Consider the following 54,277-nt stretch of genomic DNA (forward strand, 5'->3'; position numbering starts at 1 on the left):
TGCCGCTGACGCCTGCCCGGGCCACTGCAGCGCCGACTCGGGCATCGAGGTGACCCGTAATTTAAGGGCAACCGGTTGTGGACATCTCACTACCAATGGGTGTGGGTGACCGGGAGCCGAGCGCTACCCCGGGTCGACAGCGGGCGTCCGCCAGACGCGACGGCGCGAGTGGCATCGAGGTCGACGCCATCGCCGACCTGGGTGTCGACTTCGCCTTTCGACTCGACACCGGCGGGACGGTCACCGCCGTCTCCGGTGACATCGAGTGGCTCCTGGGAGCCACCGCCGAGGAGGTCATCGACGACAAGTTCGAGCAGTACATCGCCGCTGGGTCCCTCGAGACCGCGTACGACGCGCTGGACGCGGTGCTGTCGGGAGAGACCGTCCGCGGGATGGCACTCCGGATTGCCGGTGACGAGCGCCCCTGGATCGAGGTGAACGCTGAGCCGGTCCGGAACGCGGAGGGCGAAGTGGTCGCCGTGCGCGGAGCGGCTCGCGAGGCGACCGAGCGCCGCCGGGCCATCGAGCGCCACTCGGAGGCGATGAAGGGTGCCATGGACGGGATGGCGCTGCTCGACGACGACGGCTGCTATCTCTTCGTCAACGACGCCCACGCCGACCTGTACGGGTACGACCGCGAGGAACTCCTCGGGAACCACTGGTCCCAGCTCTACGACCCGGCCGAGCAACGACGGCTCGAACGGGAGGCGCTGCCGGAGATGGTCGAGACGGGCGGCTGGCGCGGCCCGGCCGTCGGCCGGCGCGCCGACGGCTCCACCTTCCAGCAGGAACTCTCGCTGAGCGACCTCGAGGACGGCTTCGTCTGTGTCGTTCGGGACGTGACCGAGCGGACACGGCGCGAGCAGATAATCGACGTGCTCGACCGGGTGCTCCGGCACAACCTGCGCAACGAGATGAACGTAGTGCTGGGCGAGGCCGGGGACATCGCCCGGAACGCCGAGGGGGAGCAGGCGGCTGCCGCCGAGCGAATTCGTGACCGCGCCCGGAGCCTGCTGGCCGTGAGCGACACCGCGCGGACCGTCCGCGAGGTGGTCTCGGGCGACCACGAGACCGACCATCTGGACCTCCGCTCGGCCGTCCGGCAGGCCACCGACCAGGTCGAGGCCGGGGGACACGACATCGCCACCAGCCTCCCGGAGCGCCCGCTCCACGTGGCGTCTCCCGGGTGCCGACACGCAGTGCGAGAACTCATCGAGAACGCCGTCGAACACGGCTCGACGAGCGGTCCGTCGGAGGCCGGGTCGGATGGCCCTGACGGCACCGCCCCGGCGGTCAGCGTCGACCTCTGCAGCTCCGAGGACCCGGGGGGTGCGCCCGTGGCCGTGCTTCGCGTGGCCGACAGTGGTCCGGGTATCCCCCGGATGGAACGCCGCACGCTGGAGGAGGGCTCGGAGACACCGCTGCGCCACGGCCAGGGGCTCGGTCTCTGGCTGGTCAACTGGGTGACGACGGAGGCCGGTGGCGACCTCTCGGTCGACGAGTCCGACGACGGCGGGACCGTCGTCGAGATGCGGCTACCCCTGGCCGACAGTGCGGACGGGTGAGGCGGGCGGCCCGCCTCAGATGCCGAACGTCGCGCGGAGCATGTCCCGGCTCCCCGGGCCGAGCCCGACCGCGAGGATGGCCACGAGCAACAGGACCGCGTACCGTGGGCTCTCCTCGAAGATACGCCGGTCGAAGACGTAGATGACCGCGGTGGCGGCGATGAGCTTCACCGCGAGGAACGGCCACGAGGTGCCGATGGCGGTCGAGAGCCACTCCGGCTGGACCGACTGTGTGATATCGACGATGATGCGGTTGACCGGGTGCTTCGAGCCGTACTCGACGGGGACGCCGATGTAGTCGAGCCAGTCGGCCGACAGCACGTTCGCCACGCCGTCGACGGCGTGCCCGAACAGGACGACGAGTCCCGCGCGGCCGGTCCCCTCGTTGATGACGGGCGCGTAGCGCTCGGCGCCCGCGTAGATGACGACCGCGAGGACCGCCGCGAGCACCAGCGTGACGATGGTCATCAGCGGGTAGAACCCGACGCCTGGAATCTCCGGGGCGATCTGCGTCGGGACGAACCAGAACAGGAAACCTGCCGTCGCCAGCAGCACGAGGCTCCCGACGGCGAAGACGAAGCGGTGGTAGCTCTCGACGACCTCGCGCCGGTCCAGCGCGACACCAGCGACCAGCACCGCCAGCGTCACCGCGAAGACGGTGAAGTAGATGACCGGGCTGATGATGAGCGTGTTCGCCGGGTACGAGAGCAGGCTCTCGACACCCGCCTCGAGCGCGGCGTTGTTGGCGTCCTCGACGACGCGGAGCGCGCCGCCGAAGAACATGAACGGGGTCAGCGCGAAGAACAGGTCCAGGGACTCACCCACCTCCAGGTACCGGAGCAGGTAGAGGACCCCGATGAGGAAGAAGATGAGCGTGATGGCGTAGCCGGCCTCCGAGACGAGCGTGTAGCCCGGCTCGGCGACGATACTGCCGGCGTTGCGGGCGGCGCTACAGCGGGTCTCCCGGAACAGCAGGTCCGGGCCGCTGTCGGTCATCACGGCGCAGCGGGCGCCCTGCGCGTCCGCGAAGACGGGGCCCCAGAAGTAGTGCCAGAGGAAGCGGTCCCAGACGAGGCGGGGGAGGGCGACGGCGCCCGCGGCGAACGCGACGACCGCTGCCGCGAACGTCGCGAGCCACGCTCGCTCCGGGCTGACATCGATATCGAACCGCTCGGTCGCGGCCATGTCCGGAGACCGGCGCGCCCGGTGTTTCAGCGTTCCGGACCTGTGCCCCGGGAGCGCACCGGCCCGTCCGATCGCCGTGGGCCGGACCTGCCCCGGTGTTTTACCCCGGCGCGGTCCTCCGCCCGCGTATGGACGTCCTCGTCGCGGGCGGCACCGGCTTCGTCGGGCGCCCGGTCTGCCGTGTCCTCGCCGACCGGGGACACCGTGTGACCGCCGCCTCGCGCTCGCCCGACGCCGTGTCGCTGCCCGACGCAGTCGTGCGGGCCCGGGCGGACGTGACCGACAGCGACCTCCGGGGGCTCGTCGCGGGCCACGATGCCGTCGTCAACCTGGTCGCGCTCCCCTCGCACGTCCAGCCGCGGGCCAGCCACGAGGCGGTCCATCTCGGCGGGACCCGGCACCTGCTCCGGGCGAGCGAGGCCGCCGGCGTCGACCGGTTCGTCCAGCTCTCCGGCCTCGGCGTCGACGACGGCGTGGAGACGGCCTACTTCCGCGCGAAGCGACGGGCCGAGCGAGCCGTCCGCGAGTCGGGCCTCGACTGGACCATCTACCGCCCGTCAGTGGTGTTCGGCGACGGCTGTGCGTTCCTCCCCTTCCTCGAGCGTCTGGCCCGGTTCGGGGTAGTGTCGCTCCCCGGTGGCGGGCGGACGCGGCTGCAACCGATGTGGGTCGGGGACCTTGCACCGATGGTGGCGAGCGGCGTCACCGACGCCCGACACGTCGGCGCGACCTATCGACTCGGCGGGCCCGAGCGGCTCACGCTCGCGGCGGTTCTCGCGATGGTCGCCGACGACCCGCTCGTCCTCCCCGTGCCGATGCCGGTCGCGCGGCTGGGCGCGGCAGTCCTCGACCGGGTGCCCGGGGTTCCGGTCGGCCTGGACCAGTACCGCGCCACGACGCTCGACAACACCGTGGCCGACAACGACGTGACCGCGTTCGACACCACCGAGGCGTCGCTCTGGCGGCTCGGAGACTACCTCCGTGACGGTGCCACGCCCGCAGGGGCAGCGTCCGAGACGCCGAACGCCACGGAGGTGGACGAGCCGTGAGCGCGGCGGAGTACGGCCGTCGCGACGGGGCCATCGCGAGCCAGCGGCTCCGGGTTGGCGGCTACCGGGTGACGGACCTGACCGCGGGTGCCGGCGCGCTCGTCTGGCTGGCGACCGTCCTCCTCGGCGTCACTGGCTCGGCCGCGCTCTCGGCCGTCGACCGGTTCGTCGCACTGGCGGTGCTGATGCTGGTCCCCCTCGGCCTCGGCCAGGTGTCGTCGCCGGACTCCCGACTCGGGGTGCTGGCTGCCCGTGGTGCCATCGTCGCCTCGTTCCCGGCTGCGCTGGCAGTCGTCGCGGCCCTCGCGCTCCCCGTCGGGTCGCCCGTCTCCGTCCTACTGGCGCTCCCGTGGCTGGCCGTCACCGGCACTATCGCTGTCGTCGGACTCTCGCGGCTCCGCGAACGGGGACTCGACTCGCTACCGGAACTGTCTGTGACCGCGGCGCTGCTCTACGTCCCGGTCGGCGCGGTGGCGCTGGTCCTGCACCGGGCCGGCCTCTTCCTGCGCTTCGAGCCCATCATCGTCCTGCTGACGGCTGTCCACTACCACTACGCCGGGTTCGTCCTCCCGCTCACGGCCGGCCTGACCGCGCGCGTCGTCGACGCGGACGGGGGGTTCGAGGGGCCCGTCGGTCGGCTGGCCGCCGCCGCGCTCCTGGTGCTCGTGGGGAACATCGCGCTCATCGCAGTCGGAATCACGTTCTCGCCGCTGCTGGAGGTCGTCGCCGTGGCACTGTTCACCGTGGCGGTGGCCGTGTTCGCCGCCGTCGCGCTCCGCCGGGCCGTGCCCCGGCTTCCGCGGGTACCGGCGACGCTGCTGGCGGTCGCGTGCTGTACGCTGTTCGCCTCGATGGCGCTCGCGCTGGCCTACGGCTACTCCGCGTTCCGTCCGAGCGACGCGCTGGTCGGCATCGGGACGATGGTCCGCTGGCACGGCGCACTCAACGCGTTCGGCTTCGCGGTTCCGGCACTGCTCGCCTTCCGGCTGCTGGATGATTGATTCGCTCGAATCTGTGAGATGTATGCCATATTCTGGAGATACTATGATAATATCTCCAATTATTGATTTATGGCCCTCTGACGCGGGGATTCCCGATGCTACTCCCGTCGTCGCGCCCGCGCCAGCTGCCACACCAACAGGACGGTCCCCGCGGCGAGCGCTCTCGTGACGCCGAATCCAGGGCCGTCCCGGACCGCGGGACCGCCGCCCGTCCCGTTCCCGTCGTTCCCGTCACCATCCAGCAGGCCGGGCTCGGGGGTCGCCGTCGAACTGCTCGCGTCGTAGGGGTCGCTCCCCTGGCCGAGCTCGGCGGCGTTCGTAACGCCGTCGCCGTCCACGTCGTCGCTGGTGGCGACGGTGAGGCGAGTCGACTGCTGGCCGTAGAACGTCTCGACGCGCAGCGTCGCCTCGCCGGCCGCGAACCGGACCGTCGATGGGTCGCTACCGGTGACGTTCACCGCTGTCGTCCCGTTCCCGGCCCGGACCACGACGCCCACCTCGGGGTGGCGAACACGGACCGGTATCCCGGCGGGGAGCGGGGTGTCGGAGACGGCGACCCATTCGTCGCCGCGGCGCCACTCCGTCCCTGCGGGGCCGACGGTCACGTCGGAGGCGGGGTAGGCGTCCGCGACGGGCGCGGGGACCGGCTCCGACCCGTCGACGTGGCGGTCGAGCCAGTCGGCCTGTGACTCGCCGGCCGTCGCGTCCACCATCGACCGGAAGTCGGCGTACGTGACGTTCCCCTCGTGGGCGTTCAACCGGCGGAAGATGTCCTGGAGGGTCCGCGACCCGTTCGTCGATGTCCGGATACGGCGGTCCAGTGCGGCCAGCGTCCGGGCGCCGCGGGTCGCCCACGCCCGGTACTGGGCGCCGGTCGTCTCCGTCAGCACGGTGTCGCCGAAGCGGTCCGGAACCCGGAACTGGCGGTCGAATCGGGTCTCGTCCACCTTGCCACGCTGGTAGGGGGTCAACGCCATGTAGTAGAACGCGCTGGCCTCTGTGAACCACTGCATCTCGGGCGTCGGGGTGTAGTTCTGCCGCGTATGGACGTACTCGTGGACGAAGATGGGTTCGTGGACGCGGGCCCCGTTCGCGCCGGCCGTGGTGGCGGCATCCGCGGCGATCCACATATCCGCGCTGGTCGCCAGGCCCCCCACGCCGCCCTCGCCCCCCTCGACGCCGATGGGCCGTGGCGCGATGAACGCCGTCACGGTGGGGTCGCGCGCGCCGACCCGGATGGTGCCGGCGATGCTCGCGAGGGTCTCGGCGTACGCGCTGGCGGTCGCGTTCGTCTCCACGGCGGTCGGGTGAACGACGGTGAACTGCTGGCCTGCCCCGGAAGTGTTCGCCACGCGGTAGGCCCCGAGGTAGGCCATCGCACGCCCGGCATAGCCGTTCGGCACCGAGAACTGCCGCTCGTAACTCGTCTCGCCGAAACTCCGCCACGAGTACGCGGCGTCGAAGTCGGTCATGTCGACCAGCGCCCAGTCGTCGGTCGCGGCGAACCTGACACTCTCCCCGACCGTCCGGTTGACCGGTGCCCGGTAGGTCAACGTCGGGTCCTCGGTCCGGCCGTCCCACTCGTACGCCCCCCCGTCGGCCCGGTCGAACCCGTCGGTTCCGGTCACCTCGACGGTGCCGGGGAGCGTGACCCGGAACTCGGCGGTCGGCTCCGTGATGCCCACACCGAGTTCGACGCGGACCGTTCCGGGGTCGGCCAGCCGGACGGTGTGGCGGACAGTTCCGGCGGTAGACGGCCTCTCGACGGCGATATAACCTGTGTCGGCTGCGGTCGGTGGACCGCCGGTTCCGGCCTGCGATGGCTCCGGGACGACCGCCGCAGCCGGGACGCCGGCCGTCGCCACGAGCAGCACGGAGACCACGATGACGGCCGCACGGATTCGCATGCCCACCCGTCGAACACCACGCCGTATAGCGCTTCTGGCCGTTTCCGTGGTCGCCCTCCTGTCGCTGGTGGTGCGGTGAGTGATGCGGGGGAAGATCGCTCCGAGGCGACCTTCCGCACGTTGGACGTGCGGGGGACGGGATTCGAACCCGTGGACCACCGGAAGACGTTCCTGCTCGCTCGCTTCGCTCGCTGTGCGGGCTGCGACTTCCGAGGTCTCGTTCGGTCGCCTCCGGCGACGCTCACGAGACCTCTACAGGAGCGAATTTCGAGTCCGCCGCCGTTTCCAGGCTCAGGTGGTTCCAGTAGGATGATGCGGGGGAAGATCGCTCCGAGGCGACCTTCCGCACGTTGGACGTGCGGGGGACGGGATTCGAACCCGTGGACCTCTACAGGAGCGGATCTTGAGTCCGCCGCCGTTTCCAGGCTTGGCTACCCCCGCGCGCATCGGAGAATCCGGCGTTGCCGGGCAAAACCGTTGCGGAGGCCAGTCACGTCCGGGCGCCGGCTCGCGAGAACCGGGCCGCTGAAACCGCTGGCACGCGTACGGTGGTGTATGACCAAGCCCCCGCACCTCTACCGCGACCCCGACCTGGAGACACGTGACGACCTCCTGCTCGAGATCGCGGTCGAGAGCAGCCGCCGACGGCTCGAACTCTCCGACCGGGTGGTCTCGCTGCTCGTCGACGACCTCGAGTACGAACGGCCGGACGTCGTACCGTTCGTGATGGCGAAGGCGTTCGTGCTCGCGGGTGGGGCGACGCTCCCGGAACGAGGGGGCGACGACGAGCGTGACCTCGCCTGGCGACTGGGTGGCGCCGACGGTGGCCGGAAGGCGTCGACGGCCGACCTCGAACGAACCGCCGAGTACCTCGAATCCGTGGAGGTGCCCGACCGGTCGCTGGAGCCCCTGCAGGAACTGGTCCGGTCGAGCCGGCTCGGGGAGTTCTGTGACCCCGACGCCATCAGCGACCGCTCCGAGCGAGTCAACCGGCTGCGCGACATCGCGCGGGACCTCTGAGCGATTCGGAGCGGGGTGGGTCCCGCGACTCAGGCCACGAGACGGGCCTCACACGCCGGACATTCGGGTTCGTCGAGCAACTGCTGGCTCGCGAGGTCGTCGACGCAGATGTGACAGTAGTAGGCACCGCAGTCCGCGCACCGCTCACCGCCGGGGACGCCGACCTCGACGGCGTCACCGCATCGCTCGCACTCGACCGTATCGGTCGTCGCGTCAACGTCCATGAACCATGGTTACGTGCCCCACGGCAAGAAGCTTCGGCTCGTTGTGACTGTCGAACGGCGAGGGCATACTGACCGACGCCGTTACAGCCCTCGCGGCGGAAGCCGAGGCATGGACGACCACACCCGCGACCCGACCGTGGGCCCGCCGACCCGCGGGGACCCGACGGGGTGGCGCGACGACGGCCGCTGGGAGCACGGGACCCTCCGGCGGGCGACGGTCCACGGCGTGCGCCTCTACAACAGCGGCGAGTTCCACGAGTCACACGACTGCTTCGAGGACGAATGGTACAACTACGGCCGCGGCTCCACCGAGAGCAAGTTCCTCCACGGGATGGTGCAGGTCGCCGCGGGCGCGTACAAGCACTTCGATTTCGAGGACGACGAGGGAATGCGTTCGCTCTTCGGGACGGCGCTCCAGTACTTCCAGGGCGTCCCCCGGGACTACTACGGCGTCGACGTGCTCGACGTGCGCACGGTCCTGACCAACGCGCTCGAGGACCCGACGGTTCTCCACGGCTGGGCCATCACGCTCGACGAGGAGGTTCGGGAGGCCGACGCCGAGGACCTCGCCTACGCGGAGTCGCTGGAGCACTGACCCCGGTTCGGCTACCGGAGGTCTCGCGAGTGGACCGGGTGAGACCACGCGCGAGGAAGCGACCGGAGTGGTGGACTCGCGGGAGACGGACGCAGGGTGCGGGAGAACTGCTCGTCAGTATTTGGGGTCGGCGCCGGTGATCTCGTACAGCTCGTCCATCACCTGGTCCCGACGGTCGCGCCAGGCCTCGAAGCCGTCCGGCGAGGTGGGGTAGTCGTCGTAGATGTCCCGGAGGTCGGCCGCGAGGCCGTTGACCTTCCGGAGTTCCAGCAGCGTGCTCCAGTGGCCGAACGTCCTGACGAGTGTCTTCAGCTTGAGGCCCAGGCTCATCGAGGCGGTCCCGTCGCGGGCCATCACGTCGGCGATCTGCTGCCCCGGTAGCGCCGAGATGACGCTGACGAGGTCGTCCACGTCGTAGGTGCCGCCCCAGATGTTGTACAGGTCCATCGCGGCGAACCGCTTGCCGAAGTCGGTCTGGACCTTGCGGTTGTAGTCCCAGAAGGCAGCCTCGTCGTCCGTGGTGCCCTCGGAGATGGCCTCGACGGCCTCGAGTGCGGCCCAGTGGCCGGCCTTCGCCGCGCCGGGGATACCGCCACCCGTGGTCGGGTTGACGTGGGCCGCGGCGTCACCGACGGCGATGAAGCCGGGAGCCGTCGCGGAGTCGTACGGCCGGCGGGTCGGGAGCGCGGCGCCGAGTTTGTCCTTGACGGTGGCGTTCTGGAACTCGGGGCGGTTGCGGACGTCGTCTCGCAGGACGCTCACGAGCTTCATCGGGTCCTTGTTCATCTGGAAGCCGAGCCCGACGTTGATCTCCGTCTTCGTCCGGGGGAAGTACCAGAGGTAGCCCAGTTCCGCGGTCGGCTTGAACACGAGCGCATCGTGGTAGTCGACCGGTTCCTCGACCTCGATGACCTCGCGGTAGGCCGAGCAGAACTGCGAGTAGCTGACGTTCGTATCGAAGGTGGGGTCGCTCAGGTCGGTGCGGTCCTGGAGGATGGAGAGCGCGCCCGCGGCGTCGATGACGACGTCGGCCTCGTAGGTGGTGACCGACCCCTTCGAGGCGGTCTTGACGCCTTCGACCTTGCCGTTCTGGATGACATCCTGGACGACGGTGTCGTAGTGGATGTCCGCGCCGGCCTTGGCGGCCTCCTCGAGGAGGATTTCGCCGTAGCGCTTGCGGTCGAGAACGGCGCCGCCATCCCCCTGCATCTGGATGTCGAGCGTGCCGCCCTGTGGGTTCTCGAACACCGCGCGCCGGATGCCGTCGTTCGTGAACGATTCCCGGCGGAGTCGCTCGCGGTCGATGACGTCGGGGAACGTCGACGTTCCCTTGACGGCGTCACCGCAGGCGATGTGCCCCGCCTCCTCCTCGGACTTGCGTTCGAGGATGGCGACGTCCACACCCTCGCGGGCAGCCGTGGCTGCGGCGAACGCGCCGGCCGTCCCGCCACCGACCACGAGGATGTCGTACGTCTCGGCTGGCATGTTCTGAGGTTATCCGACCCGAACTTAAAATACACTCCTTTCGGGTCGGCTCGCGGCCGCCGGCGTCAGTCCAGTCCGAATCGGCCGAGTAGCCCGTCGTCTCCCTCGTCGCTCTCGTCGTCCGCTCCGTGTCCGTCGCCCTCGCCGGAATCGTTCGTCTCCGTCTCCGGGTCGGTCCCTGTCCCCGACGCCCCGGGCCCGCCGCCGTCGGCCGCGCTGTCGGCCTCGGCCTCGACAGCCCGGCTCCACTCTTCGAGGCCGTCGGCGAGTCGGTCGTAGGCCTTCGCGGCAGGCGCATCGGGCACGCTGTAGCGGACCGGTTCGAGGTCGGCCGTCCGGCTGTCCTCCGGGATGACGCCGACCGCCTCGACGCCGACCTCGTCGGTCACGTCCCTGACGTTCGTCTGCTCGTCGGCCCGGTTCACGACGGTCCCGACGAGCGAGGCACCGTTGCGCTGGCACTCGATAGCCGTCGCGTTGGAGGTCTGGATGTGGGACTCGTCGGGTGAGGTCACGACCGCGACGCCGTCGGCGACCGTCACCGGCGCCGTCGCCGCCACTGACTCCCCACCCGTGTCGATGACGACGGCGTCGTAGGCCATCACCAGCTCCTGGAGAACGTCTTCGAGCTCGTTCGGGTCGGCCGCTGCGACGCGCCGGTCGGAGGGCCAGCCCGCGATGACGGGGATGGTGTCGATGTCGGGGAACCCCGTTTCGTCCACGCCGGCGAACTCCTCGTCCCCGGCGCGGAACGCGGTCCGGTCGTCGGCGAGCGCTTCCCGGTAGGCCAGGAGGTCCGCCTCGGGTACCGTCTCGCCCGAGAGTTCGTACTCGACGGTCGCCTCGCGAATCGTCGCCTCGCCGTCGAACACGTCGTCGAGGGTGTGTTCGGGCTCGATACCGAGGCGTGAGGCGACGTTCCCGCTGAGATCCGCATCCAGTACGGCGGCGTACTGGCCGCCGGCACGGAAGGCGACGGCGACGTTCAACGCTGTCGCCGTCTTGCCGGCCCCGTCCGCACCGGCGACGGCGTAGATATCCATGGGTGTGAATACGTCGCTATCCCCTTAATAAACTGTCCCACCATTGCCGGGTTCCGACCCGCCCGCGGGGGAGCGGACACGTCCGGGGCGCCGGCTCACTGCCGGGACCGGACCGCGTGCCGGTGCCTCGGACTGTCAACAGTTACTTACACCCCATTGGCCTAGAACCGACAATGAGTCAGCAGGACGCCGAACAGTCGGACAAACAGAAGTACGAGTTCAAGAAGGTCATCGAGGAGCTGAAGGATTTCGAGGGGTCGGGCACGCAGCTAGTGAGCATCTACATCCCCGAGGACCGTCAGATCAGCGACGTCGCCCAGCACGTCACCCAGGAGCACTCGGAGGCCTCGAACATCAAGTCCAAGCAGACCCGGACCGCGGTGCAGGACGCGCTGACCAGCATCAAGGACCGGTTGAAGTACTACGACACCTACCCACCGGAGAACGGGATGGTCATCTTCTCGGGCGCCATCGACAGCGGCGGCGGCCGAACGGAGATGATAACGCGGACGCTGGAATCACCGCCCCAGCCCATCGAGTCGTTCCGCTATCACTGCGACTCGGACTTCCTCACGGGGCCGCTGGAGCATATGCTCGAGGACCAGGGCCTGTTCGGCCTCGTCGTCCTCGACCGGCGCGAGGCCAACGTCGGCTGGCTCCGGGGCAAGCGCGTCGAGGCGGTCAAGTCCGCCTCCTCGCTGGTCCCCGGCAAGCAGCGGAAAGGTGGCCAGTCCGCCCAGCGATTCGCCCGGCTCCGACTCGAGGCCATCGACAACTTCTATCAGGAGGTCGCGGGGATGGCCGACGACCTGTTCGTCCCGAAGCGCCACGAGATGGACGGCATTCTCGTCGGTGGCCCCTCGCCGACGAAGGACGAGTTCCTCGACGGTGACTACCTCCACCACGAACTCCAGGACCTCGTCCTCGGGAAGTTCGACGTCTCCTACACGGACGAATCCGGGCTCAAGGACCTCGTGGACGCCGCCAGCGACGTACTGGCCGACCACGAGGTGATGAAGGACAAGCGGCAGATGGAGGAGTTCTTCGAGGAGCTCCACGACGGCGAGCGGGCCACCTACGGCTTCTCCCAGACCCGGCAGAACCTCATGATGGGGTCGGTCGACCGCCTGCTCATCTCCGAGGACCTCCGGCAGGACGTCGTCGTCTACGACTGCGGCGGGAAGGAGGAGTTCGAGACGGTCAGCCGCCGTGCCGAGACACCCGAGCACGAGTGCGAGAACGGCACCGAGGCCGAGGTGAAAGAGCGCGAGGACGCCATCGACCACCTCATCGAGATCGCCGAGCAGCGCGGCACCGAGACGAAGTTCATCTCCACCGACTTCGAGAAGGGCGAACAGCTGATGACCGCCTTCGGTGGCGTCGCCGGCATCCTCCGCTACTCGACCGGCGTGTAAGCGGGCGGAGCTGCTATCGCGTCAGGGCTTCTCGCGCCGCCCGAGGTCGATGCGTCCGGTTCCCCAACGGCTATTCGGCTCGGCGTCGGAGTTCGAACCGACATGAGTGACCAGCAACAGCAGCGCGTCGGTGGTCCGGAGTCGCGTGGCATGCCGATGCTCGGCCTCGGAACGTGGCAGAACGACGACCCGGACCAGTGCGCGGAGACGGTCGCGACGGCCCTGGAAACCGGCTACCGGCACATCGACACGGCCCAGGCCTACCGGAACGAGGACGCCGTCGGCGAGGGCATCGAGCGGGCGGCCGTGGACCGCGAGGACGTCTTCCTCGCGACGAAGGTCTGGATCGACAACCTGGGCCACGACGACGTCATCACGACGACCGAGGACAGCCTCGACCGCCTCGGGGTCGACTACGTCGACCTCCTGTACGTCCACTGGCCCGCCCGCGAGTACGACGCCGAGGAGACACTTGGCGCGTTCGAACAGCTCCGGAACGAGGGGCTGGTGGAGCGCATCGGTGTCTCCAACTTCGAGCCCGAGCACCTCGACCAGGCGACGGAGGTGCTGGGTGAACAGCCGTTCGCCAACCAGGTCGAGATGCACCCGCTCCTCCAGCAGCGCGAACTGCAGCGCTACACCGAGGACAACGGTGTCGAACTGGTCGCGTACTCCCCGCTCGCGCGCGGCCAGGTGTTCGAGGTCGACGAACTGACGACCATCGCCGAACGCCACAGCGTGAGCGAGGCGCAGGTGTCGCTGGCGTGGCTCCGCGAGAAGGGCGTCACCGCCATCCCGAAGGCGACGGGTGAGGACCACGTCGTCGACAACTGGCAGTCGCTGGACCTCGAGTTGAGCGACGAGGAGGTCGACACCATCGACGGCATCGAGGAGACCGATCGCCGGGTCCATCCCGACTTCGCTCCCGAAGCCTGGGGCGAGTAAGCGGCCGGAATCGGGCGGCCGTCCCGACCCGACACCGACGGGCGGAAGGTTGACGTATGGCGGCCGCAACCGCACCGACATGTCGACCGAGCAGCGCGACGGCGTCGTCGACGGCGTCCGTCTCGACGTGCAGCGGTTGCACGAGACGTGGATGGAACTGCTGTTCCCCCGCCAGCGTGGCGCCCAGCACTCGGTGCTCGGCAAGTGGAAACCCTCCACCACCGGTGACAAGGCGAAGTATCGCATCTGGGGTGCCCTCGGCGTCCCTGTCGTCCTCGTGCTGTACCCCCTGATGTTGCTCGGCGTGGCCGTCCGGTTCTACTCGCGCCGGTTCGACAGTCTGGCCACCCGCATCGGCCTGGGCGGCACCGTCCTCGTGATGACGGTCATCTGGGGGGCACTGACGGCCATCGTGAGAACGTACGGCGGGTTCGGGCAGGTCGGCTTCATCGCCGTCCTCGTCGCGAGCGTCACCGCCGTCGTCTCGTCGGCACTCGCCTTCATCTTCTGGGCGAAGGGCGGCCGGGCGACGACGGTGCTGCTGGCGTACCCGTTCGGCGTGACGGCGCTCCTGCTCCCACCGGTGGTGGCCGCCTTCTACTCCGATGCGGTCGGCGCCGTCGTGTTCACGCAGAGCCGTCAGATCGCCATCGTCCTGCTGAACCAGGTGTTCCAGCCCATCGGACTCAAGGAACTGCTGGAGTCGCAGTTCGAACTCCAGGGCTTCGCCTTCGTCCTCATGTGGTTCGGCATCGCGGTGCCGCTGGGCTGGCTCCTTGGACTGGTGGTGACGCTGGCGAATCTCACCCGCCCGCAGGACGAGGACGAGAACAGATCCGGCGGTGCCGAGGCATCCGACGACTGATCGCCGGGGAATCGGCAGGCCTCCCCGCTGGACCAATCCTCATTACCGGTTCGCGCCTACACGGGGTATGGAGTTCGACCTGACCGTCACGGCCGGAATCTTCGCCGCCATCATCGCGGTCGGCATCGGTGGCCTCGTCGCCGCACCCATCCCGATGGACACCAGCACCATCCTGATGATGGTCCTCCCGTCGACCGTCGTGTTCGGCGTCATCTGCCTCGCACTCGGTGTGAAACACGGGGAGTTCCGGGCAGGGGCGTCTGGCAGATTGTAGGTCTATAAGAGAGGATACTATTCCAAAGAGTGTCTGATAAATCCATAGAATTTGCCATAATCTGTGCAATTTTCGATTAATCGATGGGTGGCTGCCGCAGCCCACTCGCTATCCAGCACGTTGGGGTCGGCAGGTGGAACGGGCAACATAGGCCGCGCTCGTGGATCAGGAATCGCCGCCTGCATACGCGCGCCGGAGGCGCGCGTTTCACCGGGCCGAGCGCAGCGAGGCCCGGCCTTTTTTCTGAACGTTTTTTGCGACGAGCGATTTCTCGGCGGAGCCGAGAAATGTATAGCTGGCGGCGGAGCCGCCAGCCGGTGGCCGAAGGCCACCCGAGTCGGAAAAAAGCTCGTTTACATGTAACCGAGGTCGCGCAGCCGCTCCATCAGGTCCTCCTTGTCCTGGGCGCGGTTGCCGCGCTCGGAGGTGTTCGCCATGTCCTGCAGCCAGGCCGGTTCGTCGGCGGACTTGCCCGTCGAGACCTCGGAGCCGAGCGAGCGGAAGCCCTCGAAGTACTTCGGCGAGACCGGGATGTCCTCGGGGGTGAGGTCGTTCGGGAGGTCGTCGAGCGACTGCGGCACGTAGCCGTCGTCGGGGTACTCGGCGACCGTCTCCGGCACGACGAAGTACCAGAACGCGTCCCAGACATCGGCCTCCATGAACTGGAGGATGGGCTGGATGCGGTCGTGGGGCGGGTAGATGTCCGGGTCGTGGCGGGGCGAGAAGAACGTCTCGTCGGCCCGGGCCTCCTGCTCGTCCCAGCGGATACCGGAGATGATGCCGTCGATGTCGTGCTCCTCCAGTGCGTCGTTCAGCGCGACCGTCTTGAGGAGGTGGTTGCCGACGTACGTGTCCAGCAGGAACGGGAAGGTGTCCTCCTCGTATTCGAGGATGTCCCGGACGTGGTGCTGGTTGTGCTCGGAGAGCGCATCGATGGGGATGTCGTCGCCGGGTTCGAGGCCGTTCTCGTCGACGTACTCGCCGACGTCCGTGTTCCGCGCGTACTCGACCTCGAGGTCCCACTCGTCGGCCCAGCGCTCGACGAAGTCCATCAGCTCGTCGAAGTGCTGGTAGTGGTCGATGAACACCGTCGGCGGCATCTCCAGGTCGAACTGGTCGACGACCTCCTTCACGAAGTACAGCGTGAGCGTCGAGTCCTTCCCGCCGGTCCACATGATGGCGGGGTTCTCGTACTCGCGCAGGCCCGTCTCGACGACCTCGAGGGCCTTCTCGATCTTGTCCTCGATGGTCGGGTAGTCCTCGGGGTCCTCGCCTTCGCCGTCCGTGTAGTCGACGTCCAGGTAGTCGGGGAAGTCGGTCATCTCGTAATGAGATATAATTAGCGAGTTGTAAGTGCTTTTCGGCAGGATTCGCGGGTGCTAACGGGTAACACACCAGGTTAGGCGGGCCATACTGAGGATGCCCGCCAGCGAAGGCCGCTGGGTCGGAATCAGTAGCCAGGGATGTCCGTCAGCTCGTAGCCGACGATGAGCTTCTGGATCTCCGTGGTGCCGTCTGGGATGGTCATCGTGCGGGCGTCGCGGTAGTAGCGCTCGAGGGGGTAGTCCTTCGAGAGCCCGTTGGCGCCGAAGACCTGCATCGCGTTCGAGGCGCCCTCGACGGACTGCTCGCAGGCGTAGCCCTTCGCGAGCGAGGACATCAGGCGGGCCTCGTCGTCGCCGCGCTCGACCAGGTCCGCGGCGTGGTAGGTGAGCAGGCGGGAGGTCTCCAGCGAGCACTTGATCTGGTAGAGCAGGTCCTGGACGAGCTGCTTGCCGGCGATGGGGCCGCCGCCGACCTCGCGCTCCTTCGCGTAGTCCAGCGCCTCCTCCATACAGGCCTGCAGGATGCCGACGGACATCGCGGCCATCCCCGTGCGCATGTACGAGAAGATGGCGTTGAGCGGCTTCGCGCTCTGGAACATCGGCGCGTCCATGATAGCGCCCTCGCCCTCGGCGACCATGTTGCCGACGGCGGTCATCAGCTTGTTCTCCTCGGGGACGCGGATGTCGTCGAAGAACATCTGGCCCGTCGGCGAGCCCTTCCAGCCGAGCTTGTCGAGTTCGCGCGTCTCGAACCCGGTCGTCTCCTTGTCGACGATGAAGAAGTCACGCGTGTCCGTCTCCTGGTCCTGCGCGACGACCAGCGCCATGTCCGCGATGGTGGCGTTCGACACCCACGTCTTCTCGCCGTTGATGACGTACTCGTCGCCGTCCTTCCGGGCGGTCGTGTTGGGGTTGGCCGTGTCGCTGCCGCCCTCCGGTTCGGTGACGGCCATGCACGCGATACAGGAGCCGTCCTCGACCTTGTCGGTCAGTGCCTCGCGGGTTCGTTCGCCGGCGTACTTCCCGAACTGCGCCGGGAACGACATCATCAGTGCGACGTTCAGCGACGGCCACACCCGCGAGAGCTCCTCGGAGGTGATGGTGTATGTCATGGGGTCGGCGAACCCCTCCCCGGAGGCGGGGCCGACGCCGAGCTCGCCGAGTTCCTGCTGGTACGCGACGACCTCGTCCTTGCTCAGGGCCTCCTTGTCGGCCTCCGGCAGGTCCGGGGCGATCTCGTTCTCGAGGAAGTCACGCAGCGAATCTTTGAACATCCGGTCCTCGTCTGAGAGCTGCATACACACCTCCTCGTGGGGCTACTGCCTCGTCGTTGTCCATCACATATGCGGCCCTTCTTGACCCTCCAGGCGAGGCCGCGTTCCCACTGCCCTCTGGTACCGAGTGTCGTGGTGTGGCCCGCGAAGGGTCGGCCGAACGGGGCCAGGAGTTGCCGAAGAAGCGGCGGGGTCAGTTGATGAACTTGTTGTCGCGCCAGTCGACGCCCCCGTTCTCCGTCTCACGGGGGTCCTCGACGACCTTCACGCGGGCGGCGCGGTCCTCGCCGTCCACGATGCGGACCGCCTCGAGGTCCTCACCGACCGCGGTGATAGCCTCGAGCGAGCCCTTGTCGGCCGTCCGTGCGAGGTTGCACAGCACCTCGAACATCGGGTACTGGAGCTCGGTGTTCTGGAGCACCGTCTCGCGGTCGCCCTTGAAGCAGGCGTACTCGATGAGCTTCGAGCGGACCTCCTGCTCGGCCTCCTGCTCGCCGCCGAGGCTGGACCAGGAGGGGCCACCGCCGCCGCCGTCGCCGCCCGAGGAGACCGAGCCGCCGGGGCCGTCGTCCGGGGGCGTCTCCTGCCACTCACCGTCCTCGTTCTCGTAGACACGGTTCTCCGTCACGCTGGCTTTCAGCTGAGCGGTCGGGGTGTACTTCGAGAGGTTCTCCTCGGCGGCGACCGAGGAGATGATGAGCGTGTTGTTCCGGCGGGTAATCTCGATGTCCTTGATCTCCACTGGGAGGTCCGGGTCCTCGAAGAAGGAGTGGACGTCGTCTAGCGGCAGTTCGAGTGTCGAATGGAGTCTGAATACCCTGCTGTTCATAGTATCCCTGTCCCTTGGGAGCGGCCGACCCCCAACAGTTGGGTGGTCATGTGAGTATAAGGATTTCTCACTTATAGTTGTGTCTCTCGGGGCCGATGCCACGAGAACGAGGCGCTCGTGAGCGTACCGGACGACTCAGGCCTGTAGCGTCTCCCCGAGGTCGCCACGCTCCTCCAGTTCGACCAGCACGTCGCTGCCGCCCACGAACTCGCCGTCGACGAACGTCTGTGGGATGGTTTCCCACCCGCTGTGGTCCTCCAGTGCCGCCCGGTACTCGTCGAGCGACTCCAGCACGTCGACGGTCTCGAACTCCTCGCGATACTGCTTGATGAGGGTCAGTGCCCGGTCGGAGTAGCCACACTGTGGCATCATCGGTGTCCCCTTCATGAACAGCACCACCTCGTTGTCGGCGATGGTGCTGGCCACCTGCTCGTCGACTTCGTCCTGCGGGAGACTGCTCTCGGGGTCGAACGTCATGTGTTGCGTTCGAATGCGGCGATGCATATCCCTTGCGGGCGCCCTGGTCCCCGGCTACCCGTCCAACCGGAACGGCGGTCGGTCACGTGGCCGCGGCTCACCGTCAGGGAATCGGGTTACCCGGGCGCTACCGACCAGTTAACTGTAACCCCGTCCTACCCGGACCCGATGACCGATAGCGAGAGCCAGGACGTCGACGAGTACGAGGTCGCGGTGGTCGGCGGCGGGCCGGCCGGACTGACGACGGCGGTCTACACGACTCGACTGGGGCACGACACCGTCGTCATCAACCGCGGCGGCGGCCGGGCGGCGATGATGCTGGATACCCACAACGTCATCGGCGTCACCGAGGACGTGAGCGGTAACGAGTTCCTCCAGACCGCCCAGCAGCAGGTCAAGGAGTACGGCGCCGACTACCACCGCGACTTCGTGAGTGATGCCGAGCGCACCGAGGACGGCCGCTTCCGCCTCACCGCCAACGAGGTCGAGGTCGTCGTCGACCACGTCGTCCTCGCCACGGGTTTCTCCGACGTGCGGCCGGACCCCCCGCTCCCGCGCACGGGCCGGGGCCTCCACTGGTGTCTCCACTGCGACGCCTACATGTTCGTCGACCAGCCGGTCTGGGTGATGGGAACCGGCGAGGCCGCCGCGAAGGTCGCGATGATAATGCTCAACTTCACGGACGAGGTCGACCTCCTCACCCGCGGCGACGAGCCCGAGTGGTCCGAGGAGACCGACCGGCAGCTCGCGGCCCACCCCATCGACGTCGTCCACGACGACATCGAGAGCATCGAGAAGGGCGAGGACGGCTGGCTCGAGGCCTTCGTCTTCGAGGACGGCACGCGTCGCGCGTACCGCGGCGGCTTCCCGATGTACGGTAGCGACTACAACACCGGCCTCGCCGAGCAGCTCGGTGTCGACCTCAACGACGACGGAACCATTGCCGTCGACGACCACGGCCGCACCAGCGTCGAGGGCGTCTCGGCCGTCGGCGACATCGTCCCCGGTCACAACCAGATTCCGGTCGCGATGGGCCAGGGTGCGAAGGCCGGCATCGGCATCCACTACCGCCTCCGCAAGTACCCGCGCTCGCTCGATGACATCGAGTCCGAGGGCGAGGTCACCGCGGAGCAGGTGCCCGGGATGAGCCCGGAGATGCGCCGACGCGCCCGCGAGCACAACGCGAACGCGGCCGCTCCCCCGGTCGAGGAACCGGAGCCCGAGACGGCGGACGACTGATCCACCGCTGAATCGGATGTTTCTGCAGAATAGTTCGATTCCGATTCGAATAGTGCCTGCTCGGCTGTCGTTGACGGAATAATGGAAAAATCAGCACCGCGAGCGTCAGTCGTTAGCTACTCGCGGTCTCGGTCGGTGTGGCGGTCTCCGTGCTCTGGCTACCCGAGTCGTCACCGGAGCCGCCGTCGGACCCGGCGTCAGCGGAGCCGGACTGCTGTTCGCTCTCGGTGCTCGTCTCGGTCGCCTCCTCGTCCGATTCGAGCGTCTCCTCGAGCGTGACCGTCTCGTTCTCGTAGGTCACCTCGACCTCGACCTCCTCGGCGTCGCTCGGCACCGCGAACGTCGCGTTGCCGTCCACGTCGGTCAGGTACTCCGTGTCGTTGTAGGTGACCGTCGCGTTCTCGATGGCGGTCCCGTTCTGGGAGACGTACACCGTCGCGTTCTCGCCGGCCGTGACGTTGCCGACGAAGGTCGCGTTGAACGCGGCCGTCTCGCTCTCCGCGTCGTCCTGCTGGGGCGCGCCCTGCTCGCCCTGTTCGGACTCGTCGTCCTCGTCCTCGGCTTCGTCCTCTCCGCCGACCTTCTCGATGGGGACGTCGGTGCCGGACTCGCTGGCGACCGGCTTGATGTTGTAGGAGCCGGAGTTGCCCCGCTTGACGACCGTGATGTCGTAGACGAAGTCGACCTCGCTGTCGGCGGTGACCTCGAAGTTCTCGTTCAGCTGGAGCTTCGAGGACGGGAGCTTCACGTCGGTGGTGCTACCGTCGGTGAGCGTCCCATTGACTTCGTTGATGCTGATGAAGACCTTCGTGTAGTTGCCCGCGGGCACGTCGAAGGTGTCCAGGATGGTCGCGTTCTCGCCCTGGAGCTTCGTCAGGTCGACCGTCTCGTTGTCGACCTCGTACGTCGCGTTCGTGCCGTTGGCTGCCGGGCCACGGAGCGACACCTGGTCCACCGTGACGTTCAGGTACCGGAAGTCGTCGATGGCGTTCTGCTGGTCACTGACGTAGAAGTTCATCTGGCCCTGGTCGGCCTGCGCGTCGGTCTCGTTGCCGTCGTCGGTGGCCGTCGGGGTCGGGGTGTCCGTCTCGTCCTCGGCGTCGGCATCCTCGTCGTCAGCGTCCTCGGACTCGCCGTCCTCGCCGACCTTCTTGATGGGGACGTCCGTCCCGGACTCGCTGGCGACCGGCTTAATGTTGTAGGAGCCGGAGTTGCCGCGCTTGACGACGTTGATGTCGTAGACGAAGTCCACGGACTCGTTGTTGCCGACCGTGAACTGCTGGTTGATGCGGAGCTTCGAGGACGGGAGCTTCACGTCGGCGCTGCTGCCGTCCGTGAGGGTCCCGTTGATGTCGCTCACGCTGATGCGGACCTGCGTGTAGGTCCCGTTCTCGACCTCGAACTCCTGCAGGAGCGTGGCGTTCGCGCCCTTCAGCTCGGTCAGGTCGACCGTGCGGTCGTCGACCTCGAAGGTCTGCCACGCGGACTCACCGTCGTCCTCGGAGTCCATCTCCTCGTCCTCGGTCTCCGTGGTGTTCGTGTCAGTGGTGTTGGTCTCGGTGGCAGCTTCCGCGTCCGACTCGTTCCCGTCGGCCTTCTGGAAGGCCACCTCGTCGATAGTGACGTTCAGGTGCTCGAAGTCCTCGATGGCACCCGGCTGGTCACTGATGTAGAAGTTGATGGTTCCGACCGCGTCGCCCGATGTGCCGTCACTCGGCTCGCCGCTCTCGCCCGGACCGCCGCCGCCGAACGAACACCCGGCGGTGACGAGCATGAGCGCTACGAGCACTGTCGCGAACTGCTGTCTCATTATGTATCCAGCTATACACGAATGGGCTCGCACATAGAAGGCTTATGGCCGATTCCGACGAATGTGGGCGCTACAGGCCCGCTATCGTCACTATTTGCCGAAGAAGGCGTGATGTGCCATCGTTCCACGCAACCGCCCGGCGGCGGCCTGCGTCGGTGCGCCGCGAGGTCAGCCCTCGGCGCTCGCGTCGCCCTCGGCCGCGCCGTCGGCCTGGCCGTCCTCGTCCGTGGCCGCGTCGTCGTCGCTATCATCGTCGTCGCTATCGTCGCTGTCCTCGCTCTCCGCGTCCTGCTCGCTCTCGGCGCTCACCTCACCGTCTACCTCGACCTCGCCCTCGGCCTCGGCTTCGTCCTCATCTGCTTCGTCGTCGGCGTCTGTCTCGGCCTCGGCTTCTGCTTCACCCTCGGCCTCGTCCTCGTCGTCGGCCGCGGGGAACTTCCGCGTCAGTTCGACCTCGCCGTCCGCGTACTCGACCTCGACCTCGACCTCCTCGGCGTCTGCGGGGACGTCGAACATGACCGTGCCGTCACCGGCCGTGGTGTACTCCTGGTCGTTGATCTCGACAGTCGCGCCGGCGACCGCCTGGCCCTTCTGTGTCACCTTCACCGTCGAGGCCCCGCCACGGTCGACGCTACCGACGAACCGGGCGCTGACGCCGGACTCGTCGTCACGCTCGACCTCCTTGATGGGGACGTCCGTCCCGGACTCGCTCACGACCGGCGTCAGGACGTACTTGCCCGACTTGCCGGCCTTCACGACCGTCGCGTCGAAGACGAAGTCCAGCGACTCGTTCTGGCCGACGGTGAACTCCTTCTCGACCTGCAGTTTGCCCGACGGGAGCTTCACCCGCGTGGAGTTCCCATCCTTCAGCGTCCCGTTCACGTCGCTCACGTACAGGAAGACCTTGTCGTAGGTCCCGTTCTCGAGGCGCTGCTGGCCGACGACGGTCGCGTTCTCGCCCTGCAGCTCGGTCAGGTCGACCGTCGTGTCGTTGATGTCGTAGGTCTCCCAGCCCTCCTCGGACTCGGGGCCCTCGCCGTCGGACTCGGCCTCGACTTCCGCGTCAGCCTCGCCCTCCGCCTCGGCGTCAGCTTCGGTCTCGTTCTCGGCCGCATCGTCGGCGTCGACCGTGTCGCCGGACGCGTTCGCGCGGTGGTAGGCCACCTTGTCGACGGTGACGTTGAGGTGTTCGAAGTCACCCATCGCGCCGGGCTGGTCACTCACGTACAGCGTGACCGTTCCGGAGTCGTCGGACATCGCGGCGTCGCTGGCACCGCCACCAGCACCGCCGGGGACACCACCCGTACAGCCCGCGAGCACCAGCATCGACGCCGCGACGAGCGCGGCGACCGCGTCTGTTCTGAACATCGTATCCCCTCGTACTGGATTCGACCCCATAAGCGAGTGATGCCGTTCGAACCGTTCCCGTCCCCGCCCCGTCTTGCGATTGAACGTCCTAAACGGAGTGAACGTCTCGTCGGCTGGGCGGTCCGGGCCGGCCATCCGACACGGGTTTCACGCGGCGCCCCCGACCCAGGTGGTATGTCTCTTCACGTGACGTTCCTCGGCACCGGCGGGGCGGTTCCGTCGGTCCGGCGGAACACATCCGCGCTGCTGGTCCGCCGCGAGGGCGAGCGACTCCTGTTCGACTGCGGCGAGGGCACCCAGCGGCAGATGATGCGCTTCGGGACCGGCTTCGACGTCTCGCATCTCTTCGTCACCCACACGCACGGGGACCACACGCTCGGCATCCCCGGGCTCCTCCAGACGTGGGACTTCAACGACCGCGAGGACGGCCTCGCCATCCACGTCCCGAACGGCGAGCGCCGGACGATGCGGAACCTGCTGGACGGCACCGGCACGAATCCGGGGTTCCCGGTCCGCATCAACGAGGTGGGCCCGGGCGACGCCGCGCTCGCCCGCGACGAGTACGAGGTCCGCGCGTTCGCGACCGAGCACCGGACCCGGTCGGTCGGCTACGCTATCGTCGAGGACGACCGGAAGGGCCGGTTCGACCGCGAGCGGGCCGAGGAACTCGGTGTTCCGGTCGGCCCGAAGTTCTCGACGCTCCACGACGGCGACCCCGTCGAACTCGACGACGGGACCGTTGTCACGCCGGAGCAGGTCGTCGGCGAGCCCCGCCCCGGCCGCACCGTCGTCTACACCGGCGACACCCGGCCGACCGACGCGACCGAACGCATCGCCGCGGACGCCGACCTCCTGGTCCACGACGCCACGTTCGCCGAGGCCGACGCCGACCGCGCCCCGCAGACGGGTCACTCGACGGCGACCGAGGCCGCCGCGCTCGCCGGCCACGCCGACGCGAAGCGACTCGCGCTCGTCCACATCTCCTCGCGATACGCGGGTCGGTCGGAGCTGCTGGCCGAGGAGGCCCGCGCGGGCTTCGACGGCGAGGTCCTGCTCCCCGACGACGGCGACGAACTCGAGGTCCCCTACCCCGATAGCTGAGTCACCGAACCGTCGGCTGTCGCCCCGAGGCTCTTGTATGCGCGCGCGGAACGCCCATCCATGGCCGAGGACTACGAGTGCCCCTTCTGCAGTATCGTCGGAGGTGAGGCCGGGGCGAGCGTCGTCGCAGAGACCGACGAGACACTGGCGTTCGCGGACCTGAACCCGGCGACCGAGGGCCACACGCTCGTGATTCCGAAACGACACGCCGCCGGGCTCGCGGACCTCGACCCGTCGGTCGGCAGCCGGCTGTTCGAGGAGGGGATGGCCGTCGCGGCCGCGGCGCGCGAGACGTTCGCCCCCGACGGCATCAACTTCTTCCTCGCCGACGGCGAGGCCGCCGGACAGGAAGTGTTCCACGTCCACCTCCACGTCGTCCCGCGCTACGAGGGCGACAAGGTGCGGTTCGTGGCCGAGCAGTCGCGGGCAGATCGCGAGGCGCTGGACGCCGTGGCCGAGCAGCTGCGAGAGCGGCTGTAGGTCAGCCCTCGCCGTCGTCCTCGAGCTGGAACAGGTCCTCGACGGCGCAGTCGAAGTGTGCCGCCAGTTTCAGTGCCAGCTCCAGTGAGGGGTCGTATCGGCCGCGTTCGACCGCGTTGATTGTCTGCCGGGTGACCCCGACAGCCTCGCCGAGGGCGCCCTGGCTCAGCCCCTCGCGTTCGCGGTACTCCCGGAGGTTCGACTCCATCATCGGCGGCGGGAGCGGGCCAGGAGCACGAAGACGCCCCAGACGGCGAACAGTCCGGCCACGAAGTAGCCCGCGTAGTAGAACCACTCCGGCCAGGTCACGTAGCCCAGCGCCCGGGCGGCGACCATCGTCGGGAAGACGACGGCCGAGGCCATCCCGACGGCGGCCATCGTGTGGCGGCCGGCCTCGTCGAAGACGGCGCGGTCGCGCTCGTCGAAGGTGGGCTGGTCGCTCTCGTGACCCAGCGCGACCGCGACGACCGCGCCGGCGACGAAGGCACCGACGCCGACCAGCGGGTAGCCGGCGACGATGAGGGCGGCGTACAGCGCGCTGCCGACGGCCCAGGAGGCCGCGTACAGCGAGCGAGTCGATACGGTGGGGCTCGGGAGGGCGGTATCCGTCATGGTGTCAAGCACCCTTTACACTGTAACGTGTGCTTTACATCCACTTCAACATTTCGCCCCCACGGCACTCGCTCCTGCCCCCGGGCACGGGATTTATTCCCGCTCGTCGCCGATAGCCTGGTGTGAGTACCCGAACGAGTGCCCTCGACGCGGTCGTGTTCGGGGTGGATATCCAGAGCGGCGACGTCCGCGGTGACTCCCCCTCCTACGCCGTGGTGGCCTTCGACGGCGAGAACGTCGACCGGGACGTGGTCTCCTACCGGAAGCTGACCCGGCTCATCCAGCGCGAGGAGCCCGCCATCGTCGCGACCGACAACACGTACGAGCTCGCGACGGACAAGGACGACCTCGTGCGGTTCCTGCGCGAGCTCCCGTCCGGAACGACGCTCGTGCAGGTGACGGGCGCCGAGGAACCCGAGCCCCTCTCTCGCGTCGCCCGCCGCCACGGCGTCCCGTACGGCAAGAAGCCGATGAAGGAAGCCGAGGCCGCCGCCCGGCTCGCCGCCCGGAACGTGGGCCAGGAGGTGTCGGCGTTCGCCGACCGGACGACCGTGAAGGTCGCGCGGGGCCGCTCGACCGGCGGCGGCGGGGGCTGGTCCGAGGACCGCTTCACCCGTCGCATCCACGGGAGCGTGAAGACGAAGGCTCGCGACGTGGAGCGAAAGCTCGACGAGGCCGGACTGGAGTACGAGCAGGAGGTCACGGAGAAGTACGGCGGCTACTCGCAGGCGCTGTTCCACGTCGAGGCGACCCCCGCCGAGTTGCCGGTCTCGCGCGAGCGCGCCGGCGACACTCGCATCGAGATCGACCGCGAGCGCAAGGACGGCATCGAGTACGCGCCGCTCGTCCAGCGCCGCGACCACGTCCTCGTCGGTATCGACCCCGGGACGACGACAGCCGTCGCCATCGTCGGGCTGGACGGCGAGGTACTGGAGACGCTCTCGACCCGCACCGCGGACACCGCGGCGGTCATCGAGTGGATCATCGAGCGCGGCCGGCCCATCCTGGTCGCCGCGGATGTCGAGCCGATGCCCGAGACGGTCGAGAAGATACGGCGCTCGTTCGACGCCGCCGGCTGGGTGCCCGAGACGGACCTCCCGGTCGACACCAAGCAGCACCGGACCCGGGAGGTGAGCTACGAGAACGACCACGAGCGCGACGCGATGGCCGCCGCCCTCCACGCGTTCGACGACCACGAGGACCAGTTCCAGCGCATCGCTCGGAAGGTCCCGGCGGGGTTCAACCGCGGCGAGGTGACCGCGCGCGTCGTGGCGGGCGAGGAGTCCGTCGAGGCCGTGCTCGCTGACCTGCGCGACGACCCCGACGAGGAGGCGGAGGAGTCGAGCCACGAGCCCCGCGAACTGACCGCCGAGGAGAAGGAGATCAAGCGACTGGAGGCCCGCGTCCAGCGCCTCGAGGACCACGTCGAGGAGCTTCGCGATACCGTCCAGCAGAAGGACGAGCGCATCGCGGAGTACGAGGACGAACTCAGCGAGGCCCGCCGCGAGGAGCGCCAGGAGGCCCGCGAGCGCCGCGAGGTCGCCCGCCTCGAGCGCGAGACAGACCGCCTCGAACGCGAACTCACCGAGGAACGCGAGACCGTGGCGGAACTGGAGGACAAACTGGAGCGGCTGAAGGCGCTCTGGCGGCTCGACCACTCGGATTTCGCCGACGTGGCCGACGAGCAGGCCGGACTCGTCCCGGTCAAGCCCGTCGACCAGTTCACCACGACCGCCATCGAGGACGCCCAGGAGTCCTACGGCCTCGCCCCCGACGACGTGGTCCTCCTGCGTGACGCCTCCGGCGCGGGCCGCCGGACGGCGGAACTCCTCGCTGAGACCGAACCCCGGGTCGTCCTCCGGGACGGCAACCTCTCGGAACAGGCCGACGAGGTGCTGTTCGGGCACGGCATCCCTGAGGGCCCGGCCGACGACGTGACGGTCCAGGAGGTGGACGAACTGGCGGTCGCCCGCGAGCGCGAGGTCGAGGCCGTCATCGAGGACTGGGAGGCCCGTGCCGAGGACCGCCGGCGCGATCGGAACGCCGAGATGGTCGACCAGATCATCAGCGAGCACCGCGCGGACCGGCCCTCCGGCGAGAGCGACTGAGTCGGCGGTGTCTATCGCTCCGTTTCCGTCGTGGATTCGCGGAACTGTGATTTCACGCTAAAGGTTTCTTCATCGTGACCGAACGTCGTCTCTACTCCATCGTAGAACGTTGTTGATCCATAAGTGGGTGCGAGGACACGAACCTCGTCGACGTCCGGCTCGAACTGTGCCATCGCCTCACGGAGCGGCCAGTCCCGCAGCAACTGCTCGGTTATGGCGCGTTCCTCAGGCTCTCCGTCGGTCCGTCTGACGATTAACTCACTCTCTCGTCCGCCGTCTTCATTCGGGTACCGATCCGCGATGACCGTGACTGTGGAACCTTCGCGTCGGGTACCGGTGACCAGTTCCGACGGCCGCACTGAGACTTGCTCACCCCGGAGCTCCACCCGTGTTGCGGCGACAGTCTCGGTACCCGTGTCGCGCCATGCACCATCGATACTGAATGCGTAACTTCCGCCCCCGAGACCCCGGAAACGCAGTTGGCTCTCCCCATAATCGTCTATAGGGACGGGGGTGAGGTCTGTATTGCGTATCTGGGCAACCCATTCGTGCTCCCCATCTCCCGGGAGACTCTGCAGCAGCCCCGACCCACTCTGGGGCGAGACGTACCACCATCTACCGTCTTCCCATCGATGTAGTCGAAGATGAGAGAAATTCGTCTCGAACGCGGCACTACGATTGTTGTGGAGCGTAAGTCCGACACTGCCTTTCGGGAGCTCTACTGATTCAGATTTCGCTTCCAGATATATCGGAGCACTTTCTTTCAGCACATCTTCCGACTTTACTACCTCCCCTGCATCGTAATCGGGATACGACGAGTTCGGAGGATTGTCGCCTCTCGTCCCACCATTCTCCGGCATCCCAGTCGAATCAGAAACGCACCCAGAAACCGGTACTACCCCTAGGGTGCCAAGGAGGGTGATGTAGCCTCGACGGTTCATACCCTCACGAGATTGAGTAACCAAAAAAAAAAAAAACTTATGCACTAAATAATATATTGGTCTATGGTTGATTCAATCAACCGGAGAAAAATTTTAAAGAGTGGTGCAGCCGCTGCCACCGCTCTCAGCAACGTCGGTGTAGTAACAGCGTCATCAAACGACACGCTTGAGTTGCCGATAGACGTCGTTTACGAGGGGACGCATGTCGTAGATAAGAAGTGGTACAAACTGACCCAGGCTGCCGACCGGGTACACGAAAATTCAAATTTCCTACGACATGACGGGATCCACGGACAGTGGGTTCGGCCTGGCGGCTCGGAGGAAGGTGGGCATCCCCGACTTGAAGTGGAGGTAGAGCCGAACAATGAAAAAGCAAAGCGGAAAATTCCGGACGAGAGAGACGGTGTTCCAGTCGACACTGTAGAACGGCCCAAAGGAATCAATCGGGGGGCTTGTGCTAGCATCGCCGGAAAGAATTACGGCACGAATCCCCCCGGTGGTGCACAGATTGCGAGGGATGGATCAGGTGGTGGCGGAACGATGACCCCACTTATGCTGGACAACAACTATCCATCACGAAGGTATGTAGGTACCTCCGCACACGTAGCGGAGGTCTGTGAGTACAGTTACGCACCGCAGCAGATGGATCATCCAACCGATGGATACGATGCAGTGGGAGACGCGTATCCATCGTACGCCGTGGACAAATTGGATTTCGTAGCGGTCCGTACTGATGGTGAAGGTATCGAGCCACGGCCGAAGGTCGTCGATCCCCAGAATCCGCTCGAATCAAGTAGTGACCAGTGGTACGATATCAACGGTACGTACACGAAGAGCGCTGTACAGGCCATTTGCAACGATACCGAACGTAACGGTGAGACTCCGGGATCCGTGCGAAAAGTAGGTCGCACAACGTGTACAACTCACGGTGACGCGAAGGGCTATGGAAAAAAAAGAACCAGAGTACAAGGACGAGGACGACGTCAGCTGCGCCAGTGAGTTTACCAAGCAGGTGCGGTGGGGTACTGGGAGCTCATTCGACGAGGGGGATAGCGGCTCACCGACGTTCGATAATTATCAGACGAGCTACTGGAAGGTGTTCGGCATGAACAATGGATGGGTATCCGGTGGCCTATTGAGCGAGGGATACACCTTCGGCCCCGCTGGCTACGCAATCTACTACGAGAGCGGGGAGCGGTTCTTCTTCGGTGGACAGTAGCTCAGAGCATCCCGCCCATCCCCATCTCCTCCAGCGCGGACTCGACGAGTCCGCGCGCGACCATCCCCATCCCGGCGACGACGAGCGCGATGCCCACCGCGGCGACCTTGTTCTCGCGGGCGACCACGAGCAGGCCCAGCACGAGCGCCACGACGCCCTTCTGTCCGACCTCACCGAGCGACTCCTTGGTTTCGTCGACGTCCATACCTGTCGGGATTCGCCCGTGTGTGATAAAGACACGGAAACCCCGACGCGCGGCGAGATATGCCGACACTCTCGCCGGTCGTCGGTCGATTACTCGTGAAATACCTCGACAAGTCGATAGTGTCCGGTTCCGAAGATCTGTTTCGGACCAAACGTCGCAACGGCGGTCGGCAGGCAACTGCCGCCGGTGGATTCACGGCCCCGGCGCTCGCGTCCGGTGATATGCAGGACGTCGAGCCGATGGACCACGAGCAGTGGAGCGCTGAACAGGAGGAGACCACCGTGAGCGTCGACGGCCACTCGGTCAAGATGGCCTACCGCGACGCGGGCCCGACCGACCGAGACGAGCCCCGGGACACGCTCGTGTTCGTCCACGGCGTGCCGACGTGGAGCTACCTCTGGCGCCGCGTCGCACCCGCCTTCGAGGACGCGTACCGCGTCATCGTCCCGGACATGGTCGGCTACGGCAACTCCTCGTTCCGCGAGGGGTTCGATCGTTCCATCCGTGCCCAGGAGCAGGCGCTGGACGGCCTGCTGGACCACCTCGGCATCGAGCTGTTCAGCTTCGTCGCGCACGATATCGGGGGTGGGGCGGCGCTGCGGTTCGCCGCCCACCAGCCCGAACGGGTCGACCGCTTCGTCGCCTCCAACCTCGTCTGCTACGACTCCTGGCCCGTCGAGTTCATCGTGAACCTCGGGCTCCCGCGGACCGAGGAGATGGACCGCGAGGAGTTCGTCGGGCAACTGGACTTCGCGTTCGCCGAGGGTGCGGCCGCCGACGAACCGGACGAGGCGTTCGTCGAAGGGATGCAGGCACCCTGGCTCGGTGAGAACGGTCAGCGTGCCATCGCCCGGGCGGCGGTTGCGACGAACACGAATCACACCACGGAGATCGACTACGGCGACATCGAGGCCCAGTTGCTCTGTCTGTGGGCCGAGGACGACGTGATGCAGCCCATCGAGTACGGCGAGCGACTCGCCGACGACGTTGGTGGTGAGGTCGTCCGGCTGTCCGGCGCGTACCACTGGGTGCCCGAGGACGTGGGGGCCGAGTACCGCGAGGAACTGGGCGAGTTCCTCGGCGCCTGAGCACGGCCGGAAGCCGGCGAGGTGGTGGGTGTCCGAAAAAGGCACGTACCCACCCCGTGACGACCGGGGTATGAGCAACGACGCGCCCGACTGGGAGTTCAAGCCGCGGGACGTCTACGTCCTCCGCGAGCTGTCGCGGGACCCACAGCTCTCCTCGCGTGACCTGGCCCGCATCCTCGAGGAGAAGTACGACATCGATGTCTCGCACGTCACCGTCAGCGAATCCATCCGCGGGATGCGCGAGCACGGGGTCTTCCGCGAGGCCGTCATCCCCAACGAGGAGTACTTCATCTTCGGCCTGTTCGAGTTCAAACTCAACCCCGAGAACTTCGCCGAGGGCTGGCGCGACGCGATGGAGTACATCCGCGACTCGCCGAACACGCTCTTCTACTTCCTCTCGGACGGGGAGTACCAGTGGAAGTCCGTGATGATGTTCTCCTCGCGGCAGCACGAGTCACAGTGGATCCACGAGTTCTACAAGGAGCACGGCCCGGTCGTCGAGAACATCCGCAACTCCGTCATCCACAACGTCCTCAAGTTCCGGACGGACCCGGAGATTCTGGCGAGTATCGACGAGAAGAACCCGCGGGAGTAGCCCCGAGCGCCCTGGCGCGCCGGCTCACCCCGACAGCGGCTTCTCGAACTCGTACTCCGAGACGGTCTCGCCGCCGACCTCCGCCTCCACCTCGCGCACCCGCTCGAACCCCCGCGATTCGAGGAACGCCACGGCGACGGTGTTGCCGGCGAGCGCCGAGCAGACGAGCCGTTCGGCGCCGCGGTCGGCGGCCCACGACTCCAGTGCCTCCAGCAGCGCCGTCCCGGTGCCCTCGCCCCAGTGGTCTGGGTCGACGTACAGAGTGAACAGTTCGGTCTCGTCGGCCCACTCCCGGGCCGCGCTGGCGAACCCGATGACCGCATCGTCGTCGTTCTCGCCCTCCTCGTCCGTGACCGCGACGAGGAACCGGAACTCCTCCTCCTGAGCGGCTTCGGCGGCGACCTCCGCGAGGAACGCCTCGTCGTAGAGGTCGGCGAGCGCGGTCCGGACGGCATCGGCCGACAGCGCCGAGGCGCAGGCCGCCCACCAGGCGTCCGTGGCGACCGCCGCGATGGCGTCGGCGTCCTCGGGCGTGGCCTCCCGGAGCCTCACGGTCGGTCCTCCTCCTCGGCAGCGTCGGCCTCTGCGTCTCGTCCCGGCACGCTAGGGGCGTCCTCTGGTGCCGCCGCGTCGCTGTCGCGAGCGCGGGTGACGTACGCCAGCAGCTCGTCGGCGTCCGCGTCGGCGCCCGCGCGGGCGAAGAAGTCCGCGACGTTCCGGCAGTCCCGTTCGAGGAACTCCCGGTGATTGGGGTGGTGGACCGTCACCGCCTGTCCCAGGTCCAGCAGCGCGAGTTCCCCCTCGTGGACCACGATGTTGTACTCCGAGAGGTCGCCGTGGACGAGGCCGGCGTCGTACAGCCGGCGGGTGTACTCGCGGACCACCTCGTACGCGGTCTCGGGGTTCTCGACGTTCACCTCGTTGAGCCGGTGGGCGCGCTGGCCGTCGGTGCCCAGGAACTCCATCACCAGGACGTTGCGCTGGACCGCGATGGGTTCGGGCACCCGGACGCCGGCGGCGATGGCGCGCTTGAGGTTGGCGTACTCCTTCTTCGTCCACGCGGTGACGACCTTCTTCTTGTCCGAGCCGATGCCCTCGAAGCGCGGGTCGCCCTCAAGGTAGTCACGCATCGAGCGGAAGTCCGAGGCGTTGATGCGGTAGATCTTCACCGCGACCTCGGCGGAGGGGCCGGCCGCGAGGTAGACGTTGGCCTCCTTCCCGGTCGAGAGCGGCCCGCCGAACGCGTCGATGTGGCCGTCCTGGACCAGTTTGTACAGCGCGCCCAGCGTGGCGTCGTCGAACACCGACGCCTCGACCTTGAACTGGTCGGCGTCCTTGATGCGCTTGCGGAACTCCAGGAACTCGCGGTCCCGCTTGCGCGCGATACGGTCGGCCTCCGTGTCCGAGACGTCGAGTTCCTCCCACTCGTCGCCGAAGTCCTCGCCCTCACCCTCGCCCGGTTCGAGCAGGTCCACCTCGACGTCCTGGTCGGCCATCAGGCGGAGATGTGGCCCTCTTCACGGAGCTGGTCGGCGTCCTGCTTGTCGTAGCGCCACGTGATGTCGCCCTTCTCGTCCTGCCAGTCCCACGGCTCGACCAGCACCACGTCGTCCTCGCGGATCCAGATGCGCTTCTGCATCCGCCCCGGGATGCGCGCGGTACGCTCCTTGCCGTCCATACACCGGACCTTCACCCGGTTCGCACCGAGCATCTCCGTGACGACCGCGAACACCTCGTCGTCGTCCGGCATGCGGAGGTTCTTCCGGCCGCCGTCGTCCTCGCTCATACGCGGCGGTTCGGTGGCCCGAAGTTTAAGTGCAATGCATGATTCCGCGGAATCGGTCGACTGGCCCCCCCTGTCGTGGCCGTCGCTGAGCGCCCGTACCGCGGCGGCGACCTCGCCCCGTGCAGGCCCCGGTTTAACGGTGCCTGCGAACAATTGCCAATCCTTTATTGTGACGTACGCACTCTCCGCAGGACGCAATGAGAGCCGTAGTTTTCCAGGGACCGGAGGAGCCGATGCAGGTCGAAGAGGTCGACCGCCCGGACTGCCCTTCGGACGGGGTCGTCATCGAGACCGAAGCCTGCGGGGTGTGCCGCTCGGACTGGCACGCCTGGCAGGGCGACTGGTCGTGGATCGGGATGATGATGACGGAGGGTCTCATCTTCGGCCACGAGCCCGTCGGCGTGGTCGCCGAGGTCGGTGACGATGTCGAGAACTTCCGCGAGGGCGACCGGGTCACGAACCCGTTCAACCTCTCGGACGGGACGTGTGTCCACTGCAAGGAGGGCCATCAGAACCGCTGTGAACGCTCCATCCCGATGGGGTTCGTGAACTTCTCGTCGGGCGCGTTCGCCGAGGAGTACCCCGTCCGCGCGGCGGACACCAACCTCATCAAGCTCCCCGAGGGCGTCGATTCGGTCGACGTCGCGGGGCTGGGCTGTCGCTTCGCGACCGCCTTCCACGGCATCGCCCACCGCGTCGACGTCGACCCCGGCGATTGGGTCGCCGTCCACGGCTGTGGTGGCGTCGGCCTCTCCGCCGTCCACACGGCCAACGCGCTCGGTGCCAACGTCATCGGCGTCGACCTGAACGAGGCCGCCCTCGAGAAGGCCGAGGAACTCGGCGCGGACGAGACCATCAAGGTGGACGACGTCCAGGACGTGCCGCAGGCAGTCAAGAAGAAGACCCCCAAGTCGCGCGGCTGTGAGGTGTCCGTCGACGCGCTGGGTATCGCCCAGACCTGCCAGAACTCCGTCAACTCGCTCGGCAAGGGCGGCCAGCACCTCCAGATCGGCCTGACGACGAGCGAGGAGGGTGGCGAGGTCTCCCTGCCCGTCGACAACATCGTCACGGACGAGCGCGAGTTCATCGGCTCCTACGGGATGCCGCCCCACGAGTACGACGAGATATTCCGGATGATGGACAACGGCAAGATCGACCCCGGCGCCATCGTCTCCGAGACCATCTCCCTGTCCGAGGTCCCCGAGACCATCGCCTCGATGGGCGACTACGATACGGTCGGGATTCCGGTCTGCAACAAGTTCTAAACGCGAGCTGTTTTCCGGCTCGGGTTTGCTCGCGCGCCCTTCGCGCGCGCTGCACGAACCACTCGGCGCAAAAATCATTCAGAAAAAAGGCCGCTCTCCGCTCGCTTCGCTCACTCCGAGCGGTGAAACGCGCTCGCTTCGCTCGCGCGTACACAGTATCTGGACTCCGGTCGCGGGTCCACTTCGGAACGAGGTTCCGGGGTTCTCTGGCCAGACGAACCGGCGCCAGGGCGCCAGTCAGCCGGGGCCTTCCGTCGTCGACCCGGCGAACTGCGGGTGTTCCTGGTAGAAGTTCCCGTTGTACGTCACGCCCTGGGCGTACCGCTCGTGAGCGACCGAGTAGTCGTGGGCCTCCTTCCAGCTGATGTCGCCGTTGCCGTTCGCGTCGACGACCGACATGGGAACGTTCGTCCCGTTGGGGTAGGTCCCCGCGAGCGCGGCCACGAAGTGGTATCCGTAGGGGCCGACACCGTCGGAGCCGGTCGTGCTGTAGGTCACCTCGCCGTTCTTGCCGGCGGTGCCGATGGCGGTGACGACCGGGTCACTGGTCCCCTGGCGCTGCATGAGGTCGACGTTCGGCTGGTCGTTTCGGGCGTTCAGGAACTGGCCGCTGTAGCACTGCTTCATCATCACGTACCCCTCGTCGAGCCCCGCCTCGTTCACGCGCTCGAACATCGTCCGCAGTTCCACGGGCGTCAGCGACGACCCGTCACCGCTCAAGCCCAGCAGGCTCTTCCCCTCGGGGTCGGAGGTCTGGCCGTGGTTGTAGGTGAAGACCATGAGTTCGGTGTTCACTCCGCAATCCTCGACCCGGCTCTCGAGTGTGTCGAACGTGTCGTTGATCGCCGTCTCGCTCGCGTCGTCGTCTACGATAGTCCGCCCGTTGACCGAGGTCGCGTGGCCGGTCCCGGCGCCGTTGAAGTAGTGGACGAAGATCTGGTCGTCCGAGAGTCCGAAGGAACCGTTCATCGCCTTGTACGTGTACCTGACGTCGTTCCAGTACCGCTTGTGGTTGTTGGCCGAGTTGATGCCGCCGCTCATGATGACCGCGAACCGACACTCGCTCCGGTCGTACACGAGCTCCGGGAACCGCGCGGGGTCGATGCGATTGCGTACCTCGACGAAGCGGATGTAGTCGCTCGGGCCCAGGATATCGTACTCCTCGATCTGCAGTTCGACCTCGGGTGTCTCCTCGTTGTCGTCCTCGCTGGACGCGACCCGCCCGACCAGTTCGAAGCGGTAGCCCTCCGACCACTCGGCGCGCTCCGACGGCGGGACCTCCACCGTGTCGAGCGGCAGGGTGCCCTCGGCTGGGAGCGCCCGGTCCTGTGCGACGCGGCTGTAGTTCTCGACGAGCACACTGTTGTCGACCTCGCCCTGCGCGACGACGTTGTTGTGCAGCGTCCCCCGGACGCGGACCCGCTCGCCGGTCCACCGCTCGGGGTCCTCGTTCAGTTCCTCGATGGTCACGGTCGGAAGCTCCTCCGGGTCGTCAGGCGTGGGCGACGACTCGGTCGTGGACGTCGGGTACGCCGTTCCCGTAATCGTGGAGTTCGTCCCCTCGTGCTGGATGCAGCGGTAGAGCCGGTCCAGCCGGGACCGTTCGGCCGTGTTGGACTGCTCGTAGACGCTCCCCAGTACGACGTAATCGCCCCCGTGCTCGACGCGCACGACCTCGACGAACACGTCCACCGGGTCACCGTCCCGGGCCCCGGTCGCCGTGAAGCGTGTCCGGGTCGCCGTCGTCCCCAGCGTGGTCACCTCGTCGGTCCCTTCCTTCTGGAGGTCCTGCAGTGACCCGTACTCGTCGAGTCCCGAGTCGAGGTTCTCGACCATCTCCCGTGGCGACCAGTTCCGGACCGGGTTCACCGACTGCCCGGCTGCCTGCGCCTGCGGTGTCGTGAACACCGCGAACCCGCCCTTCGACTCGGTTCCCCCCTCGCCGTCCGGTCCCTCCCGGGCGTAGCTGTTCACGTAGTTCGAGAAGGAGACATTCCGGGATTGACCGCCGACCTCCAGGGTCCGCGAGACGTTCTCCCAGCGGGACAGTTCGCCCGTGTACCCCGTCGAGGAGAGTGCCTCGTCGCAGGCGCTGGCTGGCGAGGCGGTGAACGCGAGCGGCCCCGACAGCATCGAACACCCGCTCGACAGCACGACGAGTGCGAGCAGTATCGTGGCAGTGCGGCGGCGGACGGCTGGGCTCGCAGCCATACCCAGCCAGCCGTACATCCGCCGGCAGTTCCCCAGCACTCCGCTCCCCCGTACCCGCTCGGCGATCCGGACCATGTTGAGTGTGAGCTATGCACACGAAATAAAGTATTCTCAAAATATCGTCCTATTGATATACGGGTGAGACGGGCTCTGTGGCGTATGCTGTCGACGTGTGTTCGATAGACGGGAGCCGGTCGGGTTCCTCGGTGCCCGACGGAAACCGGGCTCGCGAGACAGCCGATGACTGTTGGCGATTGGAGCAACCCGATTCCACTGTCCGGGTTCGGGGTCCGGTTCGCAACGCGCTCGACGGTCAGCGCCGGATGACCTCGACCTCGTGGCCGTCGTTCGTCTTCGTGAACGCGTACATCTGGTTGCAGGATTCGGGGTCGCGGTAGTCCTCGGCGTCGCGCAACTGGAGTGTCTCCCAGGCGTCGTTCAGGTCGGCAGCCCGGACCGCGAGGTGCCCCCAGGCATCACCCATCTCGTAGGAGCGGCCGTCGTAGTTGTAGGTGAGCTCGACGCTCATCGCCTCCTCCGGCGCGCCCTCCGGCCGCATGAAGTAGAGCGCGAAGTCGTCCAGCTCGACGCGGCGGTGCATCTCGTAGCCGAGCTTCCGGGTGTACCAGCCGATGGCGGCGTCGGCGTCCTCGACGCGGAGCATCGTGTGGTCGAGCGACCAGCGCGCGCCATAGTCACGCTCGACGATCTCGATCTCGTGGCCGTCCGGGTCCGTGACGAAGGCGTAGTGGCCGCCACAGGACTCGGGGTCGCGGTAGTCCTCGACGCCTTCGTCCATCAGCTGCTCGTACGCCTGGTGGACGTCCTCGACACGGACGGCGATGTGGCCCCAGGCGTCGCCGAACTCGTACGTGCGGTCGTCGTGGTTGTATGTGAGTTCGAGGACGGCGCCCTCGTCGTGACGGTCCCCGGGCGCGAGGAAGACGTTGGTGAAGGTGTCGGCCTCCATGCGCCCCTCCTCGACGTAGTCGAGATGGGTGGTGTACCAGTCGACCGATTCCTCCAGGTCCTCGACGCGCATCATGGTGTGGTCGAGCGTCGCGTCCAGTCCGGTCTCGGATTCCAGCATTGGTCGCGCCTACTCGCGCGCGAGCGAAAAAGGTAGTGACGGCGATGGGATTCCGGATGCGACCCGGCGACCCGGACGGAATCGGATAACCGCAGCAATAGCCTCTTTTGTTATCTATGTGGGTATCTTGATGTTATTCTGTGGTGCTATTGGGATACATGTGGGTTTGAGACGCTATGATATCCGGAACGGCGAAGGCTATCCGTCCAGTTCCGGGTCGTAGCCGTCCGCGTTCTCGCCGCCGGGGCGAGGTTCGACGCCGACCTGCCGGAGCGCCTCGTAGTAGGTCGAGGCGTCGGCCTCGCCGACGAACGTCGCGAGCGCGTCGTGGTCGAGCTCCCACGCCGCGTACTGGACGGCGCTCCGGTTGAGCGGGTGGTCGACCTCCGCGTGGTCGAGCGCCTCGGTCAGCTGCGAGCGCACCTCCTCGGTGATGGAGACGCGGGTCATGCGGCCCTCCGGAGGGAAGCGCTCACGACGCGGCCTCCCCGGTGGCTGCGGCCTCGCGGGCCGCCGTGTACGCTTCGCGCACGCGCTTGAACTCGTCCTCGTCGCCGCCGTGGTCCGGGTGGACCTGCTTGACCTTCCGGCGGTAGGCCGCCCGGACCTCGGACTCGCTTGCACCCTCCGACAGCCCGAGGACGGCGAACGCCTCGTCGTAGGGCTCCAGGTCCCGCTCTGCGGGGTCCCGGCCGAGGTCGACCTCGGGCGTCTCGAACGGGAGTCGCGAGCCCAGATGGATGCCCGGCAGCTCGTGTTCGACGAGCACCGGGTGGGTCGCGGTGCGCTCCAGACGGTAGAACGTCCGCGGGTCGAACGTGATGGCCACGTCGCGACCGGGAAGGTAGAACTCGACGCTCGCTCCCTCGACGGGGTGGTTCTCGGCGTAGGGCTCGTCGATGGCGTCGAGATACTCGCGGATCTCGACCGTCCGGCGTTCGCTGTCCGTGTTCGACCCAGACCCACCACCGGTGCCCCGGCCGGGGAACCAGCGTGTCCCGACGTAGAACAGCCCGGCGGCGCAACAGCTCGCGGCGAACCCGAGCAGCAGTCCCACGACGACCCATCGCGGGACCCCGAACCACAGACCCTCGCTCGGCACGACGCCCCGTAGGGGTGGTGGGAGTAAGTATCTCTCGGGACCGGGCCGGGTGTCCGGGGACGAACGAAGGCCGGCGACCCTCGCGCCGTCGGCCGTTTGGACGGTTCTGTCAGAACCGTTTACCCGTCGGGAACGCCCTCTCGGACAACCGCGGAGTACGTGGTGTCCACACATCCACAATGGTACGAGACGACACATCCGAGGACGGGAGCGATGGACGGTTCGACGACGCTGGTATCGACCGGCGGACGTTCGTGAAGCTGTCGGCGGCGACGGGCGCGGCGCTCGCGCTGCCCGGCAATGCCACCGCGAGTGCGTCCGCCCCCGCGTTCGACGCGGAGTACGAGTACATCCAGAACCACACACCAGCGGACCACGCGGTGCCGACGCTGGTCCGGTTCGAGTCCGGCACCGACCCCACGGTGCTGGAGTCGTTCGACCCGAACGCCGTCACGACGACCGAGCCCGAGCCGGCCGCCTACGGACGGCTGACGGCCACGGAGGCGGAGGTCGCGGCGGCCGAACTCCCGCAGGCGTCGAAGTTCCAGTTCGCGCCGGGGTCGAACCCGTTCTGGCGCATCGGCTACTATCCGTTCGGGGTCTTCCCCGAGGCGCGGCGGGCCGTCGACTGGATCGGCTTCGAGCAGCTCAAGGACGGCCTCCACGAGCTGGAGGACCGCTACTCCGATACGGTCCGCATCAAACGCTTCGGGCAGTCCCCCGGCCACCTGAACAACGCGACCAACCGCGACGACCCGAAGGGGATGTACCTCGCCGAGGTGACCGACTTCACCTCCGAGGCGTCCTTCGCGGAGAAGGAGAAGGTGTTCTTCTCCTGTTCGCTGCACGGGCTAGAGCGGGCCGGCGCCGAGGCTGGCGCGCGTATCATCGAGAACATCGCGCGCGGCGACCAGTTCGCCGGCGACCTGCCGGAACTGCTCGAGGACGCCGTCCTCATCTTCGGCTTCACCAACCCGGACGGCTGGGCGGTCCGGAACCCGCAGTACGACTCCGGTTGGCAGCTCGGCGGTCCCGGGACCGGGCTCCCCCGCGCTCCGGCCGCGCCGCTGTTCGAGCGCGGGAACGCCGAGGTGTTCGACACCAACCGCCAGTACCCGACGGTCGGGTACATCACGACCGCGCACAACCCCGCCGAGCCGCGTGACGCGCCGGACTACATCCACGACAAGGTGCCCGACGCGGTGTCTATCGTCCAGCAGTTCCGCTCGTACGAGAACCTCAACTACGGTGCGGACCTCCACGGCGGGCCGCTGTTCGAGGACTTCGTGCTCGGACTCATCTCGCAGGACCAGTACACCCTCGAGGAGTCCCACGAGGTGTACGCGATGTGCGAGGTCATCAAGGAGAACCTCGACGAGGCGCTGGTCGAGTGGCAGACCGCCGGTGACCTGAGCGAACCGCTCCGGAACGCGCTCGGCAACCCCTCGGTTCCGCTGGCCGGCGGCACGCCCCCGGACGACGCCTTCGACTACGCGACCATCTACGACACCATCGGCTACACGGTCTCCGGCGCCATGCTGGACTGGATGGCCCACCCCGAGGACCTCGGCGGACTGGGCATGACGACGCTGGACTTCGAGATGTCGTTCTCGCACATGGTCGGCGGGAACGTCTACAACCCCGAACTGCTTCGGATGGAGGTGCTGGGGTACCGGGAGGCCATCCGGACCATCTCGAACTTCGCGGTCCGGAACTCCGACACGCCCACGACGGATGACGAGTTCGACACCACCGTCGATACGAAGGTGGAGACGGACACCGACGAGGACGGCGAATCCGTCGCGTTCGTCACGCCGACGGACCTGTTCGACAGCGAGGGCGAGTTCGACCCCGCGGGCGACCCACTCACGCGCTCCGCCGACGACCTGGACTTCGGCCGCAGCGGTTCGACCACGACGGACCAGACCAGCCAGTCCACGACCGTCGCCGGGACGGATATCGCCACCGTCTCCCAGGAGGTCCCGGCGGGCCTGCACAGCATGCAGGTCCACATGCACTCACACAGCGCCATCATGGACCTGGAACTCGTCTCGCCGTCGGGCGAGGTCGTTCGCGAGTTCGAGGGCATCACCGAGAAGCGCGTCGGCGGGAAATGCTGTGGCTTCCCCGAGTGGGACGTCGCCGACCCCGAACCCGGCGAGTGGACGGTCCGCCTGTCGAACCTGCTGGTCGACGCTCAGGAGGTCGACGTGCAGTTCGCCACGCTCTCCTCGAACGGTCCGAACCCCGACCCGAAGGAGGCGCTGGGCTACGAGCAGCGCGGATACACCGTCACGCCGTTCCAGTTCGCACTCGACTACGACGCAGCCGTCGAGGACCCGGGGGCGGTCGACCTCGTCACCGTGGCCGATGTCGCTGGCGGAGCCCTCTCCGGCTACGACCACGCCGTCGTCATCCACGACTACGTCGACGCAACGAACCGTGTCGGCGATGCCACCAGAACGGCGTACTTCGACGCGCTCGACGCGTTCGTCGACGCCGGCAACAACCTCGTCCTCACGGACACGGGCGTGAACCTGCTGGGTGAACTGGAGAACGACCTCGTGGGGAGCGGCCAGTTCGGGCAGGACGCGTTCACCAGCACCACCCAGGACGTGGCCCGATACACGAGCAAGAACCTCGACCACCCGCTGATGACGGACGTGCGCCCCATCCAGAACCAGCTCTGGAAGGTCGCGCCGCTGGGCTACAACGTCTCCGGTGAGGCGCCGAGCCACCTCGTCTCCCAGAGCGCCTTCACGAGCGGCCCGGCCACGTCGTCGGTCGCCGGCAACATCGACGGGTCTGTTGCGACGGGCTCGCTGACTCGCGCGTCCGACGACGGCACCGGCATCCACGTCATCGGGTCACTGCTGCCGCCAGCGAGCCAGGCCAACCTCCACCCGTTCGGCCTGCTCGACTACACGGTCTCGTTCCTCGGCTACCTCGTGTTCACCTCCGCGCTGGGCTTCCAGCAGGTGCGCACCGTCGAGGGTGAGAAGCCGACGGAGTTCGGCCGCGGCGACTCCTGGGACACCGGTTCCGGCTCGGGCGGCTCCGGTGGGTCGGACGGCCCGACCGTCTCGGGCTCCCGGGGCAGTGCGAGCAACCCCTACACGCCGGGTGACACGCACCAGGTCGAACTGACCATCTCCGAACTCTCGGAGGCGGCGACGGTCACGGACTCGCTCCCCTCCGAGGACTGGACGGTCACCGGCGGCGACGTGGAACAGAACGGTGCAACCGTCGACTTCGGGACGGTCCAGCCCGTCGACGCTGGCGGGAGCGACACGGAGACGCTCCGCTACTTCGTCGAGGTACCCGAGACGAACGGCCAGGCCACGTTCGGCCCGGCGGCGGCCGACGGGACGGCGTTCGGCGGGCAGAACACGCTGTACGTCGTGGGTGGCGACCCCAGCGGTGGGTCGGCGCCCGCGTCAGAGAGTGATTCCGTCGGGTCGACCCTGACGGGCACCCGGGGCTTCACGGACGACTAGCTCGGCCGTCCCCTCGCCCGGAACCCGCGAGTCGATGCTCACCCGATGTAGCGCAGGTCCTCGTCGCTGGGACTCTGGGGGCCCTGCTCCATCTCCTGGATCTTCTTGATGACCTCCTCCATCTCCTCGGCGCGGTCCTCGAGCGACGCGTACCCGACCTCGAAGTCGACGACCTCCTGCAGCACCTCCAGCACCGCGCGGGCGCTTTTCGGATCGACCAGATAGCCGGACGTCTCGCCCATCAGGCAGGCTGTGGGGATGTCGCGGCGCTCCCCGAGCCCGAGCAACAGCCCCGAGACACCGACGATGCCGCCGGCGGGTTCGTCCTCGCGGAACTCCACGCCCGCGGCTTCGAGTTCCCCGACCTGCTCGTCGTCCGTGGCCGCGCCGACGACGGCGTACTCCTCGATGAATTCGCCCGTCGGCACCCCGCCCAGCGCGAAGGCGCGCTCGACGCCGAACGCCTCGGCCACGTCGAGGAAACAGTCGGTCAGCCGGTAGTGGCCGGGAGCATCGGTGGCCTGATGGTCGCCCGACAGGAGGAGGATGTCCGCGCCGTCGGTCCGGACGGCGTGGAACTCAGCGGAGGCCATCGTCGTGGTCCCGTCGTCGTCCACGGCCACCTGCGGCGGGAAGTGCTCCGAGTAGACCCGCCGGACCAGCTCCGCGTCCTCGAACTCCTCGAGCAGGTGTTCGGCCACGAGCTTTCCCACGTGCCCGACTCCGGGCAGCCCCTCGACCAGCACGGGGTCCTCGAGCTCCGGGTCCGCGTGTTCCTCGACGTCGAACTCGTCCATACCGCGGGGTGGGGGTCCCGACACTTGAACCCCGGCGGGTCGGTGCGACCACCCCACCAGGGGCGTGCGCTGGGCCGGGGGCGGAACCGATGGCGCGCCGTCCGGCAGCGACCGCCCCGACGGTCAGGTTCTTCCGCCGGGCACCCGTACGCGGGACTATGCGTGACGAAGACGAAATCCGCGAGCAGTACGAGTTCCTGAAGGCCGAGCTCGACGACGAGGAGATGAACCACGAGGGGGTCCGGCAGATGTTCACCTACTACAAGCGAGCCCTGGGCTGGGTGCTCGAGGAGGAGTACATCTAACTGGACGACAAGTCGTCTCCCTCGGTCGGTAGGCTTAAGTAGAAACGGCGATTCGTATCAGGTGACGCTTCGCTTGGAGGGCCGAAGCGTCAGCGGGGACCAATTCAGGGCGGCAACGGCCGACCGGCCTTTTCATCCGGTCGGCCCTTGCTTTCCTTTCCGAGCACTACTCGACGAGCGACAGTACCGCCGTCACCGTAGTATCCAAGACAGGTCAAACTTCGGAGGCGTCCCGCTACCTTCTGATGGCACCGAACCCCGTAGCGAGTGGAGATGTCATCGTTCGCCCTGTACGACGCCCACGACGGCGTGAGGTAGCCCGCCCGCACAGATTGGGGGAGTGACATGATGAAAGCGATATACTTATTCGATACCGACAATAAGTCCGGAGCAGGTAACTGTCCATGTACGACCTGACCGGCTTCCAGCGGGACCTGTTGTACGTCATCGCGGGGCGCGACGAACCACACGGCCTCGCCATCAAGGAGGAACTGGAGGACTACTACGAGAAGGAGATCCACCACGGTCGACTGTATCCGAACCTCGATACCCTGGTCGAGAAGGGCCTCGTCGAGAAGGGTCAGCATGACCGGCGAACGAACTACTACACGCTGACACGTCGTGGTCGTCGGGAGATCGACGCCCGGCGCGACTGGGAAGAACAGTATCTCGATTGAGCGAACGGCCCGGTCGGGTTACATGTACGCGGCGTCCCAGCGCGTGGGCTTGCGCTGGTTCCCACACTCGTCGCACTCCATCCGGCCCATCGTGTCCATCGACGTGATGAACGTCTCGCAGTTCCCGCAGTAGTAGCCCCACTTGTTCTCGCGGTTCTCGTCCGTGTAGACGGTGTGGAACGCGCCCTTCGAACCCCGGTCCGTGTCGAGATGGTCGATGTAAACCTCGTCGCCGTCCGGCGTCGTGGCCGCCTCCAGGTCCTCGGTCTCGGCGTCCGTGTAGACGTTCTCGACGAACGTGGGTCCGTCGAGCTCGACCCGCCCCTCGCCGCTCTTGACGAGGCCCTGGCGCTCGTAGAACTTGTTGCCCTCCGTGTTGTCCGAGAGGACCCGCCCACGGATGGTCTCGGCACCGCGGTCCCGGAGCGCGCGCCGCGTCTCGCGGAACAGCTCCCCGCCGATGCTCTCGCCCCGGTGCATCGGGTCGACGTGGAGCCAGTTGATGTCCCCGTGGTCGTCGACCAGTTCGCTCTCGGAGAACGCCACCAGTTCGACGCCGTCGTCGACCACGAGGAACAGCACGTCGTCGTCCTGGAGCTTCTCGGTGAACGTCTCGCTGGAGTACCAGCGTTCGATTGCCTCCTCGATCGCTCCGGGTGAGAGGGAGTAGGACGCCTCCATCGACCGCTTCGCGATAGAGCGGATTGCCGACTCGTCCGCCGGGGTCGCTTCTCGAACCTGCATACGTGCAGGTGACGGTGGGGCCCGGCATAAAACCACCTCGCTGGCGCGGTGAACTCGAAGTCCGTCCACCTCGCGCCCCCGGCCGCCGCGCTCCGGGGACAGGCTCTCCCGTCGCCCCATCCCGGGGACCCGCTGGATGGTGTCAACCACCAGTAAAAGCCGACCGGTGGCCACCGACCATTGGTGAGTGCCGAAGCGCCCGATACCGGGTTGTAGAGGTGGTATATGGCTGCTTTCCTGCTGCGACCAGTACCATAATCACTAAGACTGGAAACCACCTTTAGTTACGTAACATGACTGACGTTCGTGCGGCAATGCCGTCCCGGAGGTGGGTCGATGGGCGTTGAGATAAAGGAGTCGCCCGTCACCGACGCGGAGTTCGAGGCGATGAAGGGGTTCGTCCACGACTACCTCGCGGCCTCGGTCGAGAACGAGGAGGAGGGTGGGCGGATGCGCTGGTACCCGTGGCACAGCGCGGAGTACCGGTTCAACCACATCCTCAACGTGACCGAGCTGGCGACCGATATCGCCCGGGAGGAGGGCGCCAACGTGGACGTGACGCGGGTCGCGGCGCTGTTCCACGACATCTCGAAACTGGAAGCCGACCAGGACGTCCACGCCGAGGAGGGCGCTCGCGTCGCCCGGGAGTACCTGGAGACGCACGGGGAGTACCCGGAGTCGTTCGTCGATGCGGTCTGCCGCGCGGTCCGCGAGCACTCCTACCAGGGCGACCTCGCCGACGTGACGCTGGAGTCGCGCTGCCTGATGGAGGCCGACCTGCTCGACAAGGTGGGCGCCAACGGCACCGCCCTGATGCTGCTCCGGATGGGCTACGAGTCCCGCACCCACATGGACGCCAACGAGATGGTGGGCCGGGTGCTGGAGCGCGGCGAGGACGCCGCCCAGCGCGTCCGCTCGGACACCGCCGAGAGCATCGCCCACCAGCGGCTCAAGCGGGTCCGGTGGTTCAAGGAGTGGCTGGAGGGTGAAATCGCGGACATGGAGCCCCCGGGTCGGAACGAGTCCGGGTAGCCGCAGCCGGCAGCGACGGCCGGATACGCGAGCCCTCGCCGTTCAGAGCCCCGACAGCGTCTCGGCCGCGCGGACGAGGTAGAACACGCCGAACCCGGCCAGCACGAGCGCACTCACTCCGGCGACGGCCGGGGCGAGTCGGTCGACCCGGCGCTGGGCGCCCACGAGCGCGGCCGGGAAGCCCGTGACCCAGACCCCGATACCGACGAACAGGCCGACGAGCAGTGCGGGCGACCCCGTCTCGACGACCAGGAGTCCGGACAGGGCCTCCGAGAGCGGCGCGAGTGCGTCCAGGGTGCCGGGTTCGAGAAGCCCGACGCCGACCGTGAGCCAGAAGACGATCTGGTAGGGGTTGGTGAGCGCCAGCACGAACGCCTTCCGGAACCCCCGACTCGACTCGTCGAGCGCGGCGTCGGCGTCGGTGAACGTCTCGCGGACGTCCGCGACGGCCCCGTAGGCGAAGTAGAGCATCAGGATACCGCCGAGACCGACCATCAACCCCGTTACGAGCGCGGACTGGCGCACGAAGGTCACGACGCCGGCGACCGCGAGCAGGAAGAAGATGAAATCGGCCGTCGCGGCCCCGAGACCGGCCTGGAACCCGGAGAGCCAGCCCCGGAGAACGGACTCCTCGGCGATGACGGCGTTCATCGGTCCCGGTGGCGCGGCCAGCGCCAGGCCGAAGGCGACACCGGCGGTGAGCGAGACGAGCGTCGACATCGGCTGGAGCTACCGGGTGGGCGTGTATAATCGTTGTGTGGTGAGAAGTCGTGACATGGTCACTGAGGAGCCCTTTTCGACAGGTATAGTTCGAATTTACGGCGTACTGCGCCAATTTCTCGATAATATCGCCTTCTCGCTCACACTGGCGTCGCCTCGGCACCGTCCCAGTGGACGTGCCCCTCGACGGCGAGTTTCTCGAGATGTGCGATGACGGTGGCCTCGGCCATATCGCGGACCCCCGAGAGGTCTTTCTCGTACGCCGTGTCGGTTATCTCCTCGACGGTCCGGGCGCCGTCGTGGACCGCGCGGCGGACGCGCTCCTCGCGGTCACGCCGGTGGGCGATGAGGCGAGCGCAGGTCTCGCGGGGGTCGGCGATGACGGGGCCGTGCGAGGGGTAGAGCGTCTCCGGGTTGCGGGCCCAGAGGCGGCGAAGCGACGAGACGTAGGCGCGCATGTCGCCCTGCGGCGCGCCGACGACGACGCTCCCGGCGGCGACCGCGAGGTCGCCCACGAGATACGCAGTGGCGCCCCCGATGTCGTCGTCAGCGAACCGGAAGCCGACGTGCTCGGGCGCGTGGCCCGGCGTGTCGACGACGGTCACCTCCCCGTCGGCGGTGGGGATGGTCGTGCCGTCGACGAACGTCCGGTCGGGCGCCACGCCGGTCGCGGCCTCGAAGTCGGCGGCACGACCGTACCGGCACCAGACCGTCGCGTCGTGGGCGACCGCGTACCGCTCGACCGCACCCACGTGGTCCGGGTGGTGGTGTGTCACGGCGACGTGGTCGACGGTACGGTCGGCGAGCGCGTCGTCGAGTTCGTCGGTCACGGCGGCCGGGTCGACCAGGAGGGCGCTGTCACTCCCGAGGATGTAGGCGGCGGTCTGCCCCGTGGGCGCGCGGGTGGCGACGGAGAGGGAGACGCGGTTACAGTCCATACCTGCGGGTCGGGTGCGGGAAGGAAAAGCGTGGTCGCTGGACGCTGGCGTTACTCCGTGAGGAAGTAGACCTGCTTGCGGGCGTCGTGGAAGGAGTAGCGCGACCCGACGAGGTCCTCCTCTTCCAGCCGGTTCAGCGCGTAGCGCACGGTACGGTCGGGGAGGAGCGACTCCTCGGCCAGCTGGCCCTGGGAGAGCGGAGAGGCGTCCTCGAGGACCTTCGCGACGAGTTTCGCACTCGGCGGGAGTTCGCGCAGACGCTCGCGGAACTCGGGGTCTGTCAGGGGCGACTCGGCTGTCTGCTCCTCCGGCGTCGTGCTCATACCCGTAGTGGCCCGTACCCTTCCGTAAAGCCTCGCTATATGTGTGACAAAACAATACGTACACTGCTATGTGACTAAGGGTCCCTTATACAAACTCGGGTGACATAAGTTGCCGGAACCGATAATAGACGTATCTCCCCGTGATTGGAGGGCCGCTTATCCCTCTGGCCGGTGCGTGTCGGGCTGGTCCCGGACTAGTGTACTCGATGTGGTAGGTCTGTGGTCGGTTCACCGGCGTTCCCCAGCGTCCCCGCCGTCCGCCCGACGGTCGCGTGCCGGTGTCGGCTCCGAACCGGCGCGCGAGCGGCCCGGACGCGGCCCCGACTGCCCCGGACCGAGGTCGGGGGAACGGTTTTGCGGGCCCGTTCCGACCTATCGGTATGCTCGAACTCGAGCACGGGTTCAGGGTCGTCGATGTCGGGGCGACGCTGCCCGGCGAGCGGGGCGGGTCCAGAGGACGTGCGGTCGTGCCCGACCGACTGGAGCGAGAACTCCGGCAGGCGGGCGTGGTACGGGCTGTCGTCACGCCACCCGCCCGGCCGAGCGAGGGTGGCTACCTCGCGGCCAACAACGCCGTCGCCCGCCGGTCTGTCGACCGGCCGTTCGTCCCCTTCGCCCGGCTCTCCGGCCCGCGCGTGCCGGGCGCCCCGGCCGGCGAGCGCTCACACCCGGGTGACCACCCAGGCGCCGACTCCGTCGCGCAGTACGGGTACGACGACCGATTCCACGGCTTCGCCATGGACCCGGCCCGGGACGGCCTGCCGACCCGAGAGACGCTCGACGCGCTCGGCGACGTGGGCCTGCCCGTGCTGGTGACGGCCGGCAACGGGTTCCCCCCTTCGCGGGTGGCCGACCTCTGTGGCCGCGGGTTCCCCGTCGTCCTCGGTGGGGTCGGTGGCGACCCGGGGACCCGCGAGTTGTTCGCGACCGCCGTCGACCTGCTGGACCGTCACGACGACCTCCACCTCGACACGGGGACCGTCCGGACACGGTCGCTGCTCGAGCGGGCGCTCCGCGAGCATCCCGACCGTGTGCTGTTCGCCAGCCGTGCCGGGGAGGCCCATCCCAACGTGGCCGTGATGACACTCCTGACCTGTTCGATTCCCGAGGATACGATGCGCCGGGCGTTCGACGCCAACCCCTCGCGGGTGGTATCGTCGCTGGCGCCCTGACACATCTGACGGGGGGCTACCCGCGCCGGTCGAAGACCGTGACAGCCCGGTTCGTCCGCGAGGAGAGACCGTTGGGGTTCCGCCGAGGGTCGCGGTCGCGGTAGCGTGCCCGGATGCCGTCGGCCAGCCCGCGCCCCATGCCCAGGGCGACATCGCGGCCGTTTCCGAGCCAGACGGAGGGTCGTCCCTCGCCGCGGCCGACCTCGCGGAGTCCCGTCCACGCGTCATCGAGCGCGTGGCGACAGACCCGGTAGGCGACGGTCGGTCGCGGGCCGTAGTTCTTCGCGAGCCGGTAGGCCAGCGACCGATAGCGCCAGCGCCACTCGGCCTCCTCGCCGCCGTCGGCCCGGGTCGACGGGCCGTGCTCGGGGTCGAACCGGACCGCCATTCCCGGCCGCCAGTCGACCTCGTACCCCGTCGCGGCCAGTCGATGGGCCGCGTCCCGCGCCCCTCCGACCTCGAGGTACTCGTCGAACCCGTCGATCTCGTTCAGCGCCACCTGGGTGAACGCGACGTTGCGCGGGTTGACGTAGGTTACCGACCGACCCTTTATGCGGCGTGTCTCGACCTCCTCCGTGGCGAGTCCCGCACGGAGCTGCCGGTTCGTCGGCCCGGAGAAGGCCCCGACCGGGCGTTCGTCCGCTGCGGCCTCGCTCTTCTCGTCACCGTCGCTTTCGCTGTGCTCGTCCGCGCTGGCACCGCCGTCGGTCGCCACCTGCTTTCCTGTCTCCGTCTCGGGGTCGCTGTCGACGCCGGGCATCCGGTCGCGGAGGGCATCCAGCCATCCCTCCGCGACCACGAGCTCGTCGCCCAGGAAGGCGATGATATCGCCACTCGCACGCGCCGCGCCGGCGTTGCGAGCGACGTTCACGTTCCGCTCGTCCAGCTCGACGAGCACGTCCACGTCGTCCCGGTCGCGGACCATCCCGCTGGTCCCGTCCGCCGAAGGGCCGTTGGCGACCACCGTCTCGACATCCGGCGCTCGCTCGACGAGCGAGTCGAGACAGGCCGCCAACCGCTCCCGCCCATTCAGGGTGGGTATCACGACCGAGATATCCATACGGTTTCGTTCGGCTACCCAGGGCCAAAAAGCCCGCGGGTCGGGAGGCGTACGGCGAGGTCTGCCCTGCCACAGCGCGTGTAGCGAAGGAACTGCCTCACTTGGGGGCGTCCTGGCCTCGGTGCGCGGCTGGCTGTCCGTGGTGGCGATTAGCGGCCGATGACCACGGCCTCACGGATGTCGAGTGCCGCCTCGAACTCCTCGTGTCGGTCGGTGTCGGTCCCGATGCGGCGGAGTTGCGCGCCGTGGACCCGGCGGAGCGCGTCCGTCTCCTGCTCGGTGAAGCCGAGTCGCTGGCCGAGGTCGCCCCAGTGGTCGGCCTCGACGAAGAAGCCGACGCGGTCGTCCTCGTCGAAGGCCACCTCGTACGTCCGCAGGTACTCGGTGAGCCGGTCGGTGAGATGGGCCTGCGCGAGGTCGACGAGGTCCGGGAGCCGCTGTGGGCTCACACTCGCCTTCGCCGCCGCCAGCAGCAGGACCTGCCCGTCCATCGGGTCGCCGTCGCCGGCCATCTTCAGCCTCCGGCGCGCATGGCCTTCCGGCCGAACTTCTCCATCAGCGGGTCCAGCGTCTCCGGCGGCCCCTCGAACGTGACCGTCACCTCCGTCAGGGTCATCGACCCCGCGACGTTGACCTTCTCCGCGCTGGTCTCGACCCGCCAGTCCGGCCCCACGACGACGTGGTCGTCGACCTCCTCGCCGCCGAGATTGACGAGGTAGTGACGCGCGAGCCGCTCCGAGATACCCCGGAAGGCCTTCTCTCGGGTGATGCGCTCTCGCTCGTCCTCGGTGGACTCCCCGCTTCCCCCGGCGACCGGCGGGAAGACCGAGACCGCGTCCCCGTCCTCGAGTGGTGTGGCGAGCCCCGACATGTGGACGACCTCGCGGCCGTTCTTCAGGACGGAGAGCTGTGGCCGCAACTCGCCCGCGTCGTCGAGTATCTCGCCCTCGAGCCCGTCGAACTCTGCCTCCAGTGCCCGGAGGACCACCCCGACGTCGGCACCGTCGTCGACCTCGCGTTCGATGGTCTTCGACCCGACGGCCTGCCGGAACGTCGCGAAGAACCGGAGCTCGATTTCCATGCCCACCGAAAGGGCCGGACCGGACATGAGTGTTGGCGTGGCGCGTTCGACACGACAAGAGCGAAGCGGCCCCCGTCCGTTCGCCGACACGATGACGGATACGGGCGGGAACGGCGAGCGCATCTACCACGTGAACGGACGGCTGGTCCCCCGCGGGTCGGCCCGGGTCTCGGTCGAGGACAGAGGATTCCGGTACGGCGACGCGGCGTTCGAGACGATGCGGGCCTACGGCGGTGAGATTCTCGACTGGGACCGCCACCTGGCGCGGCTGGAACGGACCTGCGAGACGCTCGGGATGGCCGCGGCCGTCCCGGACGACCTCGCGGTCCGGGTGGCTGACACCATCGACGAGAACGCGTTCGACGACGCGTACGTCCGTGTCTCGGTCACCCGCGGCCCGACACAGGGCAAACTCACCCCGCCGCCGGAAGCCGAGCTCGAACCGACGGTCGTGGTGGTCGCCCAGCCGCTCCCGCGTGGCGGCCTGCCCGACCACGGTGGGGAACCGGTCTGGGACGACCCCGCGGTCGTACAGACGGTGCGGACCCGCCGTATCCCCGACGCCGCGCTGCCGGCGGACGCGAAGACGCACAACTACCTCAACGGCACGCTCGCCCGGCTGGAACTCCGCCGCGCGACCAGCGACACGTACGCCCCGGACGAGGCGCTCATGCGCGACTTCAACGGGAACGTCGCGGAGGGCGCCACGAGCAACCTCTTCTTCGTCGACGACGGTACCCTGAAGACACCCGAACCCGGCGACCTGCTCCCCGGTATCACCAGAGAGGTCACGCTCGAACTGGCCGAGGCCGAGTCGTTCCCGGTCGAGACCGGCCACTACGACCTCGACACGGTCCGGGACGCCGACGAAGCCTTCCTCACCAACCGGACCTGGGAACTCCGCCCGGTGGCGTCCATCGACGGCATCGATGTCGGTGGTGGGCCGATTACATCACTTCTTCAGCGACTCTACGATGAACGAGTGGAAGAACGCTGCTATTCGTAATTCTCGCTGACAATCAGCGCCGTTCGAACCGAACGCGTGCTGGGTTCTATCTCGCCCCATCGCAAGGGTTGAATCGCCCGCTCGCCAATGCCGGGGCAGAATGGAGGTCAGCGACGACCAGCGAATCTGCGACGTGGAGGACGTTCCCGGGGCGGGGACCTTCCTCTTCACCTACCGTGACGGGTTCGACACCGGGGAGGCGCTGCTCGTCCGGTTCGGTGGCGGCGCGCCGTCGAGCGATGCCGAGGCGGGTGGCACGGCCCTGGGTGACGAGGACACCGGCATCGGCTGCTGGAAGAACTACTGCCAGCACTGGACCGACGTGCGCCTCGACAAGGGCAGCGGCGCTCGCGTCCGGGATGGGGAACTGTGGTGCAACAAGCACGCCGCCACCTTCCGGCTCGACGACGGCGTCTGCACGCACGGCCCCTGCGAGGGCGCCGTACTCGACGAGGTCGAGGTGACGGTCCACGACGGCGGGGTCTACCTGACCGACGACCGCTACGAGTTCGACTCGACGGGACCGGACGGGGACCGTGACCTCTCGACCGGCTCACCCGGCGGGCGCATCGATTTCACCGGTTCCTGAGGGGTCGCTACCGGCGCTCGTCCGAGCGGGTCCCTCGCGGAAACGCTCATGATGCACCACCCGGAAGCGCAGGTCATGGGGCTGCTCTCGCGACTGGGTGTCGGAAGTGCGACGGTCGATACGGTGCTTCCGACGACCCGTGTGACCGCGGGCGAGTCGGTGACCGCACGGGTGGAGATCGAGGGAGGGCGGGACCACCAGCACGCGACGGAACTGGTGGCCGGCCTGTTCACCAGGGCACAGACCGGTCACGGCGAGCGCGTGGTGGAGATCGGGCGGACGCCCCTCGCCACGGACCTCGACATCACGCCGGAGACCGACCGGTGGTTCGAGGCAACGATTGACATCCCGCCCTGGACGCCCATCACGCTGGAGGGGACGAACGTGTGGGTGGACACGGACCTCGCCATCGACTGGGGGGTCGATACACACGACGAGGACGAGCTCCACGTCGAACCCGGCCGACGGCTCCGGCTGGTGCTTCAGGAACTCGAGGAACTCGGGGTCGTCCCGCACCGGGCCGTCCCGTTGACAGGTCGGGGGGAGCGCGAGGCCGCGCCGGGCGTCGGGGACGACCACCCCGTCGTCCAGCAGTTCGACTGTCATCCGCAGTCGGGGAGCTTCGTCGGGAGCGTCCGGCGGCTGACCGTGGTGGCGGTCCCCACCGAGTCCGACCTCCGGCTCCATCTCCGTGCCGACATGGACACGGACGTGATGTACGAGGCCTCGGGCGCCTACGAGTTCTCGACCGCAATCGACGTGACCGACGAGCGTCCGGCCGAACTCCGCCACCGGCTGGAGCGGGCCATCGGTGGCTCGACCGGCCCCTAGTCGACGCGGAACGCCGGCTCCTCGACGGCCTCGGACTTGCAGTCCGGGCACCGCGAGGGGCGGTTCACCGGGTCGTCGAACGCCGAGAACCCGCAGTCGCGACACTCCGGCGGCGCGACCAGCAACTGCTCGTCGGCCGCATCGAGCGACCGGGCGATGTGCCGGACGTGCGAGAGTGCCTGGTCGGTTGTGATGTCGAACTCGCTGGCGATGGCGCTGGCCCGGAGTGCCTCCGACCGGAGTTGGTCCGTAATCCGCTCCCGGGTGGTTGGTTCGTCGACGCCCTGCATGCCGTGGCGTAGGTGGCCCCCCGGCAAATCCCTTCCCCCGGCGCCTTCGGCGGGCCGGGAAGGGAAACTGACTTGCACGGGGGTGCCGACGCCACGCGGTATGCACGCTGTCGTCCTGGCTGGTGGGTACGCGACGCGCCTGTGGCCCATCACGAAACACCGGCCGAAGATGTTCCTCCCTGTCGGCGAGACCACCGTCGTCGACCGTATCTTCCGCGAACTCGAGTCCGACGACCGCATCGGCGACGTCTACGTCTCCACCAACGAGCGGTTCGCCGACGAGTTCCGCGAGCACCTCGCCGAGAGCGAGTTCGAGAAGCCCGTCGTCTCCGTCGAGGAGACCACCGAGGAGGACGAGAAGTTCGGCGTCGTGGGGGCGCTCGGGCAACTCGTCGACCGCGAGGGCATCGACGACGACCTGCTCGTCGTCGCGGGCGACAACCTCGTCGACTTCGACCTCAGCGAGTTCGTCGACTTCTTCGAGGCGAAGGGAGCCCCATCGCTGGCGGCCTACGAT

57 protein-coding genes, 1 tRNA gene and 1 pseudogene (1 of these 59 running past the window's edge) are annotated in these 54,277 nt (G+C 67.7%); 26 read left to right on the plus strand and 33 right to left on the minus strand.

What is annotated here, in order from left to right; all coding sequences use genetic code 11:
• The first annotated feature begins 95 nt into the window (after positions 1–95).
• On the plus strand, positions 96–1,565 hold the full coding sequence (locus tag NL115_RS15550) for a PAS domain S-box protein (protein WP_254830252.1): 1,470 nt from the start codon (positions 96–98) through the stop codon (positions 1,563–1,565).
• Between the two features lie 15 nt (positions 1,566–1,580).
• Here the strand turns inward: NL115_RS15550 and NL115_RS15555 are convergent, their stop codons facing one another.
• Entirely contained in the window at positions 1,581–2,750 is a 1,170-nt protein-coding gene (locus NL115_RS15555; RefSeq protein WP_254830253.1) for a DUF63 family protein, read from the minus strand.
• A 128-nt stretch (positions 2,751–2,878) separates the two neighbouring features.
• On the opposite strand from NL115_RS15555, the gene NL115_RS15560 reads away from it, so the two are divergent.
• The gene (locus NL115_RS15560; protein ID WP_254830254.1) at positions 2,879–3,799 is read left to right on the plus strand and encodes a complex I NDUFA9 subunit family protein; all 921 of its coding nucleotides are present in this window, start codon (positions 2,879–2,881) and stop codon (positions 3,797–3,799) included.
• Positions 3,796–4,800 (plus strand): YndJ family transporter, encoded by a 1,005-nt coding sequence (locus NL115_RS15565; protein WP_254830255.1) that lies wholly within the window; start codon positions 3,796–3,798, stop codon positions 4,798–4,800. Before NL115_RS15560 ends, NL115_RS15565 begins: the two co-directional genes overlap by 4 nt.
• Before the next feature lie 98 nt (positions 4,801–4,898).
• On the opposite strand, the gene NL115_RS15570 is transcribed toward NL115_RS15565, so the two are convergent.
• Both NL115_RS15570 and NL115_RS15575 read right to left on the minus strand, forming a co-directional pair.
• Positions 4,899–6,707 (minus strand): M61 metallopeptidase family protein, encoded by a 1,809-nt coding sequence (locus NL115_RS15570; protein ID WP_254830256.1) that lies wholly within the window; start codon positions 6,705–6,707, stop codon positions 4,899–4,901.
• Between the two features lie 357 nt (positions 6,708–7,064).
• Positions 7,065–7,148: transfer RNA gene (locus tag NL115_RS15575), tRNA-Leu, on the minus strand.
• A 114-nt stretch (positions 7,149–7,262) separates the two neighbouring features.
• Here NL115_RS15575 and NL115_RS15580 point away from each other — a divergent pair.
• Entirely contained in the window at positions 7,263–7,727 is a 465-nt protein-coding gene (locus NL115_RS15580; RefSeq protein ID WP_254830257.1) for a hypothetical protein, read from the plus strand.
• A 29-nt stretch (positions 7,728–7,756) separates the two neighbouring features.
• On the opposite strand, the gene NL115_RS15585 is transcribed toward NL115_RS15580, so the two are convergent.
• Positions 7,757–7,951 carry a hypothetical protein gene (locus NL115_RS15585; RefSeq protein ID WP_254830258.1) on the minus strand — a complete coding sequence of 65 codons (195 nt, stop codon included), beginning with the start codon at positions 7,949–7,951 and terminating at the stop codon, positions 7,757–7,759.
• Positions 7,952–8,060: 109 nt separating this feature from the next.
• On the opposite strand from NL115_RS15585, the gene NL115_RS15590 reads away from it, so the two are divergent.
• Positions 8,061–8,546 carry a DUF309 domain-containing protein gene (locus NL115_RS15590; RefSeq protein WP_254830259.1) on the plus strand — a complete coding sequence of 162 codons (486 nt, stop codon included), beginning with the start codon at positions 8,061–8,063 and terminating at the stop codon, positions 8,544–8,546.
• Positions 8,547–8,660: 114 nt separating this feature from the next.
• Here the strand turns inward: NL115_RS15590 and NL115_RS15595 are convergent, their stop codons facing one another.
• Both NL115_RS15595 and NL115_RS15600 read right to left on the minus strand, forming a co-directional pair.
• Positions 8,661–10,031, minus strand: coding sequence for a geranylgeranyl reductase family protein (locus NL115_RS15595; protein ID WP_254830260.1), 1,371 nt, complete (start codon positions 10,029–10,031; stop codon positions 8,661–8,663).
• Positions 10,032–10,096: 65 nt separating this feature from the next.
• A complete protein-coding gene (locus NL115_RS15600; protein ID WP_254830261.1) occupies positions 10,097–11,074 on the minus strand; it encodes a MinD/ParA family ATP-binding protein in 978 nt (325 codons plus the stop codon).
• A gap of 173 nt (positions 11,075–11,247) precedes the next feature.
• On the opposite strand from NL115_RS15600, the gene prf1 reads away from it, so the two are divergent.
• From prf1 to NL115_RS15620, 4 genes are all read left to right on the plus strand, one after another.
• Positions 11,248–12,489 carry a peptide chain release factor aRF-1 gene (prf1, locus tag NL115_RS15605; protein ID WP_254830262.1) on the plus strand — a complete coding sequence of 414 codons (1,242 nt, stop codon included), beginning with the start codon at positions 11,248–11,250 and terminating at the stop codon, positions 12,487–12,489.
• Positions 12,490–12,591: 102 nt separating this feature from the next.
• Positions 12,592–13,434: an aldo/keto reductase gene (locus NL115_RS15610; protein WP_254830263.1), complete on the plus strand. Its 843-nt coding sequence runs from the start codon at positions 12,592–12,594 to the stop codon at positions 13,432–13,434.
• 79 nt (positions 13,435–13,513) lie between these two features.
• The gene (locus NL115_RS15615) at positions 13,514–14,299 is read left to right on the plus strand and encodes a hypothetical protein (protein WP_254830264.1); all 786 of its coding nucleotides are present in this window, start codon (positions 13,514–13,516) and stop codon (positions 14,297–14,299) included.
• A 67-nt stretch (positions 14,300–14,366) separates the two neighbouring features.
• Positions 14,367–14,573: a DUF7333 family protein gene (locus tag NL115_RS15620; RefSeq protein ID WP_254830265.1), complete on the plus strand. Its 207-nt coding sequence runs from the start codon at positions 14,367–14,369 to the stop codon at positions 14,571–14,573.
• A 353-nt stretch (positions 14,574–14,926) separates the two neighbouring features.
• On the opposite strand, the gene NL115_RS15625 is transcribed toward NL115_RS15620, so the two are convergent.
• The 4 genes from NL115_RS15625 to NL115_RS15640 all read right to left on the minus strand — a co-directional run bounded on the left by NL115_RS15625 (position 14,927) and on the right by NL115_RS15640 (position 18,478).
• Complete coding sequence (locus NL115_RS15625) at positions 14,927–15,895, minus strand: phosphoadenosine phosphosulfate reductase family protein (RefSeq protein WP_254830266.1); 969 nt, start codon at positions 15,893–15,895, stop codon at positions 14,927–14,929.
• 128 nt (positions 15,896–16,023) lie between these two features.
• Positions 16,024–17,196, minus strand: coding sequence for an acyl-CoA dehydrogenase family protein (locus NL115_RS15630; protein WP_254821828.1), 1,173 nt, complete (start codon positions 17,194–17,196; stop codon positions 16,024–16,026).
• Between the two features lie 169 nt (positions 17,197–17,365).
• Positions 17,366–18,001 carry a DUF7110 family protein gene (locus NL115_RS15635; protein WP_254830267.1) on the minus strand — a complete coding sequence of 212 codons (636 nt, stop codon included), beginning with the start codon at positions 17,999–18,001 and terminating at the stop codon, positions 17,366–17,368.
• A gap of 135 nt (positions 18,002–18,136) precedes the next feature.
• Entirely contained in the window at positions 18,137–18,478 is a 342-nt protein-coding gene (locus NL115_RS15640; RefSeq protein ID WP_254830268.1) for a glutaredoxin family protein, read from the minus strand.
• 168 nt (positions 18,479–18,646) lie between these two features.
• On the opposite strand from NL115_RS15640, the gene NL115_RS15645 reads away from it, so the two are divergent.
• The gene (locus tag NL115_RS15645; RefSeq protein ID WP_254830269.1) at positions 18,647–19,717 is read left to right on the plus strand and encodes an NAD(P)/FAD-dependent oxidoreductase; all 1,071 of its coding nucleotides are present in this window, start codon (positions 18,647–18,649) and stop codon (positions 19,715–19,717) included.
• Between the two features lie 112 nt (positions 19,718–19,829).
• Here the strand turns inward: NL115_RS15645 and NL115_RS15650 are convergent, their stop codons facing one another.
• Together NL115_RS15650 and NL115_RS15655 are read right to left on the minus strand one after the other, a co-directional pair.
• Complete coding sequence (locus tag NL115_RS15650; protein ID WP_254830270.1) at positions 19,830–21,527, minus strand: DUF4382 domain-containing protein; 1,698 nt, start codon at positions 21,525–21,527, stop codon at positions 19,830–19,832.
• Positions 21,528–21,695: 168 nt separating this feature from the next.
• On the minus strand, positions 21,696–22,895 hold the full coding sequence (locus tag NL115_RS15655) for a DUF4382 domain-containing protein (protein ID WP_254830271.1): 1,200 nt from the start codon (positions 22,893–22,895) through the stop codon (positions 21,696–21,698).
• Between the two features lie 174 nt (positions 22,896–23,069).
• Here NL115_RS15655 and rnz point away from each other — a divergent pair, with 174 nt between their 5' ends.
• Entirely contained in the window at positions 23,070–23,996 is a 927-nt protein-coding gene (gene rnz, locus NL115_RS15660; RefSeq protein WP_254830272.1) for a ribonuclease Z, read from the plus strand.
• A 60-nt stretch (positions 23,997–24,056) separates the two neighbouring features.
• On the plus strand, positions 24,057–24,476 hold the full coding sequence (locus NL115_RS15665) for an HIT family protein (protein WP_254830273.1): 420 nt from the start codon (positions 24,057–24,059) through the stop codon (positions 24,474–24,476).
• Position 24,477: 1 nt separating this feature from the next.
• Here the strand turns inward: NL115_RS15665 and NL115_RS15670 are convergent, their stop codons facing one another.
• Together NL115_RS15670 and NL115_RS15675 are read right to left on the minus strand one after the other, a co-directional pair.
• Positions 24,478–24,684 carry a helix-turn-helix transcriptional regulator gene (locus NL115_RS15670; protein WP_254821836.1) on the minus strand — a complete coding sequence of 69 codons (207 nt, stop codon included), beginning with the start codon at positions 24,682–24,684 and terminating at the stop codon, positions 24,478–24,480.
• Complete coding sequence (locus NL115_RS15675; RefSeq protein WP_254821837.1) at positions 24,684–25,088, minus strand: DUF2178 domain-containing protein; 405 nt, start codon at positions 25,086–25,088, stop codon at positions 24,684–24,686. The genes NL115_RS15670 and NL115_RS15675 overlap by 1 nt, the downstream gene beginning before the upstream one ends.
• A gap of 122 nt (positions 25,089–25,210) precedes the next feature.
• On the opposite strand from NL115_RS15675, the gene NL115_RS15680 reads away from it, so the two are divergent.
• On the plus strand, positions 25,211–27,196 hold the full coding sequence (locus tag NL115_RS15680; protein WP_254830274.1) for a DUF460 domain-containing protein: 1,986 nt from the start codon (positions 25,211–25,213) through the stop codon (positions 27,194–27,196).
• 11 nt (positions 27,197–27,207) lie between these two features.
• Here the strand turns inward: NL115_RS15680 and NL115_RS15685 are convergent, their stop codons facing one another.
• Positions 27,208–28,137 carry a hypothetical protein gene (locus NL115_RS15685; protein ID WP_254830275.1) on the minus strand — a complete coding sequence of 310 codons (930 nt, stop codon included), beginning with the start codon at positions 28,135–28,137 and terminating at the stop codon, positions 27,208–27,210.
• Between the two features lie 63 nt (positions 28,138–28,200).
• Here NL115_RS15685 and NL115_RS15690 point away from each other — a divergent pair, with 63 nt between their 5' ends.
• Entirely contained in the window at positions 28,201–29,136 is a 936-nt protein-coding gene (locus NL115_RS15690; RefSeq protein ID WP_254830276.1) for a hypothetical protein, read from the plus strand.
• Between the two features lie 221 nt (positions 29,137–29,357).
• Here NL115_RS15690 and NL115_RS15695 read toward each other — a convergent pair whose 3' ends face one another.
• The gene (locus NL115_RS15695) at positions 29,358–29,561 is read right to left on the minus strand and encodes a DUF7470 family protein (protein ID WP_254830277.1); all 204 of its coding nucleotides are present in this window, start codon (positions 29,559–29,561) and stop codon (positions 29,358–29,360) included.
• Positions 29,562–29,782: 221 nt separating this feature from the next.
• Here NL115_RS15695 and NL115_RS15700 point away from each other — a divergent pair, with 221 nt between their 5' ends.
• Together NL115_RS15700 and NL115_RS15705 are read left to right on the plus strand one after the other, a co-directional pair.
• Positions 29,783–30,649 (plus strand): alpha/beta fold hydrolase, encoded by an 867-nt coding sequence (locus NL115_RS15700; protein ID WP_254830278.1) that lies wholly within the window; start codon positions 29,783–29,785, stop codon positions 30,647–30,649.
• 70 nt (positions 30,650–30,719) lie between these two features.
• Positions 30,720–31,244 carry an Lrp/AsnC family transcriptional regulator gene (locus NL115_RS15705; protein WP_254821841.1) on the plus strand — a complete coding sequence of 175 codons (525 nt, stop codon included), beginning with the start codon at positions 30,720–30,722 and terminating at the stop codon, positions 31,242–31,244.
• Positions 31,245–31,268: 24 nt separating this feature from the next.
• Here the strand turns inward: NL115_RS15705 and NL115_RS15710 are convergent, their stop codons facing one another.
• From NL115_RS15710 to eif1A, 3 genes are read right to left on the minus strand one after another with little or no spacing between them, the layout of a single operon-like run.
• Positions 31,269–31,796 carry a GNAT family N-acetyltransferase gene (locus NL115_RS15710; RefSeq protein ID WP_254830279.1) on the minus strand — a complete coding sequence of 176 codons (528 nt, stop codon included), beginning with the start codon at positions 31,794–31,796 and terminating at the stop codon, positions 31,269–31,271.
• Positions 31,793–32,740, minus strand: coding sequence for a serine/threonine-protein kinase Rio1 (gene rio1 / locus NL115_RS15715; protein ID WP_254830280.1), 948 nt, complete (start codon positions 32,738–32,740; stop codon positions 31,793–31,795). Before rio1 ends, NL115_RS15710 begins: the two co-directional genes overlap by 4 nt.
• The gene (gene eif1A / locus NL115_RS15720) at positions 32,740–33,030 is read right to left on the minus strand and encodes a translation initiation factor eIF-1A (RefSeq protein ID WP_254830281.1); all 291 of its coding nucleotides are present in this window, start codon (positions 33,028–33,030) and stop codon (positions 32,740–32,742) included. The genes rio1 and eif1A overlap by 1 nt, the downstream gene beginning before the upstream one ends.
• 197 nt (positions 33,031–33,227) lie before the next feature.
• On the opposite strand from eif1A, the gene NL115_RS15725 reads away from it, so the two are divergent.
• Complete coding sequence (locus NL115_RS15725) at positions 33,228–34,295, plus strand: zinc-dependent alcohol dehydrogenase family protein (protein WP_254830282.1); 1,068 nt, start codon at positions 33,228–33,230, stop codon at positions 34,293–34,295.
• Between the two features lie 237 nt (positions 34,296–34,532).
• Here the strand turns inward: NL115_RS15725 and NL115_RS15730 are convergent, their stop codons facing one another.
• The 4 genes from NL115_RS15730 to NL115_RS15745 form a co-directional block, all read right to left on the minus strand.
• Positions 34,533–36,581, minus strand: a complete 2,049-nt coding sequence (locus tag NL115_RS15730) for a DUF6517 family protein (protein ID WP_254830283.1) — start codon at positions 36,579–36,581, stop codon at positions 34,533–34,535.
• Between the two features lie 238 nt (positions 36,582–36,819).
• Positions 36,820–37,575, minus strand: coding sequence for a VOC family protein (locus tag NL115_RS15735; protein ID WP_434084023.1), 756 nt, complete (start codon positions 37,573–37,575; stop codon positions 36,820–36,822).
• A 219-nt stretch (positions 37,576–37,794) separates the two neighbouring features.
• Positions 37,795–38,046 carry a hypothetical protein gene (locus NL115_RS15740; protein ID WP_254830285.1) on the minus strand — a complete coding sequence of 84 codons (252 nt, stop codon included), beginning with the start codon at positions 38,044–38,046 and terminating at the stop codon, positions 37,795–37,797.
• A 22-nt stretch (positions 38,047–38,068) separates the two neighbouring features.
• The gene (locus NL115_RS15745; protein WP_254830286.1) at positions 38,069–38,698 is read right to left on the minus strand and encodes a J domain-containing protein; all 630 of its coding nucleotides are present in this window, start codon (positions 38,696–38,698) and stop codon (positions 38,069–38,071) included.
• Between the two features lie 179 nt (positions 38,699–38,877).
• On the opposite strand from NL115_RS15745, the gene NL115_RS15750 reads away from it, so the two are divergent.
• Positions 38,878–42,195: a M14 family metallopeptidase gene (locus tag NL115_RS15750; RefSeq protein WP_254830287.1), complete on the plus strand. Its 3,318-nt coding sequence runs from the start codon at positions 38,878–38,880 to the stop codon at positions 42,193–42,195.
• A gap of 38 nt (positions 42,196–42,233) precedes the next feature.
• Here the strand turns inward: NL115_RS15750 and NL115_RS15755 are convergent, their stop codons facing one another.
• A complete protein-coding gene (locus NL115_RS15755) occupies positions 42,234–42,992 on the minus strand; it encodes a proteasome assembly chaperone family protein (protein WP_254830288.1) in 759 nt (252 codons plus the stop codon).
• A 158-nt stretch (positions 42,993–43,150) separates the two neighbouring features.
• Between NL115_RS15755 and NL115_RS15760 the strand changes: the two genes are divergently transcribed.
• A complete protein-coding gene (locus NL115_RS15760) occupies positions 43,151–43,297 on the plus strand; it encodes a DUF8555 family protein (protein ID WP_254821853.1) in 147 nt (48 codons plus the stop codon).
• 404 nt (positions 43,298–43,701) lie between these two features.
• On the plus strand, positions 43,702–43,974 hold the full coding sequence (locus NL115_RS15765; protein ID WP_254821854.1) for a PadR family transcriptional regulator: 273 nt from the start codon (positions 43,702–43,704) through the stop codon (positions 43,972–43,974).
• A gap of 18 nt (positions 43,975–43,992) precedes the next feature.
• Here the strand turns inward: NL115_RS15765 and NL115_RS15770 are convergent, their stop codons facing one another.
• Positions 43,993–44,718, minus strand: a complete 726-nt coding sequence (locus tag NL115_RS15770; protein ID WP_254830289.1) for a GNAT family N-acetyltransferase — start codon at positions 44,716–44,718, stop codon at positions 43,993–43,995.
• Positions 44,719–45,054: 336 nt separating this feature from the next.
• Here NL115_RS15770 and NL115_RS15775 point away from each other — a divergent pair, with 336 nt between their 5' ends.
• The gene (locus NL115_RS15775; RefSeq protein WP_254830290.1) at positions 45,055–45,750 is read left to right on the plus strand and encodes an HD domain-containing protein; all 696 of its coding nucleotides are present in this window, start codon (positions 45,055–45,057) and stop codon (positions 45,748–45,750) included.
• Between the two features lie 42 nt (positions 45,751–45,792).
• On the opposite strand, the gene NL115_RS15780 is transcribed toward NL115_RS15775, so the two are convergent.
• From NL115_RS15780 to NL115_RS15790, 3 genes are all read right to left on the minus strand, one after another.
• Entirely contained in the window at positions 45,793–46,470 is a 678-nt protein-coding gene (locus tag NL115_RS15780; RefSeq protein WP_254830291.1) for a LysE family translocator, read from the minus strand.
• A gap of 140 nt (positions 46,471–46,610) precedes the next feature.
• Entirely contained in the window at positions 46,611–47,408 is a 798-nt protein-coding gene (locus tag NL115_RS15785) for an MBL fold metallo-hydrolase (RefSeq protein ID WP_254830292.1), read from the minus strand.
• A gap of 50 nt (positions 47,409–47,458) precedes the next feature.
• Complete coding sequence (locus NL115_RS15790; RefSeq protein ID WP_254821859.1) at positions 47,459–47,731, minus strand: winged helix-turn-helix transcriptional regulator; 273 nt, start codon at positions 47,729–47,731, stop codon at positions 47,459–47,461.
• Positions 47,732–48,111: 380 nt separating this feature from the next.
• Here NL115_RS15790 and NL115_RS15795 point away from each other — a divergent pair, with 380 nt between their 5' ends.
• Positions 48,112–48,903: an amidohydrolase family protein gene (locus tag NL115_RS15795; protein ID WP_254830293.1), complete on the plus strand. Its 792-nt coding sequence runs from the start codon at positions 48,112–48,114 to the stop codon at positions 48,901–48,903.
• 16 nt (positions 48,904–48,919) lie between these two features.
• On the opposite strand, the gene NL115_RS15800 is transcribed toward NL115_RS15795, so the two are convergent.
• The 4 genes and pseudogenes from NL115_RS15800 to NL115_RS20735 form a co-directional block, all read right to left on the minus strand.
• Positions 48,920–49,963, minus strand: coding sequence for a glycosyltransferase (locus NL115_RS15800; protein ID WP_254830294.1), 1,044 nt, complete (start codon positions 49,961–49,963; stop codon positions 48,920–48,922).
• A gap of 149 nt (positions 49,964–50,112) precedes the next feature.
• On the minus strand, positions 50,113–50,475 hold the full coding sequence (locus NL115_RS15805; RefSeq protein ID WP_254830295.1) for a DUF8048 family protein: 363 nt from the start codon (positions 50,473–50,475) through the stop codon (positions 50,113–50,115).
• 2 nt (positions 50,476–50,477) lie between these two features.
• Complete coding sequence (locus tag NL115_RS20730) at positions 50,478–50,732, minus strand: MoaD-like domain-containing protein (protein WP_350355321.1); 255 nt, start codon at positions 50,730–50,732, stop codon at positions 50,478–50,480.
• Between the two features lie 33 nt (positions 50,733–50,765).
• Positions 50,766–51,044 (minus strand): annotated as a pseudogene (locus NL115_RS20735) (ubiquitin-like small modifier protein 1); the annotation flags it as partial.
• A 91-nt stretch (positions 51,045–51,135) separates the two neighbouring features.
• Here NL115_RS20735 and NL115_RS15815 point away from each other — a divergent pair.
• From NL115_RS15815 to NL115_RS15825, 3 genes are all read left to right on the plus strand, one after another.
• Positions 51,136–52,050, plus strand: coding sequence for an aminotransferase class IV (locus NL115_RS15815; RefSeq protein ID WP_254830296.1), 915 nt, complete (start codon positions 51,136–51,138; stop codon positions 52,048–52,050).
• A gap of 100 nt (positions 52,051–52,150) precedes the next feature.
• On the plus strand, positions 52,151–52,639 hold the full coding sequence (locus NL115_RS15820) for a Rieske (2Fe-2S) protein (protein ID WP_254830297.1): 489 nt from the start codon (positions 52,151–52,153) through the stop codon (positions 52,637–52,639).
• Positions 52,640–52,714: 75 nt separating this feature from the next.
• Complete coding sequence (locus tag NL115_RS15825) at positions 52,715–53,470, plus strand: sporulation protein (protein ID WP_254830298.1); 756 nt, start codon at positions 52,715–52,717, stop codon at positions 53,468–53,470.
• Here the strand turns inward: NL115_RS15825 and NL115_RS15830 are convergent.
• Positions 53,467–53,760: a transcriptional regulator gene (locus NL115_RS15830; RefSeq protein ID WP_254830299.1), complete on the minus strand. Its 294-nt coding sequence runs from the start codon at positions 53,758–53,760 to the stop codon at positions 53,467–53,469. The two genes, NL115_RS15825 and NL115_RS15830, sit on opposite strands and share 4 nt — an antisense overlap.
• Positions 53,761–53,860: 100 nt before the next feature.
• On the opposite strand from NL115_RS15830, the gene NL115_RS15835 reads away from it, so the two are divergent.
• Positions 53,861–54,277, plus strand: the 5' end (the start) of a protein-coding gene (locus tag NL115_RS15835; protein WP_254830300.1) for a nucleotidyltransferase family protein. 549 nt of this gene lie beyond the right edge of the window; the window shows 417 of its 966 coding nt (coding positions 1–417); its start codon is at positions 53,861–53,863; its stop codon lies beyond the right edge, outside the window.

The organism is Haloglomus salinum (genome assembly GCF_024298825.1).
GTDB lineage: Archaea > Halobacteriota > Halobacteria > Halobacteriales > Haloarculaceae > Haloglomus > Haloglomus salinum.

Bases quoted from the DNA above. Each gene is read 5' to 3' on its own strand.
- NL115_RS15550 (WP_254830252.1), top strand. From the start codon at position 96: ATGGGTGTGGGTGACCGGGAGCCGAGCGCTACCCCGGGTCGACAGCGG.
- NL115_RS15555 (WP_254830253.1), bottom strand. From the start codon at position 2,750: ATGGCCGCGACCGAGCGGTTCGATATCGATGTCAGCCCGGAGCGAGCG.
- NL115_RS15560 (WP_254830254.1), top strand. From the start codon at position 2,879: ATGGACGTCCTCGTCGCGGGCGGCACCGGCTTCGTCGGGCGCCCGGTC.
- NL115_RS15570 (WP_254830256.1), bottom strand. From the start codon at position 6,707: ATGCGAATCCGTGCGGCCGTCATCGTGGTCTCCGTGCTGCTCGTGGCG.
- NL115_RS15580 (WP_254830257.1), top strand. From the start codon at position 7,263: ATGACCAAGCCCCCGCACCTCTACCGCGACCCCGACCTGGAGACACGT.
- NL115_RS15585 (WP_254830258.1), bottom strand. From the start codon at position 7,951: ATGGACGTTGACGCGACGACCGATACGGTCGAGTGCGAGCGATGCGGT.
- NL115_RS15590 (WP_254830259.1), top strand. From the start codon at position 8,061: ATGGACGACCACACCCGCGACCCGACCGTGGGCCCGCCGACCCGCGGG.
- NL115_RS15595 (WP_254830260.1), bottom strand. From the start codon at position 10,031: ATGCCAGCCGAGACGTACGACATCCTCGTGGTCGGTGGCGGGACGGCC.
- NL115_RS15600 (WP_254830261.1), bottom strand. From the start codon at position 11,074: ATGGATATCTACGCCGTCGCCGGTGCGGACGGGGCCGGCAAGACGGCG.
- prf1 (WP_254830262.1), top strand. From the start codon at position 11,248: ATGAGTCAGCAGGACGCCGAACAGTCGGACAAACAGAAGTACGAGTTC.
- NL115_RS15610 (WP_254830263.1), top strand. From the start codon at position 12,592: ATGAGTGACCAGCAACAGCAGCGCGTCGGTGGTCCGGAGTCGCGTGGC.
- NL115_RS15615 (WP_254830264.1), top strand. From the start codon at position 13,514: ATGTCGACCGAGCAGCGCGACGGCGTCGTCGACGGCGTCCGTCTCGAC.
- NL115_RS15620 (WP_254830265.1), top strand. From the start codon at position 14,367: ATGGAGTTCGACCTGACCGTCACGGCCGGAATCTTCGCCGCCATCATC.
- NL115_RS15625 (WP_254830266.1), bottom strand. From the start codon at position 15,895: ATGACCGACTTCCCCGACTACCTGGACGTCGACTACACGGACGGCGAA.
- NL115_RS15630 (WP_254821828.1), bottom strand. From the start codon at position 17,196: ATGCAGCTCTCAGACGAGGACCGGATGTTCAAAGATTCGCTGCGTGAC.
- NL115_RS15635 (WP_254830267.1), bottom strand. From the start codon at position 18,001: ATGAACAGCAGGGTATTCAGACTCCATTCGACACTCGAACTGCCGCTA.
- NL115_RS15640 (WP_254830268.1), bottom strand. From the start codon at position 18,478: ATGACGTTCGACCCCGAGAGCAGTCTCCCGCAGGACGAAGTCGACGAG.
- NL115_RS15645 (WP_254830269.1), top strand. From the start codon at position 18,647: ATGACCGATAGCGAGAGCCAGGACGTCGACGAGTACGAGGTCGCGGTG.
- NL115_RS15650 (WP_254830270.1), bottom strand. From the start codon at position 21,527: ATGAGACAGCAGTTCGCGACAGTGCTCGTAGCGCTCATGCTCGTCACC.
- NL115_RS15655 (WP_254830271.1), bottom strand. From the start codon at position 22,895: ATGTTCAGAACAGACGCGGTCGCCGCGCTCGTCGCGGCGTCGATGCTG.
- rnz (WP_254830272.1), top strand. From the start codon at position 23,070: ATGTCTCTTCACGTGACGTTCCTCGGCACCGGCGGGGCGGTTCCGTCG.
- NL115_RS15665 (WP_254830273.1), top strand. From the start codon at position 24,057: ATGGCCGAGGACTACGAGTGCCCCTTCTGCAGTATCGTCGGAGGTGAG.
- NL115_RS15670 (WP_254821836.1), bottom strand. From the start codon at position 24,684: ATGGAGTCGAACCTCCGGGAGTACCGCGAACGCGAGGGGCTGAGCCAG.
- NL115_RS15675 (WP_254821837.1), bottom strand. From the start codon at position 25,088: ATGACGGATACCGCCCTCCCGAGCCCCACCGTATCGACTCGCTCGCTG.
- NL115_RS15685 (WP_254830275.1), bottom strand. From the start codon at position 28,137: ATGAACCGTCGAGGCTACATCACCCTCCTTGGCACCCTAGGGGTAGTA.
- NL115_RS15690 (WP_254830276.1), top strand. From the start codon at position 28,201: ATGGTTGATTCAATCAACCGGAGAAAAATTTTAAAGAGTGGTGCAGCC.
- NL115_RS15695 (WP_254830277.1), bottom strand. From the start codon at position 29,561: ATGGACGTCGACGAAACCAAGGAGTCGCTCGGTGAGGTCGGACAGAAG.
- NL115_RS15700 (WP_254830278.1), top strand. From the start codon at position 29,783: ATGCAGGACGTCGAGCCGATGGACCACGAGCAGTGGAGCGCTGAACAG.
- NL115_RS15705 (WP_254821841.1), top strand. From the start codon at position 30,720: ATGAGCAACGACGCGCCCGACTGGGAGTTCAAGCCGCGGGACGTCTAC.
- rio1 (WP_254830280.1), bottom strand. From the start codon at position 32,740: ATGGCCGACCAGGACGTCGAGGTGGACCTGCTCGAACCGGGCGAGGGT.
- eif1A (WP_254830281.1), bottom strand. From the start codon at position 33,030: ATGAGCGAGGACGACGGCGGCCGGAAGAACCTCCGCATGCCGGACGAC.
- NL115_RS15725 (WP_254830282.1), top strand. From the start codon at position 33,228: ATGAGAGCCGTAGTTTTCCAGGGACCGGAGGAGCCGATGCAGGTCGAA.
- NL115_RS15730 (WP_254830283.1), bottom strand. From the start codon at position 36,581: ATGGTCCGGATCGCCGAGCGGGTACGGGGGAGCGGAGTGCTGGGGAAC.
- NL115_RS15740 (WP_254830285.1), bottom strand. From the start codon at position 38,046: ATGACCCGCGTCTCCATCACCGAGGAGGTGCGCTCGCAGCTGACCGAG.
- NL115_RS15750 (WP_254830287.1), top strand. From the start codon at position 38,878: ATGGTACGAGACGACACATCCGAGGACGGGAGCGATGGACGGTTCGAC.
- NL115_RS15755 (WP_254830288.1), bottom strand. From the start codon at position 42,992: ATGGACGAGTTCGACGTCGAGGAACACGCGGACCCGGAGCTCGAGGAC.
- NL115_RS15760 (WP_254821853.1), top strand. From the start codon at position 43,151: ATGCGTGACGAAGACGAAATCCGCGAGCAGTACGAGTTCCTGAAGGCC.
- NL115_RS15765 (WP_254821854.1), top strand. From the start codon at position 43,702: ATGTACGACCTGACCGGCTTCCAGCGGGACCTGTTGTACGTCATCGCG.
- NL115_RS15770 (WP_254830289.1), bottom strand. From the start codon at position 44,718: ATGCAGGTTCGAGAAGCGACCCCGGCGGACGAGTCGGCAATCCGCTCT.
- NL115_RS15775 (WP_254830290.1), top strand. From the start codon at position 45,055: ATGGGCGTTGAGATAAAGGAGTCGCCCGTCACCGACGCGGAGTTCGAG.
- NL115_RS15780 (WP_254830291.1), bottom strand. From the start codon at position 46,470: ATGTCGACGCTCGTCTCGCTCACCGCCGGTGTCGCCTTCGGCCTGGCG.
- NL115_RS15785 (WP_254830292.1), bottom strand. From the start codon at position 47,408: ATGGACTGTAACCGCGTCTCCCTCTCCGTCGCCACCCGCGCGCCCACG.
- NL115_RS15790 (WP_254821859.1), bottom strand. From the start codon at position 47,731: ATGAGCACGACGCCGGAGGAGCAGACAGCCGAGTCGCCCCTGACAGAC.
- NL115_RS15795 (WP_254830293.1), top strand. From the start codon at position 48,112: ATGCTCGAACTCGAGCACGGGTTCAGGGTCGTCGATGTCGGGGCGACG.
- NL115_RS15800 (WP_254830294.1), bottom strand. From the start codon at position 49,963: ATGGATATCTCGGTCGTGATACCCACCCTGAATGGGCGGGAGCGGTTG.
- NL115_RS15805 (WP_254830295.1), bottom strand. From the start codon at position 50,475: ATGGCCGGCGACGGCGACCCGATGGACGGGCAGGTCCTGCTGCTGGCG.
- NL115_RS15815 (WP_254830296.1), top strand. From the start codon at position 51,136: ATGACGGATACGGGCGGGAACGGCGAGCGCATCTACCACGTGAACGGA.
- NL115_RS15820 (WP_254830297.1), top strand. From the start codon at position 52,151: ATGGAGGTCAGCGACGACCAGCGAATCTGCGACGTGGAGGACGTTCCC.
- NL115_RS15825 (WP_254830298.1), top strand. From the start codon at position 52,715: ATGGGGCTGCTCTCGCGACTGGGTGTCGGAAGTGCGACGGTCGATACG.
- NL115_RS15830 (WP_254830299.1), bottom strand. From the start codon at position 53,760: ATGCAGGGCGTCGACGAACCAACCACCCGGGAGCGGATTACGGACCAA.